At 58.9% G+C, this 56135-nt stretch carries 55 protein-coding genes and 1 other RNA gene (2 of these 56 running past the window's edge); 26 read left to right on the top strand and 30 right to left on the bottom strand.

Going from position 1 to position 56135, the window contains the following annotated elements; translation table 11 throughout:
* Window positions 1–119: the 3' end of a UTP--glucose-1-phosphate uridylyltransferase GalU gene (gene galU / locus O8B93_RS15265; protein ID WP_006313444.1), read on the top strand. The gene continues 769 nt to the left of window position 1, outside the view; 119 of the gene's 888 nt are visible here — the last part of the coding sequence; its start codon lies off the left edge, out of view; it ends in the stop codon at window positions 117–119.
* A gap of 60 nt (window positions 120–179) precedes the next feature.
* On the opposite strand, the gene uppP is transcribed toward galU, so the two are convergent.
* The gene (uppP, locus tag O8B93_RS15260; protein ID WP_269710779.1) at window positions 180–1679 is read right to left on the bottom strand and encodes a polysaccharide biosynthesis protein UppP; all 1500 of its coding nucleotides are present in this window, start codon (window positions 1677–1679) and stop codon (window positions 180–182) included.
* 417 nt (window positions 1680–2096) lie between these two features.
* On the opposite strand from uppP, the gene O8B93_RS15255 reads away from it, so the two are divergent.
* Window positions 2097–2462, top strand: a complete 366-nt coding sequence (locus O8B93_RS15255) for a PAS domain-containing protein (protein WP_269710778.1) — start codon at window positions 2097–2099, stop codon at window positions 2460–2462.
* 58 nt (window positions 2463–2520) lie between these two features.
* Window positions 2521–3516, top strand: a complete 996-nt coding sequence (locus O8B93_RS15250) for a KpsF/GutQ family sugar-phosphate isomerase (protein WP_269710777.1) — start codon at window positions 2521–2523, stop codon at window positions 3514–3516.
* Between the two features lie 75 nt (window positions 3517–3591).
* On the opposite strand, the gene O8B93_RS15245 is transcribed toward O8B93_RS15250, so the two are convergent.
* The 6 genes from O8B93_RS15245 to O8B93_RS15220 form a co-directional block, all read right to left on the bottom strand.
* The gene (locus tag O8B93_RS15245) at window positions 3592–4056 is read right to left on the bottom strand and encodes an NfeD family protein (RefSeq protein ID WP_269710776.1); all 465 of its coding nucleotides are present in this window, start codon (window positions 4054–4056) and stop codon (window positions 3592–3594) included.
* A gap of 2 nt (window positions 4057–4058) precedes the next feature.
* Window positions 4059–5108, bottom strand: coding sequence for an SPFH domain-containing protein (locus O8B93_RS15240; RefSeq protein ID WP_269710775.1), 1050 nt, complete (start codon window positions 5106–5108; stop codon window positions 4059–4061).
* 57 nt (window positions 5109–5165) lie between these two features.
* Window positions 5166–6200 (bottom strand): ferrochelatase, encoded by a 1035-nt coding sequence (gene hemH / locus O8B93_RS15235; RefSeq protein ID WP_269710774.1) that lies wholly within the window; start codon window positions 6198–6200, stop codon window positions 5166–5168.
* A gap of 349 nt (window positions 6201–6549) precedes the next feature.
* Window positions 6550–8463: a 5'-nucleotidase C-terminal domain-containing protein gene (locus O8B93_RS15230; RefSeq protein ID WP_269710773.1), complete on the bottom strand. Its 1914-nt coding sequence runs from the start codon at window positions 8461–8463 to the stop codon at window positions 6550–6552.
* A gap of 215 nt (window positions 8464–8678) precedes the next feature.
* A complete protein-coding gene (gene omp10, locus O8B93_RS15225; protein WP_174010275.1) occupies window positions 8679–9053 on the bottom strand; it encodes an outer membrane lipoprotein Omp10 in 375 nt (124 codons plus the stop codon).
* A gap of 149 nt (window positions 9054–9202) precedes the next feature.
* Complete coding sequence (locus O8B93_RS15220; RefSeq protein WP_269710772.1) at window positions 9203–10648, bottom strand: homospermidine synthase; 1446 nt, start codon at window positions 10646–10648, stop codon at window positions 9203–9205.
* A 258-nt stretch (window positions 10649–10906) separates the two neighbouring features.
* Here O8B93_RS15220 and O8B93_RS15215 point away from each other — a divergent pair, with 258 nt between their 5' ends.
* Window positions 10907–11815: a sensor domain-containing diguanylate cyclase gene (locus tag O8B93_RS15215; protein WP_269710771.1), complete on the top strand. Its 909-nt coding sequence runs from the start codon at window positions 10907–10909 to the stop codon at window positions 11813–11815.
* Here O8B93_RS15215 and O8B93_RS15210 read toward each other — a convergent pair.
* Entirely contained in the window at window positions 11812–12447 is a 636-nt protein-coding gene (locus O8B93_RS15210; RefSeq protein ID WP_269710770.1) for an aminotransferase class IV family protein, read from the bottom strand. The genes O8B93_RS15215 and O8B93_RS15210 overlap by 4 nt on opposite strands.
* A 55-nt stretch (window positions 12448–12502) precedes the next feature.
* Window positions 12503–14353, bottom strand: a complete 1851-nt coding sequence (locus O8B93_RS15205) for a M3 family oligoendopeptidase (RefSeq protein ID WP_269710769.1) — start codon at window positions 14351–14353, stop codon at window positions 12503–12505.
* 169 nt (window positions 14354–14522) lie between these two features.
* Between O8B93_RS15205 and O8B93_RS15200 the strand changes: the two genes are divergently transcribed.
* Window positions 14523–16070 carry a sigma-54-dependent transcriptional regulator gene (locus tag O8B93_RS15200; RefSeq protein WP_269710768.1) on the top strand — a complete coding sequence of 516 codons (1548 nt, stop codon included), beginning with the start codon at window positions 14523–14525 and terminating at the stop codon, window positions 16068–16070.
* A 176-nt stretch (window positions 16071–16246) separates the two neighbouring features.
* Window positions 16247–18157 (top strand): peptidoglycan L,D-endopeptidase MepK, encoded by a 1911-nt coding sequence (locus O8B93_RS15195; RefSeq protein ID WP_269710767.1) that lies wholly within the window; start codon window positions 16247–16249, stop codon window positions 18155–18157.
* Between the two features lie 80 nt (window positions 18158–18237).
* Here O8B93_RS15195 and pyk read toward each other — a convergent pair whose 3' ends face one another.
* The gene (pyk, locus tag O8B93_RS15190; protein WP_269710766.1) at window positions 18238–19677 is read right to left on the bottom strand and encodes a pyruvate kinase; all 1440 of its coding nucleotides are present in this window, start codon (window positions 19675–19677) and stop codon (window positions 18238–18240) included.
* Window positions 19677–20108, bottom strand: a complete 432-nt coding sequence (locus O8B93_RS15185; protein WP_405049065.1) for a DUF1036 domain-containing protein — start codon at window positions 20106–20108, stop codon at window positions 19677–19679. The genes pyk and O8B93_RS15185 overlap by 1 nt, the downstream gene beginning before the upstream one ends.
* Before the next feature lie 246 nt (window positions 20109–20354).
* On the opposite strand from O8B93_RS15185, the gene O8B93_RS15180 reads away from it, so the two are divergent.
* The 3 genes from O8B93_RS15180 to O8B93_RS15170 all read left to right on the top strand — a co-directional run bounded on the left by O8B93_RS15180 (window position 20355) and on the right by O8B93_RS15170 (window position 21869).
* Window positions 20355–21143, top strand: coding sequence for an N-formylglutamate amidohydrolase (locus O8B93_RS15180; RefSeq protein WP_269710765.1), 789 nt, complete (start codon window positions 20355–20357; stop codon window positions 21141–21143).
* 15 nt (window positions 21144–21158) lie between these two features.
* Window positions 21159–21464 (top strand): DUF1244 domain-containing protein, encoded by a 306-nt coding sequence (locus tag O8B93_RS15175; RefSeq protein WP_269710764.1) that lies wholly within the window; start codon window positions 21159–21161, stop codon window positions 21462–21464.
* Between the two features lie 147 nt (window positions 21465–21611).
* A complete protein-coding gene (locus O8B93_RS15170; RefSeq protein ID WP_269710821.1) occupies window positions 21612–21869 on the top strand; it encodes a DUF2312 domain-containing protein in 258 nt (85 codons plus the stop codon).
* 50 nt (window positions 21870–21919) lie between these two features.
* On the opposite strand, the gene O8B93_RS15165 is transcribed toward O8B93_RS15170, so the two are convergent.
* From O8B93_RS15165 to O8B93_RS15140, 6 genes are all read right to left on the bottom strand, one after another.
* Window positions 21920–22486 (bottom strand): hypothetical protein, encoded by a 567-nt coding sequence (locus tag O8B93_RS15165; RefSeq protein ID WP_269710763.1) that lies wholly within the window; start codon window positions 22484–22486, stop codon window positions 21920–21922.
* 38 nt (window positions 22487–22524) lie between these two features.
* Window positions 22525–23145, bottom strand: a complete 621-nt coding sequence (locus O8B93_RS15160) for a tetratricopeptide repeat protein (RefSeq protein ID WP_269710762.1) — start codon at window positions 23143–23145, stop codon at window positions 22525–22527.
* A 101-nt stretch (window positions 23146–23246) separates the two neighbouring features.
* A complete protein-coding gene (gene ykgO / locus O8B93_RS15155; protein ID WP_003497670.1) occupies window positions 23247–23372 on the bottom strand; it encodes a type B 50S ribosomal protein L36 in 126 nt (41 codons plus the stop codon).
* A gap of 146 nt (window positions 23373–23518) precedes the next feature.
* Window positions 23519–24595: a 5-(carboxyamino)imidazole ribonucleotide synthase gene (locus O8B93_RS15150; RefSeq protein ID WP_269710761.1), complete on the bottom strand. Its 1077-nt coding sequence runs from the start codon at window positions 24593–24595 to the stop codon at window positions 23519–23521.
* Window positions 24596–24606: 11 nt separating this feature from the next.
* Window positions 24607–25107 carry a 5-(carboxyamino)imidazole ribonucleotide mutase gene (gene purE / locus O8B93_RS15145; RefSeq protein WP_269710760.1) on the bottom strand — a complete coding sequence of 167 codons (501 nt, stop codon included), beginning with the start codon at window positions 25105–25107 and terminating at the stop codon, window positions 24607–24609.
* Window positions 25108–25121: 14 nt separating this feature from the next.
* A complete protein-coding gene (locus O8B93_RS15140) occupies window positions 25122–25325 on the bottom strand; it encodes a YdcH family protein (protein ID WP_006314698.1) in 204 nt (67 codons plus the stop codon).
* A 233-nt stretch (window positions 25326–25558) separates the two neighbouring features.
* On the opposite strand from O8B93_RS15140, the gene O8B93_RS15135 reads away from it, so the two are divergent.
* Window positions 25559–25735, top strand: coding sequence for a YdcH family protein (locus O8B93_RS15135; protein ID WP_003506164.1), 177 nt, complete (start codon window positions 25559–25561; stop codon window positions 25733–25735).
* Between the two features lie 101 nt (window positions 25736–25836).
* Here O8B93_RS15135 and O8B93_RS15130 read toward each other — a convergent pair whose 3' ends face one another.
* Window positions 25837–26601, bottom strand: a complete 765-nt coding sequence (locus tag O8B93_RS15130; RefSeq protein WP_269710759.1) for a sulfite exporter TauE/SafE family protein — start codon at window positions 26599–26601, stop codon at window positions 25837–25839.
* Window positions 26602–26705: 104 nt separating this feature from the next.
* Between O8B93_RS15130 and O8B93_RS15125 the strand changes: the two genes are divergently transcribed.
* The 6 genes from O8B93_RS15125 (at window position 26706) to O8B93_RS15100 (ending at window position 33424) form a co-directional block, all read left to right on the top strand.
* A complete protein-coding gene (locus tag O8B93_RS15125; protein ID WP_269710758.1) occupies window positions 26706–27359 on the top strand; it encodes a thiamine phosphate synthase in 654 nt (217 codons plus the stop codon).
* Window positions 27360–27367: 8 nt separating this feature from the next.
* The gene (locus O8B93_RS15120; RefSeq protein ID WP_269710757.1) at window positions 27368–28468 is read left to right on the top strand and encodes a tetratricopeptide repeat protein; all 1101 of its coding nucleotides are present in this window, start codon (window positions 27368–27370) and stop codon (window positions 28466–28468) included.
* Window positions 28469–28633: 165 nt separating this feature from the next.
* The gene (locus tag O8B93_RS15115; RefSeq protein WP_269710756.1) at window positions 28634–29434 is read left to right on the top strand and encodes an inositol monophosphatase family protein; all 801 of its coding nucleotides are present in this window, start codon (window positions 28634–28636) and stop codon (window positions 29432–29434) included.
* A 201-nt stretch (window positions 29435–29635) separates the two neighbouring features.
* Window positions 29636–30658 (top strand): flagellar motor protein MotA, encoded by a 1023-nt coding sequence (locus O8B93_RS15110; protein WP_269710755.1) that lies wholly within the window; start codon window positions 29636–29638, stop codon window positions 30656–30658.
* A gap of 2 nt (window positions 30659–30660) precedes the next feature.
* Complete coding sequence (locus O8B93_RS15105; RefSeq protein ID WP_269710754.1) at window positions 30661–31692, top strand: peptidoglycan -binding protein; 1032 nt, start codon at window positions 30661–30663, stop codon at window positions 31690–31692.
* Between the two features lie 88 nt (window positions 31693–31780).
* Entirely contained in the window at window positions 31781–33424 is a 1644-nt protein-coding gene (locus O8B93_RS15100; RefSeq protein ID WP_269710753.1) for an FAD-binding dehydrogenase, read from the top strand.
* A 103-nt stretch (window positions 33425–33527) separates the two neighbouring features.
* Here the strand turns inward: O8B93_RS15100 and O8B93_RS15095 are convergent, their stop codons facing one another.
* Entirely contained in the window at window positions 33528–35327 is a 1800-nt protein-coding gene (locus O8B93_RS15095; RefSeq protein WP_269710752.1) for an ABC transporter transmembrane domain-containing protein, read from the bottom strand.
* A 261-nt stretch (window positions 35328–35588) separates the two neighbouring features.
* Between O8B93_RS15095 and rpmE the strand changes: the two genes are divergently transcribed.
* A complete protein-coding gene (gene rpmE, locus O8B93_RS15090; protein ID WP_003506183.1) occupies window positions 35589–35810 on the top strand; it encodes a 50S ribosomal protein L31 in 222 nt (73 codons plus the stop codon).
* A gap of 153 nt (window positions 35811–35963) precedes the next feature.
* Here the strand turns inward: rpmE and rcdA are convergent, their stop codons facing one another.
* From rcdA to O8B93_RS15075, 3 genes are all read right to left on the bottom strand, one after another.
* Complete coding sequence (rcdA, locus tag O8B93_RS15085) at window positions 35964–36479, bottom strand: protease adaptor protein RcdA (RefSeq protein ID WP_006314720.1); 516 nt, start codon at window positions 36477–36479, stop codon at window positions 35964–35966.
* Window positions 36480–36881: 402 nt separating this feature from the next.
* The gene (locus O8B93_RS15080) at window positions 36882–37073 is read right to left on the bottom strand and encodes a DUF1192 domain-containing protein (protein ID WP_006314721.1); all 192 of its coding nucleotides are present in this window, start codon (window positions 37071–37073) and stop codon (window positions 36882–36884) included.
* Entirely contained in the window at window positions 37070–38359 is a 1290-nt protein-coding gene (locus O8B93_RS15075) for an MFS transporter (RefSeq protein ID WP_269710751.1), read from the bottom strand. Before O8B93_RS15075 ends, O8B93_RS15080 begins: the two co-directional genes overlap by 4 nt.
* A 136-nt stretch (window positions 38360–38495) precedes the next feature.
* Between O8B93_RS15075 and O8B93_RS15070 the strand changes: the two genes are divergently transcribed.
* Window positions 38496–38651, top strand: a complete 156-nt coding sequence (locus O8B93_RS15070) for a hypothetical protein (RefSeq protein ID WP_003497629.1) — start codon at window positions 38496–38498, stop codon at window positions 38649–38651.
* A gap of 57 nt (window positions 38652–38708) precedes the next feature.
* On the opposite strand, the gene O8B93_RS15065 is transcribed toward O8B93_RS15070, so the two are convergent.
* The 5 genes from O8B93_RS15065 to tkt all read right to left on the bottom strand — a co-directional run bounded on the left by O8B93_RS15065 (window position 38709) and on the right by tkt (window position 46432).
* Complete coding sequence (locus tag O8B93_RS15065) at window positions 38709–39734, bottom strand: class I fructose-bisphosphate aldolase (protein WP_269710750.1); 1026 nt, start codon at window positions 39732–39734, stop codon at window positions 38709–38711.
* Between the two features lie 191 nt (window positions 39735–39925).
* Entirely contained in the window at window positions 39926–41128 is a 1203-nt protein-coding gene (locus tag O8B93_RS15060; RefSeq protein ID WP_269710749.1) for a phosphoglycerate kinase, read from the bottom strand.
* Window positions 41129–41195: 67 nt separating this feature from the next.
* Window positions 41196–43061 (bottom strand): potassium/proton antiporter, encoded by a 1866-nt coding sequence (locus tag O8B93_RS15055; RefSeq protein ID WP_269710748.1) that lies wholly within the window; start codon window positions 43059–43061, stop codon window positions 41196–41198.
* A gap of 315 nt (window positions 43062–43376) precedes the next feature.
* Window positions 43377–44387 (bottom strand): type I glyceraldehyde-3-phosphate dehydrogenase, encoded by a 1011-nt coding sequence (gene gap, locus O8B93_RS15050; protein ID WP_269710747.1) that lies wholly within the window; start codon window positions 44385–44387, stop codon window positions 43377–43379.
* A gap of 62 nt (window positions 44388–44449) precedes the next feature.
* Window positions 44450–46432, bottom strand: coding sequence for a transketolase (gene tkt, locus O8B93_RS15045; RefSeq protein ID WP_269710746.1), 1983 nt, complete (start codon window positions 46430–46432; stop codon window positions 44450–44452).
* A gap of 323 nt (window positions 46433–46755) precedes the next feature.
* Here tkt and O8B93_RS15040 point away from each other — a divergent pair, with 323 nt between their 5' ends.
* The 7 genes from O8B93_RS15040 (at window position 46756) to O8B93_RS15010 (ending at window position 51620) form a co-directional block, all read left to right on the top strand.
* Window positions 46756–47028, top strand: coding sequence for a DUF4164 domain-containing protein (locus O8B93_RS15040; RefSeq protein ID WP_003506205.1), 273 nt, complete (start codon window positions 46756–46758; stop codon window positions 47026–47028).
* A 10-nt stretch (window positions 47029–47038) separates the two neighbouring features.
* Window positions 47039–47416, top strand: coding sequence for a cell division protein ZapA (locus O8B93_RS15035; RefSeq protein WP_269710745.1), 378 nt, complete (start codon window positions 47039–47041; stop codon window positions 47414–47416).
* A gap of 77 nt (window positions 47417–47493) precedes the next feature.
* Window positions 47494–47652: non-coding RNA, 6S RNA (ssrS, locus tag O8B93_RS15030), on the top strand.
* Between the two features lie 231 nt (window positions 47653–47883).
* Window positions 47884–49146, top strand: coding sequence for a hemolysin family protein (locus O8B93_RS15025; protein WP_173989277.1), 1263 nt, complete (start codon window positions 47884–47886; stop codon window positions 49144–49146).
* Window positions 49146–49763: a 5-formyltetrahydrofolate cyclo-ligase gene (locus tag O8B93_RS15020; RefSeq protein ID WP_269710744.1), complete on the top strand. Its 618-nt coding sequence runs from the start codon at window positions 49146–49148 to the stop codon at window positions 49761–49763. Before O8B93_RS15025 ends, O8B93_RS15020 begins: the two co-directional genes overlap by 1 nt.
* Before the next feature lie 70 nt (window positions 49764–49833).
* On the top strand, window positions 49834–50658 hold the full coding sequence (locus tag O8B93_RS15015) for a TIGR00282 family metallophosphoesterase (protein ID WP_269710743.1): 825 nt from the start codon (window positions 49834–49836) through the stop codon (window positions 50656–50658).
* A gap of 116 nt (window positions 50659–50774) precedes the next feature.
* Complete coding sequence (locus O8B93_RS15010) at window positions 50775–51620, top strand: MBL fold metallo-hydrolase (protein WP_269710742.1); 846 nt, start codon at window positions 50775–50777, stop codon at window positions 51618–51620.
* Window positions 51621–51656: 36 nt separating this feature from the next.
* On the opposite strand, the gene O8B93_RS15005 is transcribed toward O8B93_RS15010, so the two are convergent.
* A complete protein-coding gene (locus tag O8B93_RS15005; RefSeq protein WP_269710741.1) occupies window positions 51657–52160 on the bottom strand; it encodes a pyridoxamine 5'-phosphate oxidase family protein in 504 nt (167 codons plus the stop codon).
* Window positions 52161–52359: 199 nt separating this feature from the next.
* Here O8B93_RS15005 and O8B93_RS15000 point away from each other — a divergent pair, with 199 nt between their 5' ends.
* Window positions 52360–53106, top strand: a complete 747-nt coding sequence (locus O8B93_RS15000) for a YebC/PmpR family DNA-binding transcriptional regulator (RefSeq protein ID WP_003497595.1) — start codon at window positions 52360–52362, stop codon at window positions 53104–53106.
* A gap of 57 nt (window positions 53107–53163) precedes the next feature.
* Here O8B93_RS15000 and O8B93_RS14995 read toward each other — a convergent pair whose 3' ends face one another.
* Complete coding sequence (locus O8B93_RS14995) at window positions 53164–54165, bottom strand: LLM class flavin-dependent oxidoreductase (RefSeq protein WP_269710740.1); 1002 nt, start codon at window positions 54163–54165, stop codon at window positions 53164–53166.
* Between the two features lie 144 nt (window positions 54166–54309).
* Window positions 54310–56135: the 3' portion of a methyl-accepting chemotaxis protein gene (locus O8B93_RS14990; protein ID WP_269710739.1), read on the bottom strand. The gene runs 484 nt beyond the window's last position; the window shows 1826 of its 2310 coding nt (coding positions 485–2310); its start codon lies beyond the right edge, outside the window — the gene reads right to left on this strand; the stop codon is at window positions 54310–54312.

The raw sequence follows: 56135 nt of genomic DNA, 5'->3' as shown, positions 1-56135 counted from the left end.
TCGATTGCGGCGCCAAGGATGGTTTCATCCTGGCAAACGTCGCTTTCGCACTGGAACGCGGCGATATCCGTCCGGCCATCGAGGAGCCGATCAAGGCTCTGATCGAGGGTCTGAAATAATCGACCGGAACACACAAGGAAATCCCGGCCTTCGCGCCGGGATTTTTGTTTTTGGGCTCGTTACCGCTTCAGGACAAGCCCCGCGCCGATACGCAGTTCATTGCTGTCATAAACCGGGGTCCACTGATAGCTGACGTCTGCGGTCAGGTCGAGATAGCGGTTCAGCCCCCAGGTCAGGCCGGCGCCAGCCGTATATTCCACGGCGTCCTCTGTGCTGGAGGAGGGGAACGTGCGATGCACGATCTGCCCGGTCAGACGCGCGACCAGATTGTTGCGCAATTCATGGGTCAGGCCGGCATCCAGGCGATAGGAAATCCAGCCTCCCTGCGGCCCGCCGGCAAAGTCCTCTATCGTCGTGCGCAGTCCGAGATTGACATTCGTGCCGCGCTGGGGAGACCAGTTGAGTTTGCCATCCAGCGTCAATGCACCGATCGCGGCCAGGCGATCGTCGTCATATTCCTTGCGCAGATAGCCGATGGCGGCCTCGCCGCGGGTCTTTTCGCCGAGATCGACTTCTGCGCCAACCTTCGCCCCATAGGCATTGGAGGAACGGGCATAGCCCGAATTGTCGAGGCGATTGTCATATTTGGTCGTCCCCACATTCAGTTCAAGGAAGGGGATCAAAGCAGGCGATAGTTCATAGCCGATGCGTCCGCGCAGGTTCGCGCCCTTCTGGTCGCGATCGCTGAGGCTGATCGGCCGGCCATCGAGGCCCTTTGCATCCGTATAGACGGTGCGTGAGAGATCGAGCGCTGCGAGCCCGCGCAGCTTGCCGAAGTCCCGCTCTATCGATGCGCCGGCGGTGAAGCGGTGCTCCCCACCCTGCACGGCAGCGCCGGTCAGGGCATTGGGGTCCGTGGTGCCTTCACGGCTGAATTCATAACCCGCCTTGAGATTGGCGGTCGTTTCCGCACTGAGATCAAGGCGCAGATTGGCTTCGATATTTGCCCGGGGTTCTTCGCCATTCTTGTTGCCGCCGAAGTTTCTCTCCCAGGCGCCATCGCCCGTCACCGTCAGCGCGTGCCGGGACCAGTCGCTGGTGAGCGTGCCGCGTATACCCGTCGTCAAATAGTTGCGCCGGGAGGGGCCGCCCGTATTTGTCTGTTTTTCCGTATTCACTGTCTGGCTGATCGAAGGCCTGAGCAAGAATGTGCCGAGCCGGATACCGGGTGTTTGTCCGGGTTCGGTTGCTATACGCGGATTTTCCCCGCCGTCCATTGTCGGCTCATAGGGGTTCTCGGCCTCGGTAGAAGGTTGGCCCGCTTCGTCCGGCTGTTCGTAGATCGGGTCGCCGGGATTGTTGGACGGGCGCCAGAGTTGTGGCGCTGGCGCGGGTGTGGCCTGAACTGTGCCTGTGCTTATGTTTGCCGTGCCGTTCGTCGTCGGGCTGGTTGAATCGGATCCGTCGGCAGCGGAAGCAGTGCCCGGCACAAGTGGTGTAGCTGTCGCTGCGGTTTGTGCGAAGGCGCTTCCGTGCGGGTAAAAAATCGTGCAGGCAAGCAGCAGGGTCGCTGCTTTCCGCGACGTCGGCAGACGTGTGGCGGTGCCCTTCACGCTCATTCCTTTTCACCCGGCGAGTTTGGTCGATGCCGGATCGAAAGCCCACCAAGGCATTTCTTCAGGCCCGATGATTGGCAGGCCGATGAAATGACATGAAGAAACCAGGGACCAGACAGGCGACGCAAGTTTTAACATCGCTTTAACAATAGGTTTTTTATGGTTAACAGTTGATAAAGAACGGCGTGATTTCGGTGTTTGGGCACGGGTGAAATATCAGCGAGGTCTTCTGTGCCAAGCGGCAGCCTGATCGCGGCGATCCGGATTGCCAGGCGGAACTGCCGTCAAAGCAAAATATTTCTAATATGCGAAGATTAAAACGTTTCAATTTGGCACGGAATTGTCCTATGCTTACACAGAGCGATCGTAAATCGTTCAACAAATCGTATTGAATTTTATTATATGTGACAGCATCGTTTCATGAATCGCGTTTTGAACATCCGGCAAGTCGGTTTTTATTGTTGGGATATTACCAATGACCGCTTCTATCTCGATGAAATATGCGCGGAACTCTTCGGGATTTCGCTGAGACAGGCGATGCAGGGCATCAGCATTTTTCAGATGCTTGAAAAAGTGGATCTCGATCATCGAAACCGGGTGATCGAGACGGCGCTGTTGACGCTGAAGGCCGCGAGCTTTTACGACCAGGAATATGCCGTGCGCCGTAGCGATGGTTCCATCTTATGGGTGAGGACGCTTGGGCGATATCTGGTCGATGAGGAAAACATCCCCTTCAAGCGGCTTGGAACGATGGAAGAGATCTCACCGCCCGATCTGCGTCACTAAAAACAGGACTGAACGGGAGAGAGTGGACTTATTCCGGCTGAAAGAGTAACAGTCGGCCATGATTACGCGCGCCGTCAAACTGGTCGAAGACAATGCCATCGAATCCGCCGTGCGGACGATTTCGATGGAGCGGGCTGGCCTTGCCGCCCTTGAGGCTGCCCTGAGAAACGGCCTTTCCGAGCCCTTCTGCAAGGCAATCGAGACCATCGGCCAGTCGAATGGCCGTCTCATCATTACCGGCGTTGGAAAAAGCGGTCACATAGGCGCAAAGCTTGCCGCTACCTTCGCCTCCACGGGAACGCCTGCCTTTTTTGTGCATGCGGCAGAGGCAAATCACGGCGATCTGGGCATGATCGGCGGCGATGATGTGGTGCTGGCGATTTCCAAGGGTGGTGAAAGCGCGGAATTGCGCAGCATCATCAATTATTCCCGCCGTTTCTCCATTCCGCTCATCGCACTCACCTGTTCGGAAAATTCATCGCTGGCACAGGCTTCCGATATCGTGCTTCTGGTGCCCAACGAGCAGGAAGCCTGCCCGCTCGGCCTGGCACCAACCACCTCCACATTGATGCAGCTGGCGCTGGGCGATGCCCTTGCTGTCGCGCTCCTGGAGGCGCGTAATTTCACAGCGGGCGACTTCAAGGTGTTCCACCCCGGTGGCAAGCTGGGCGCGAGCCTGACGCTGGTCAGTGATATCATGCATACGGGCGATCGTGTGCCATTGGTCAACAAGGGAACGGCCATGCCCGAGGCGGTGGGCGTTCTCTCGCGCAAGCATTTCGGCTGCGTTGGCATTCTGGATGAGGATGGCCGTCTGTGCGGCATCGTCACCGAGGGCGACATGGCGCGCAACTTGTCGCGCAACCTCGCCGAGCTGGTGGTCGACGACATCATGACCCGCAGCCCGAAAACCGTCAAAAAGTCAGTGCTGGCGACTAGTGCGCTGGCGACGCTGGAGAAATTTCACATCGGCGCGCTGATCGTTGTCGATGACGACAACCGGCCGATCGGGCTGGTGCATTTCCACGATCTCCTGAGGATCGGCGTCGCTTAAGCCCTTCCGCGGAAAGTTGACATCGATCTTCTGTCTGGAAAAGCGGCCTCGACGCTGTCGGCCAGTTCCTGGAGCTTATCGGTCCATCGGCTCGATTGTCAGCGTGCGCCCGCGCGCCGACGCAATCCTGACACGGGTTCCGGCCGGCAGGTCTTCGCCATTCACCGGCCACCAGGTATCATCAAGCCTTATCCGGCCGCGTCCTTCGACGATCGGCTCCTGCAGGGTTGCGGTGCGGCCGACAAGGCTTGCTTCGCGCTGGTTCAGGAAGGGTTCGTCGCTTACCGCGCGGTTTCGTCCGAAATATCTCCGGCCGAGCAGGGCGAAGACCACCGAAAGCGCGGCAAACAGCACCAGCTGCAATTGCCAGGCCCAGAATGCCGTTTCCCAGAAAAACAGCGAAAACGCACCAATGACCAGCGCGGCAATCCCGATCCAGATCAGGAAAACGCCGGGCGCGATGAGTTCGGCGGCAAGCAGCACGAAGCCGACGATCCACCAGCTCCAGGGTCCCAGCTCAGTGGCAAGCCGTTGCAACATCGTTACTTCTCCGATGAAGAGCCGAAGGGATTACCCGGAATGGAAACATTGATGCTCTGGCCGGAAGACCGGGTCGGCGGCACGGAGCGGGATGAGGTGGAGGGGGCAGGCGCGCTGGGAGCATCGCCCTTGTCGCCGAACACTTCTCTCGCAATCGTGCCGATGCCGCCGAGAGAGCCGATCAGCGCTGAGGCTTCCATCGGCATCAGCACGATCTTGGAATTCTTGGCGGTACCGATCTCGGCAAGCGCTTCGGTGTATTTCTGGGCGACGAAATAATTGATGGCGTGGACGTTACCGGCGGCAATGGCTTCCGAGACCATGCGGGTGGCGTTGGCTTCGGCCTCGGCCAGACGTTCGCGTGCTTCAGCATCGCGGAATGCCGCCTCGCGCTGGCCTTCGGCTTCCAGAATGGCGGATTGTTTTGCACCTTCCGCGCGCAGAATCTGGGCGTTGCGGGCGCCCTCGGCCTCCAGCACCTGTGCGCGTTTTTCACGCTCCGCCTTCATCTGCCGCGCCATGGAATCGACGAGGTCTTTAGGCGGTGCGATATCCTTGATCTCGATGCGGGTGACTTTGATGCCCCATGGTCCCACGGCCTCATCGACCACGCGCAGAAGGCGATCATTGATGGCGTCGCGGTTTGACAGCAGCTCATCGAGGTCCATCGAACCCATCACCGAACGGATGTTGGTCATGGTGAGGTTTTCGATCGCCATTTGCAGATTGGATATCTGGTAGGCAGCCTGCGCGGCGTTCAATACCTGATAAAAGGTAACGGCATCGGCCGAGACGCTGGCGTTGTCGCGGGTAATGACTTCCTGCGTGGGGATATGGAGCACCTGCTCCATCACATTCATTTTCGAGCCGATGCTTTCGAAGAACGGCACGATGAGGTTCAGACCGGGTTCGAGCGTGCGGGTGTAACGCCCGAACCGTTCAACGGTGTAACGATGCCCCTGCGGCACGGTCTTGATGCCGGCAAACAGCACCAGAATAACCAGAACAACCGCCGCTATGACGACGATGTCGAAACCGCCCAATGCAATCATCACTTTCCTCCTAGGATCAGAACGTCCGGGATTTATCCCAACAACGTTATGGCAAGATTACACCCAGCCTTGCAACTCCCGTCTTACAACCTTTTCGAGAACGTTCATGCCTTCGATGCTGTCGTTCAGGCAGGGGATATGGGTGAATTTCTCTCCGCCATTATGCAGGAAAATCTCTCCGGCTTCACCGGCAATTTCTTCCAGTGTCTCAAGACAATCCGATACGAAGCCGGGATTCATGACGGCAATGCGCTTTATACCCTCCGAGGCCAGCTTCTCCACGGTCTTGTCGGTATAGGGCTGCAGCCATTCTTCCGGTCCGAAGCGGGACTGGAAGGTAATCATGAAGTTCTTCTCCGTCCGCCCCAGAGCCTCCCGCAGCAGACGGGCGGTTTTCTGGCAATGACAATAATAGGGATCACCCTTTTTGAAATAGGATTGCGGAATGCCGTGGAAGGAGGTGATCAGCATCTCCGGCTCCCAGTCCAGCGTCGCCAGATGGTTTCTGACGGAAGCTGCGAGCCCTTCGATATAGGCCGGATCGTCATGATAAGGCGGAACGGTGCGGATGGCGGGCTGCCAGCGCAGCTTCATCAGATGCTCGAAAGCCTTGTCGTTCACGGTTGCCGTGGTCGAGGCGGCATATTGCGGATAAAGCGGGAAGAGCAGGATTTTTTCGCAACCCTGTTCCTTCAGCGCATCGATCTTGGAGGCGATGGAGGGCTGTCCGTAACGCATCGCCCAGTCGACCACGACATTGGGCAAGTCCTTCAGCGCCGCAGCCATCAGCTCGCCCTGGCTGCGGGTGTAGGTGCGCAGATAGCTTTCATTGCGCTCGTGGTTCCAGATTTCCTCATAGGCCTTGCCGACCTTCTGCGGGCGCTTGTTGAGGACGATGCCGTAAAGGATCGGATACCAGTAGAGACGGGACCATTCGATCACGCGCTTGTCGCTCAGAAACTCCGCCAGATAACGGCGCATCGGCCAATAATCCGTGCCGTCAGGCGTGCCGAGATTGACGAGCAGGACGCCGACCTTGCCAAAGGTTACACGGGGATGGTTTGCGGGGAGTGCGGATAGTTCTGTCGCCATGAATGACACCCTGAAACTCGGACTGGTTATGTGAGGAGCGGTTTCGCCTCTGAAAGGCCTGAACACTCCATCTTCTGTTTAGCGCCCAAACACAAACCGTGACGTGGTTTGGCCGGAAACGCCCGAGCTATACGCTCGGGCCGTCATTTTGTTCACGTGTTCTAGACGAAATTTTTCAGGATTAAACCACCGGCGGAGGCTATTTCCGATGCCGGCGCGACCGCAGGCTGTCTTTTGCCAAAATTTGATCTGTAGGTATTTGTTTTCATAGGAAAAATAAGAAGCCGGCCCCGTTGTTCGGAGCCGGCGTCGTGTGTGCGGCAAATTGCCCTGTCCGTTCCCGTCCGGCTTATTGAGCCGGCAGTTCCAGCTCTTCGCCGATCTCGATGTGGTTCGGCTGCTTCAGCGTGTTTGCCTTGGCAATTTTGTGCCAGAGAGCGCCATCGCCATATTTCTCGGCGGCGATCTTCCAGAGCGAGTCACCCTTTTCGACGACATATTTGCTAACGGCGGCAGCGGCCGCAGCCGGTGCCGGGGATGCAGGTGCCGTTGCAGCCGGTGCGGTGGCGGCGGGCGCTGCAGGAGCCGGAGCAGGTGCGGTTGCAGCAGGCGCCGGTGCCGCAGGCTTTGCCGGGGCGACATAGCCTGCAGGCGTCACTTCGCTGATGCGGCCGTCGGTATAGGGCTTATAGGGGCTGTTGGCGGTGATATAGGCCGCAACTGCGTCTTCAAGATTGGGGCCGAAGTCATAGGCGTTGATGGCGTTGGTCGCAAAGATCTTGAAGCCATCACCACCGGTGCGCACGTAATTATTGGCTGCGACGGTATAGGTCTTGGCGGGATCGAGGGGCACGAAGGCGTCGCCTTCCTTGACGTCGACCGAAACAATGCGGCTGCCGGCCGGCTTGGAACGGTCAAAGGAATATTTCATGCCGGAAACCTGCATGAAGCGGCCGGCGCCATCGTCGATCTGGCTGACACCGTTTTCGAGGGCGGCGCGAATATCCTCACCCTTGAGCTGGAAGGTCGCAACGGTGTTCTGGAACGGTAGAACCGTCAGCACTTCACCCATCGAGACATCGCCGCCGTCGATGGAGGAGCGCAGGCCGCCGCTGTTTGCAAAAGCGATGGTGACGCCCTGATCCTTGACGCGCGCCAGCGTCGCATCGGCCACCAGATTGCCCATGGAGCATTCTTTCACGCGGCAAACCTTGCGGTCGCCTTCGATCGGACCTTCCGAGGTGCCGACGACCTTGGATTTCAACGCCTCGATCGGCGCCTTCAGCTCATCGATGCGCTTTAGCGTGGCTTCGTCGGGTTTGAAGGTGGAGTCGATCAGGATGGGGTCGCCCTTGCTTTCCTTGACCACGCCATTGTCGTCGAAGACCACTTTGAGGTCACCGAGATATTTGCTGTACTGACCGGCCTGAACCACCGGAACCTTGTAACCGCCGGGATTGTCGACGAGAGTCGGGTAGGGGCCTTCGGCCTTCTGGTCGGTGTTGGACAGCAGCGTATGGCTGTGGCCGCCGACCACGACATCGATATCAGGGATTTTGGCAATGAATTCGAGGTCACGCGGATAACCGACATGGGTGAGCGCGATGATCTTGTTGACGCCGTCCTGCTTCAGCTTCTGTACCTGTTCGCTGATCTTGGCGACATCTTCCGCGATGGTGATGTTGGGGCCGGGTGTTGCCAGTTCCGCCGTGTCGTTGGCGACAGCACCGACGATGCCGATTTTCTGGCCGCCGACTTCAAGCACGATGGAGGGCTTGACGCGGTCACCGATTTTCGAGGCGGCGGTGGCCACCACATTGGCGGTCACGACGGGGAACTGCACCTTGTCGAGGAAGCCGGCAAGGCCGTCTTCGCTATCGTCGAACTCGTGGTTGCCGACGGTCATGGCGTCGAACTTCATGGCGTTCAGCACTTCCGCTTCCACCGTACCCTTGTAGGTGGTGTAAAACAGCGAGCCCTGGAAATTGTCACCGGCATTGAGCAGGAGAACATTTTTCCCACCTGCCTTCAGTGCGTCACGCGTCTGGTTGATTGCGGTCAGCAGGCGCGCGGCGCCGCCGAAGCACTCGTTTTTGCCTTCCTCTTCCGCCGAGCAGGTCGAATCGAATTTGTTGATCGATTCAATACGGGAGTGAAAATCGTTGATGTGAAGAATGTTGAGCTCGTAATCGGCAAGAGCCGCTCCGGCCGAAAGCGTGATCGCCGAAACGCTCAGCATGCCCAGTCCCAATATTTTCTTCATGGTCCCTCTCTCCTGTTCAAAGCGGAAGCCCGGGCCGGTTGATCATTCGCCGGCCGTGCTCATTCTCTAATCCAAAATCATGTCAGTCTTTCAAAACGGGATGTTTCCATTTAGCGGCAGTCGCCGCAAGCGAAATATGACAGTTGCGCAATAAAGAAAAACGCACGCCGAAGGCGTGCGTTTTAGAAGGTCATCTCATTGAAAAGGCGAAGTTATCAGCCCTGACGCGTCAGCGAGAACTGGCTGTTCGTGTCCGTCGTGCAGTTCAATTGTGACGGGGAGACGAGCGCGCAGTTGACGCGCGACTGCGTGTTGCGCACCAGCGAGGTCATGTTGATTTCGTAAAGCGTCGGCGAAATCGTGACATAGGTGCCTGAGGCCAGAAGCGTGTTGGTGTCGGTCGAACGGGTGGAGAAGGCGCCGTTCTGGAAGGTCGATATGATGCCGTTGCGGTCGATCCAGCGGCCATCGACGGCCGGTCCGCGGGAAAGCGAAGGCGCCATCGAGGTCTGCTGCGAGGGTCCCGGTGCGACGCATGAAGACACCGCGATGGCGGCACTAAGCAATGCAGCGCTTGTCTTGAAGTTCATGAGCCTGTTCTCCTGCGATTCGATGAAACCTTCTATGCTTCGACCATGCCGTGAAGCGTTGCTTATTTCAAGGCAACGTTGTTCGCTCTCCCCGGTTCCTCATGTTGTTGAGGAAAGTCCCGGCGTGGCAAATATGAGACGCCGATCCCTCAGCGCACCAGGATGTTGCGGAACTGCCAGGGATCGGACATGTCGATATTGTCCGGGAACAGTCCCGGCCGGCCGTCAAGCGGCGTCCAGTCGGTATAATGACCCTCGACCGGGCCGAGATAGGGACGCTGCACCTCGAGGCAACGGCGATAATCCATCTCATCCGCCTCGACGATGCCGGCCTCGGGGTTTTCGATCGCCCAGGCCATGCCGGCCAGCACCGCCGAACTGACCTGCAATCCGGTAGCATTCTGACTGGGGGCAAGCGAACGCGCCTCCTTGAGGCTCAGCCGCGAACCGTACCAATAGGCGTTCTTGTCGTGGCCATAGAGCAGAACACCTAATTCGTCCGCACCGTCAACGAGTTCGTCTTCGCCAAGCACATGCTGGATCGGCTGCGGGTTGCCGCCATTGCCGAAAAGTTCGTGCAGGGAGAGGATGGCGTCGTTGCAGGGGTGGTAGGCATAGTGGCACGTCGGCCGATAGGTCACGTCGCCATCATCGTTGCGGACGGTGAAGTAATCCGAGATCGAGATTGCTTCATTGTGGGTGACGAGAAATCCATATTGGGCTCCGAGCCCCGGGCACCATGTGCGCACCCGCGTATTGGCGCCGGGCTGGTCGAGATAGATCGCCGCCTTGCTTCCCTTCTTCTGCTTTTTGGCGTTTTTCGGCATCCAGTTTTCATGCGTTCCCCAGCCGAGTTCGGCTGGCTGAAAACCTTCGGCGATAAAACCCTCCACGGACCAGGTGTTCCAGAAAGCGCCGAAGGGTTTCAGCTCTTTCGCCCGCTGGGTGTCGCGCTCGGCGACATGCACGCCCTTGACGCCAAGCTGCTGCATCAGCTTTGCCCAGCCTTCCCGATCGTGCGACTGCGGTTCCTCGATGTCGAGGCCGGTATCCTTTGCAAGATTGACGAGTGCCTGCTTCACGAACCAGGACACCATGCCGGGATTGGCGCCACAGGTGGAAACCGCGGTCGTGCCGCCGGGCTTGCGCGCCCTTTCCTTCAGCATGGTCTCGCGCAGCGAATAATTGGTTCTGGCGCGATTGTCGGCATCGGCGTCGAAATAGAAGCCGGGCCATGGTTCCACGACGGTGTCGATGTAGAGCATGCCATGCTTGCGGCAGATCCGCATCAGATCGACCGAGGCGGCATCGACCGAAAGATTGACGCAGAAGCCCTGACCCTGCACGCCTTTGAGAAGCGGCTTGAGAACTTCCTTATAGTTCTCCTTGGTCAGATGTGTCTGGACGTGACGGATATTTCTTTCCGCCAGAAACGCAGCGATGTCCTCGCGCGGATCGATGACGACGAGCCGGGTTCTGTCGAAATTGAAATGACGCTCGATCAACGGAAGAGTGCCGCGCCCGATGGAGCCGAAGCCGATCATGATGATGGGGCCGTCAATATCACCGTAAATCGGGTAGTTTGCGTCCGTCATTCGTCAATTTTCCTTTTTCAGCCAATAAGTAAGCTAGATCATAAAAGCGTGCCACAATAAAGGGCAGGTGGATGACGGACATATGACGGTGATGACGCCGCGATGGGTCTACACATTCTTTCCACCAATTTCTGCCTCTTCGCATTTTAGAGAGTGCGTTTATAATTAAGTCCTGATTTTCGTATATATGTCCAAAGACTTGGGGACTTTGGCCGTATCGCGACAGGGAATTTTTAGCCATAGCAGGGGAGCTGCCTGTTGAATGATCTTTTGGAGCGTGTTGCAGCTCTTCAGAGTGCCACCCCCGTTCTTATCGCCCTTTACGATTCCAGCGACCGGCTGCGCCATGCCAATCCGTCGTTTCGGGAAAGCTTTCAGCTTTCCGATGGTGATTTTCCGAGCTGGGCGGATATCATGCGGCTGAACCATCGGCTGCGCACCGGCGTCGTCATCCGCAACGATGATTTCGAAGGATGGCTGCTCTCGGCGCAATCCCGGCGCGGCAAGCTGCCCTATCGTGCCTTTGAGATGGACCTTTATGACGGTCGCTGGTTCTGGATGACGGAGACGGTGCAGCAGGATGGCTGGATGCTTTGCGTCGCAAGCGACGTTACCGAATTGCGTCAGGGTTACAGAACGCTGCGGCAGGACCGCGATCTGGCAGTGCGGGCCTCGCAGACGGATGAATTGACGGGCACGGCGAACCGTCGCTTCGTTTTCGCCAAGCTCGCCTTGCAGGTGGAACAGGTTTCCAAGGGGCTCGAAGCGTCCTTTTGCCTCTGCACGCTCGATATCGATTTTTTCAAGCAGATCAACGATCGCTTTGGCCACAAGTGCGGTGATGCGGTGCTGCGCGATTTTGTCGGCATCGCCCATTCCGTCATCCGGCGGGTGGATTGTTTCGGCAGGATCGGCGGAGAGGAGTTCATGCTCATCCTGCCGCGCAGTTCAATTGCCGAAGGCCGGGAGATTGTCGAACGGCTGCTGCAGAAGGTACGTCTTTCCAGACCGCTCTCGGAATTCCCGGATTTTTCCTATAGCTGCTCGGCCGGCATGACGGCCTTTCGGATGCTGGAAAGCGCAGACGATGTTTTCATGCGCGCCGATCAGGCGCTTTATGCGGCCAAGGAAAAAGGCCGCGACCGGCTTCTGGCGGTCACGGTCTAAATCAATTCCGCTGCAACTAATCCATTCAGCGAATTGCCGACGAAAAGTTTTCGACCGACAATATCCTCCGGCCTCAACGCCTGTCCGCGTGCCCGGCGTTCGCGGATAAGATCGGCGCGCAAAACACCCGGCAGAATGCCGCTGTCGAGCGGCGGCGTCAGCATCGGCCCTTCAGGCATTTCGACGAAAATACTGGTCGACGATCCCTCGCACAATTCGCCGCGTTCGTTGAGCAGCAATACCTCGTCTGCCTCCTCGGCCGAAAATTCGGCGCGGGCGGCGTCATAGGGTTCACGGCGCGACGACTTGTGGCGATAGAAGGTGTCGGCGGAATCGAGTATGGTCTGTCTGGCAATGCGGACACGCCAGACAGCGTTTTCGGGCAATGGACGGAATTCAGCCGTTTCGATATCCAGCTCGCCCTTGTAGTTCATGACCAGCCTGACACAGAGCGGCTTTTCACCGCCCACCTGTTTTTCCAGTGCCTTAACCGCATTGACGGGCGCGCGAAAACCCAGCGCATCGGCGGAGCGCAATAGCCGGCGCATATGCTGGTCGATGCGCTGAAAGCCCGTCTGCGGCTCCCATCGCAGGGTTTCCCTCAAGGTCAGATCGGCGGGTTTGCGTTTCATGGCTTATGCTCGTCGCCTGGATGGTTTGCAGGTATCTCTCTGCCGGTGGAAGAGATTAAGCCTGCTTCCTGTCCAATTCTTCCAACTCGTCGATCAGCCCTTCGATCATCGAAAGGCCCTTGTCCCAGAAGGAAGGATCGGTCGCATCGAGGCCAAAGGGTTTCAGAAGCTCGGAATGGTGTTTGGTGCCGCCGGCTTTGAGAAGTTCGAAATATTTCTCTTGAAAGCCCGCTTCGGCCTTCTGGTAAACCGCATAGAGCGAGTTCACCAGGCAATCGCCGAAGGCATAGGCGTAAACATAGAAGGGTGAGTGGATGAAATGGGGGATATATGTCCACCATGTCTCGTAACCTTCGGAAATCCGGATGGCCGGGCCGAGGCTTTCGGCCTGAACGGAAAGCCACAATTCGCCGATCTGTTCCGAGGTCAGCTCGCCCTCCTTGCGGGCGGTGTGCAGCTTGCGTTCGAATTCGTAAAAGGCGATCTGGCGCACGACCGTATTGATCATATCTTCGACCTTGCGGGCGAGCATGGCCTTGCGCTCCCGGATATCTTTCGTGTCGTCGAGCAACTTGCGGAAGGTCAGCATTTCGCCAAAGACGGACGCTGTTTCTGCAAGCGTCAGCGGCGTTGCGCACATCAGCGCGCCCTGCTGGCCGGCCAGCACCTGGTGCACGCCATGGCCAAGCTCATGGGCGAGCGTCATCACGTCGCGCGGTTTGCCGAGATAATTGACGAGCACGTAAGGATGGGCTGAGGGCACGGTTGGATGGGCGAATGCGCCCGGTGCCTTGCCGGGACGGGCGGGGGCGTCGATCCACTCTTCATCGAAGAAACGGCGGGCAATATCGGCCATCTCGGGGGCGAAATTGCCATAGGCGGAAAGCACGGTATCCTTCGCCTCATCCCAGGGGATGATCGTATTCGACGTATCGGGAAGCGGCGCGTTGCGGTCCCAATAATTCATCTGCTCCATGCCAAGCCACTTCGCCTTCATGGCGTAATAACGGTGCGAAAGGCGCGGATAAGCCTTTTTGACGGCGGCAGCCAAGGCATCGACCACCTCCCGCTCGACACGGTTGGCGAGGTGGCGGCTATCGGCAATATCCTCGAACTTGCGCCAGCGGTCGGAAATATCCTTGTCCTTGGCAAGCGTATTGGTGATGAGGGTGAAGACCCGCAGATTGTCCTTGAAGGTGGCGCTCAATGCTTCCGCCGCCTTCCTGCGGGTTTCCGGCTCCGGCTCCTGCAGCATGTTGAGCGTCACTTCCAGAGAAAGGCTGGCGCCATCAATGTCGAAACGCAGATCGGCCATCGTTTCGTCGAACAGGCGGTTGAAGGCTGCCGCGCTGGTCATCGATTTTTCAAGAAAAAGCTGCTCCAGCTGATCGTCGAGCTGGTGCGGCTTGTCTTTGCGCAGGTCTACCAACCAGGGACGGTAGTGGCCCGCTGCGGAATCATTCGCCATGCAGGCATCCATCACGGCATCGTCGATGCGGTTGAGCTCCAGCGTGAAGAACAGGAGATGTGCGGAAATATCTGTCAGTTTCGCCTGGGCATCGCCGTAAAGCTTGCCGTTTGCCGGGTTCGACGTATCGGAAAAATAGGTAAGGCCGGCAAAGGAGCCGATGCGGCCAATAAGGTCGTCCAGCGCTTCATAGTCCTTCAGCGCCGCGCCGATACCGCTCTCGCCTTTGGCCTTCGCGGCGGATTCGAGCTTGCCCTTCCATTTTGCCTCGAAAGCCGCTGCCATCGAAGCCGCCTTTTCGAGATCGCCCTTATATTCCGGTGAATCCCCCGACGGATAGAGATCCGAGAGCTTCCAGCCGGGCAGATCGCCGAGCACCGGGCCGGATGTTTCGGCAAGCGAGAATACGGGTTGCGGAGCGGGGCGGTCGACGGTCATCGGACGTATCCTTCTGGTTATGCTTTCAAAGCATATGGGGACCCTATTTCCCGCGGCAATGGATAAAATGCAAGCAATTCTCAAAACTGGATGTTCAAATCTCCCGTGCCAGAGTGCGGCATAAGGGACCGCATGAAGCAGGTCCATAAACCGGAAACCGGAGCTAAAAATGACCGCGCATGTTCTCGTGATAGACGATGATCCCGTCCAGCGCCGCCTGCTCAAAAATGCGGTGGAACGTTATGGGCATCTGGCCTTGCTTGCTGAAAACGGCAAGGCGGGGCTGGAATTGCTCAAGCAATATAGTGGTGAGATCAACGTCATCGTCCTCGATCTGATGATGCCTGAAATGGACGGGCTCGCCTTTCTGAAGGCAGTCGGCGAACTCGGCACGGATGTTCCGGTCATCGTCCAAACCGGTCAGGGCGGCATCGACACCGTTGTGCAGGCCATGCGCGCCGGCGCTTTTGATTTCGTCGTGAAGCCGGTTTCGCCGGAAAGGATCGGCGCCGCCATCTCCAATGCGCTCAAGCTCGACAGGAGAGAGGCAAAGGCCCGCACGGGCAGGCGCGGACGGAGCAACGCAGTGAATTTTACCGATATCGTTTCCGCAAGCCCCGCAATGCTGAGGGTTATCGAATTGGCGCAGCGCGCCGCCCAGTCCAGCATTCCCGTGGTGCTGGAAGGCGAATCCGGCGTCGGCAAGGAAATGGTCGCCCGCGCCATCCAGTCGAGCGGCGACCGAGCGAACAAGCCGTTCATAACAGTCAATTGCGGTGCCATCCCTCATAATCTCGTGGAAAGCATCCTCTTCGGCCACGAGAAGGGCGCGTTCACCGGTGCGACAGAAAAACACGTCGGCAAGTTCATGGAGGCGGATGGCGGCACGCTGTTCCTCGATGAAATCGGCGATCTGCCGCTGGACGTGCAGGTGAAGCTGCTCCGTGCCGTCCAGCAGGGCGAAATCGAAACGGTCGGCTCCGCGCGGGTGCAGAAGGTCAATGTGCGGCTGATTTCGGCCACCAACAAGAACCTCATCGAAGAGGTGAAGGAAGGCCGCTTCCGCGAGGACCTCTATTATCGCCTTAATGTCTTTCCGATCACCATTCCGGCGCTGCGCCGTCGCAAGGAAGATATTCCCCATCTGGCGCGGGTTTTCGCCGAACGCTTTTCGGCGGAACAGAAACTGCCCAATGCCGTCGGTCTAGATGCCAGTGCGCTGGCGCTGCTGACGGCCTATGACTGGCCGGGTAATATCCGCCAGCTGGAGAACGCCGTTTTCCGCGCCGTGGTTCTGTCGCAGGGTGAGGAACTGTCGGATTCCGATTTTCCGCAGATCGCGCTGCAGCTGCCTGAATTTGCGAATGGCGATGACGGGGACGATATCATCCACTCGCCATCCGGATCGTCGTTGAAGCTTGCGGCCTATTCGCCGCCGCCGTCGCCGGCTGCCGAAAACCATGCCGTCATCGAGGAGCCGTCGGATATCTCCACCACCATTTATCGGGGCGGAAACCTGATCTCCAGCATGGACGATTCGGGCAATATCCGGAAACTGGCCGAGATCGAAGAGGAACTCATCCGTTTCGCCCTGCGTTTTTATCGCGGTCAGATGAGCCAGGTTGCGAGAAAGCTCGGCATCGGCCGCTCGACGCTTTATCGCAAGCTGAAGGATTATGGCATCGATCCGGATGATCCACTTCGAGATGCCGCCTGAGGGTCCAAACCGCTTATTCCCGGGCAGATCGTGAAATTCGTTAACTTCTGAGCAAGGATATCCGCTTACCGTCTATAAACCTCTTGTTAGTGGCTGATTCACTATGTAGAGGAAGGTTGCATGTGTGTGGCAATTTTGCCATCGTGTCACCGTATTTGACGTTCATTTGAGGCAATGTGACAGAAATTGTCTTCCAGGCGGGGATCGAATTGCCATATCTGCATCGAAATATCGCGCAGTCGACTAAGGCTGCGCGCGGCTTGATCAAGGATATATGCACGAAGCTGTCGGCACGCGCTGTCACCTTTGCCTGCCTGATGCTCGCCGCAATGCCTTTCGTAGGTGTCTCGGCGACGGAAGCCGCGGCCGAGACGCGCAGCCTCAAACTGTATTATATCCATACACGCGAGAAGGCGGTCATCACCTTCAAGCGCAATGGAAAATACGACCAGAAGGGCCTGCAGGAACTCAACCGTTTCCTGCGTGACTGGCGCCGCAACCAGCCGACGCGGATGGATCCGCGCCTTTTCGATCTCGTCTGGGAAGTCTATCGCCGCAGTGGTGCGACCGATTACATCAATGTCGTTTCGGCCTTTCGCTCGCCGGAGACTAATGGCCTGCTGCGTACCCGCACCAAGGGTGTCGCGGAAAAAAGCCAGCACATGCTCGGCAAGGCCATGGATTTTTACATCCCCGGCGTAAAGCTCGCCACCCTGCGTGAAATCGGCATGCAGATGCAGATCGGCGGCGTCGGCTTTTATCCGACCTCCGGTTCTCCCTTCGTGCACATGGATGTCGGTGGCGTTCGCGCCTGGCCGCGCATGAGCCGTCAGGAACTCGTTCGCATCTTCCCAAGGGGCAATACGCTGCATCTTCCATCCGATGGCAAGCCGCTGCCCGGTTATGAGCAGGCGCTCGCCGATTACAAGAAGCGCGTCAGCTCCTCCTCCATTCAGGTCGCTTCCAGCGCGGGTTCCGGCCCTGCTTCCTCCGGTGGTGGCGGCAAACGCAAGACCCTGTTGCAGGCCCTCTTTGGCGGCGGTGACGAGGATGAAGATCCCGATAGCATCGCAGCAGCGCCGGAGCCCGCAGAACGCCCGGCTGTCGCTCGCCCGGTGGCTCCGCAACAGGCGGCTCCCGAACCTGAACCCACCATTGCTGTTGCTTCGGCACAGGCCCTTCCCGGCGTGACCGATGCGCCGCTGCCGACGGCCCGGCCCGCATTCGGCAACCAGCCGCCTGCCAATGCCGGCCTTGCGACCGCGCTTTATTCTCCGGCCCGCAATGCCGCGCAGGATGCCCTGCAGGCGGCGACTATGCCGACGCCGACGTCAGCTCCGGCCGAGCGCCAGCAATTTGCCGATCTGGCCGAAGTTTCCGTGCCTGTACCAACGCTTCTTGGCCCGCGTGGCATGAAGGGTGATGCGGAAGGGTCGATCCTGACGGCTTCCGCCGATGGTGCGACACCGGCTGCGACCGGTGAACTCGCTTCTATCCCGGTTCCGGCCAATCGTCCGGCCGTGGCGGAAGCCCTGCTGGCGGCAGCAAACGCTGATCAGGAAGGCGAAGACGATCTCGCCGCGGCGCAGCAGGATACGCTTTCGCCGACCGTGGTCGCGGCTCTTGAACAGAGCGGTCAGGCCGCGCGGTCGCAGGTCCAGTCGGCTGCGATGCCGACGGCGGCGCCGTTCCCGGCTGCCGTCAACCACAAGGTTACCGTCGCGCCCGCCGAAACGGCGAAGGCCGCTCCGCAGCCTGGTTTTGGGGATGCTTTCGATCTGAAGCCCGCCATCAATGGTGGCCTTAGCGCCGGCCTCCCAACCAAGGGTTCGCGCCCGAGCAAGCAGGATGCAGTCGTTTCCGAGCAGGCCATGGTGGGCGGTGGACGCCTGACGCAGGATCTTATTTCGGATTGGGCGCTCAACCAGAACAAGGGCACGACCGGACGCTCCGTGAAGGCGCCGCGCGTTGTCGCCAACCGCATGCTCAGCAATGAGATGTCGGCTTCGGCCACCTCGGCGAGCTTCAAGCCGGGTGCCGTGGCCATCGAATCCAGCCGCTTCAGCACGCCGGTTAAGATGCACTGAGCCTGTTTTATCAGACGGCCGAAAGGCCAATAAAAAACCCGCCGGTGACGGCGGGTTTTTTATTACTTGGTATTTATCTATCAGACGCCGCTCTGGCCGTCCGAGCCGATATAGGCGATGCGCACCATATTGGTTGCGCCGGGGGTGCCGAGCGGCACGCCGGCGGAAATGATGATGCGTTCACCGGGCTTGCCGAAACCTTCGGAAACAACGATGCGACAAGCGCGGTTCACCATGTCGTCGAGATCACTGGCGTCGCCGGTGACGACGCAGTGCAGGCCCCAGACGACCGACAGGCGGCGCGCGGTCTGGATGATCGGCGACAGCGCAATGATCGGCACCTGCGGCCGCTCGCGCGCGGCGCGCAGACCGGTCGTGCCCGAGGACGTATAAGTGACGATCGCCGCAAGCTTCAGTGTTTCGGCAATCTGGCGGGCGGCAAGCGAAATGGCGTCGGCACCGGTTGCTTCCGGCTGCGGACGCTGCGCGTAGATGATGTTGGAATAATAGGGGTCCTGTTCCACCGTGCTGGCGATGGACGCCATGGTCGATACGGCTTCGATCGGATAATCGCCGGAAGCGGACTCAGCCGAGAGCATGATGGCGTCGGCGCCTTCGAAGACGGCGGTTGCAACGTCCGACACTTCCGCGCGGGTCGGAACCGGAGCTGTTATCATCGATTCCAGCATCTGGGTGGCAACGACGACGGGTTTGCCGGCGCGCCGGCAGGCACGGGTCAGCTGCTTCTGGATGCCTGGGACGGCTTCCAACGGCATTTCCACACCAAGATCGCCGCGCGCAACCATCAATGCATCGGAAAGCTCGATGATTTCCTCGATGCGTTCGACAGCCTGCGGCTTTTCGATCTTGGACATCAGGCCAACGCGGCCGCGGGAAATCTTGCGCACTTCGGCCAGGTCTTCAGGGCGCTGAACGAAGGAAAGGGCGACCCAGTCCACTTCGTTGGTCTCGAGAACGGCATCGAGGTCGACGCGGTCCTTGTCGGTCAGAACGCCGACGCCGAGCAGGGTGTCGGGCAGGCTGATGCCCTTACGGTCGGAAATCCGGGTGCCGGAAATGACCGTGGTGACGATGCTCTTGCCGTCGCTCTTTTCAGCGCGCAGGTGCAGCTTGCCGTCATCGATCAGCAGGCGGTGGCCGGGCTTGACCGCTTCGAGAATTTCAGGATGCGGCAGGAAAACGCGGGTGTTGTCGCCGGGGGTGTCGTTGTTATCAAGCGTGAAGGTCTGGCCCGGAACCAGATCGACCTTGGTCTCGGCGAATTTTCCGACGCGCAGCTTGGGACCCTGCAGGTCGGCCAGAATGCCGATGGGACGACCGTTGCGGCTTTCGACGGAGCGGATACGCTGAATGAGCGTCCGCATCACGTCGTGGCTCGCATGGCTCATGTTGATCCGGAAAAGATCGGCGCCAGCAAGATGCAGCTTTTCGATCATGGCCTCTTCGGAAGAGGCCGGGCCGAGAGTTGCAAGAATTTTGACTTTGCGGTTACGCTTCATCAGTTTTGATTTCCCTGTGTGCCTGGCGTATCGGAAAGCTGGACCATCCAGCTGCCCTGTCTGCCCGTGTCATATTCCTTGAAACCCATTCTCTGGAAGCTGCGGGCAAAACAATCGTCCACGCCGTTGATCTTGAACTCGTTTTCCGCCACGCACATGTTGACGTCACCGGTCCAGCGGCCGCCATGGGCGGCATCTTCGGCATAAAGATAATAATAACGTGACTGCAGTTCACCCTCGATCAGCGTTGCGCAGGTCGAGGAGGGAACCTGCCACCAGCCTTCGCTGACCCAGCCATCCTGTGCGCGGTAGCCGATTGCGACCCCCACGAGATTCTGCGTGCTGTTGCACACGCGGAAATCCGCATGCGCGGACTCCACGAATATGAACGGGGTCAGAAACAATGCCGCTGCGGAGAAAAGACGGGCGATATGCCTGAAGTGGCGAGGAAGAGCGAGAGATGACTGAGTCACAGCTTCCATCCGGATTCCATGGTTATAATGAACACACTTCTTGGCGTGGCCGCCAAAGAAAGTCAACGCGAGTTTAATCGATTATATTGTTCGTGGGATCGTGAGTGCGATAAGGTAGATGGCTGTTCTTCCGCCTGAACTTGCGCCCGGCCTCAAGCCATGCCATCAAGTTTCTCTCCTTAATCCTGCCCCAGAAAATCATCGATGAACGACTTCATACCCTATGAAATCATAGAAGGCGATTATGACAAAGGCATGGTTCTTCTGGCGGACCATGCCATGAACCTCCTGCCGGCACACTACGGCAATCTTGGCCTTCCGCAAACCGCTTTTCACCGCCATATCGCATTTGATATCGGCATAGAAGGGCTGACGCGCTCGCTTGCAGCGCGGCTTGGCGTGCCGGCCGTGCTCGGGCGGTTCTCACGGCTGCTGATCGATCCGAATCGCGGCGAGGACGATCCGACCCTCATCATGAAGATTTCGGACGGTGCGATTGTCCCCGGCAACCATCCGATTTCGGAAGAGGAATGGCAAAAGCGGATCGAGGTTTTCCATCGGCCCTATCACAATGCTGTGGACCGTGTGCTGACCGGCGTTGCCGAAGCATCGGAAGAAGCGCCGCTCGTCCTGTCGCTGCATTCTTATACGCCGTTCTGGAAGGAAACGCCGCGGCCATGGCATGCGGCGGTTCTGTGGGACACCGATCACCGCGCAGTCGATCCGCTTCTGGCACATCTGCGCGCCACGGGCGACATTCTGGTTGGCGACAACGAACCCTATGACGGCGCCCTCAAGGGCGACACCATGTATCGGCATTGCATGATGAAGGGCATACCGCATGCGCTTCTGGAGGTTCGGCAGGATCTGATCGCGGATGAGAAGGGGATCGCCGAATGGTCGGACCGGCTCGCTCCCATTTTCGCCGCAATGAATGACGATCCCGTCCTGCATGAATATCAGCTGTTCGCCTCTCGCACCGGTCCCTATTGAGCCTGGAGTTTTGCCATGACGAATGACACCGACAACAGTCAGATCGAGTTCGAGGCGGCCGCCTTCCGTCGCCTCGTCCAGCATCTTCGAGAGCGCCACGATGTGCAGAACATCGACCTGATGAATCTCGCGGGCTTTTGCCGCAATTGTCTTTCTAACTGGTATCGGGAGGCAGCCGACGAAGCCGGGGTTCCGCTCAGCAAGGATCAATCGCGGGAAATCGTCTACGGCATGCCGTATGAGGATTGGAAAGAGAAATATCAGGCGGAGGCAAGTGATGCCCAGAAAACCGCCTTTGAGCAGAACCGACCCAAGGAATAGACGCCGATCGACGGAAACGACTTGACGGGACGCCTTTCAGTGGGCAGTTCACAGGCCGGAATTTTGCTGCCCGCTGGCAGCGACCGGCGAGGACTTCGCCCGGATATAATGAAAGGGCTCAGATGCGGGCCGCCAATAAAGGATGATATAATGGACGAAACCAGCACCACCGAAACCGTCGCGGCCGCGGAACTGCGCCAGATTATTGAACGGATTGAACGTCTGGAAGAAGAAAAGGCTGCCATTCAGGGCGATATCAAGGATGTCATGGGCGAGGCGAAGGGTCGTGGTTACGACACCAAGGCGATCCGCACCATCATCCGTCTGCGCAAGAAGGATGCCAATGAGCGCATCGAGGAAGAAACGATTCTTCAGACTTATATGGCCGCGCTTGGCATGGAATAGTCACTGGCTCTCAAATTGCTGCAGGGTGATGTTGTTTATGTGCCCTGCAGCTAACTTTTAGTGCCCAACATATTTTTGTTTGCGATAAGTATTTCCATTATTTTTTCACTCACATAGTTATATTCTTTTAATAGGTCCGCTCTTCGCTTTTCTCCGGCTCGCGCCACCTCAGCAAGCATAACCACTGTTATAAGAAATTCCTCAAATCCGCCCGGTTGTGTTACGTCCGAAATAGGACGTTCTTTCGTAAGGGTGCGAAAAAGATCGCGTTTTTCTTGATCGGAGACGATGAATACAAGTTTGTGTGCGAATTTATTACGAGAATTGTTTATAGCTGAGAGCACACTCCCAAATTCGTCATTGAAATAACCGAATGCTTTGCATAGCGCTAATTTCTCGGAAAAGCCCCTACTCTCAGGATACTTTCCGGGGTTCTCGAGTTTTTCCCTTAATATTTCAGTAACGATGTGATCTAGATAGATGTGCGCAACGACGATTTTAGCCCAGTCCTCGTTTATCGATATTCTGTCAATAAACTCAATAATATCGAAGCAAGGGTTGTCGCCAATAAATTTTAAAGTTTTTTCAGCAGCTTGAATTTTGCGATCATTTGTCAACAATAAATCCAATCAATAAAAATGCTAAAGTATTCACGTCAGCCGCGCGTACCCGCCAGCTTTTCCGAGAGGTCGACGGCTTCCTTGCGGGCGTCCTTGTCTGCGGGGTAGACCGCCAGATATTGTTCCCAGGCCTTCAGTGCCAGATCGTCGCGGTCTGAGGCTTCGAGGATGTTGGCAAGGCTTGCGAGCGCCGGAAAATAGCGCGGTTCCTTCTCCAGGGTCAGGTTGATGTCCGCCATCGCCTTGCGAGTATCGCCATCGGCGAAATGCACCATGGCGCGGCGATAGGGGGCCTGCACATAGCTCGGGTCGAGCAAAATCACCTGATCGAGAAAATCATAGGCGGCCGCGTTACGCTTTTCATCCGCCGCTTCACCTGCCCATTGCATCAGGAGATTGACGGTCGCACTGCCGGAATCATTCCATTCGGCGGCGATCTGGTTGGCGATGCTGCGCGCCTTGACCGCGTTGCGCTCTTTTTTCAGCGATGCGAAAAGAGTGTCGATGGTTTTGGCGGGGGAAGGCGCGGCTTCTGCCGCAGCAGGCTGCTGTTCGTCCGCCGCATGACCAAGGGCGGCCATTCCCGGAATCAGGAGGCCTGCAAACAGGAAGCCCTGAGCAAGAAGAATAGTCGTGCAAAAACGATTTGGGCGCATAGGTTAAAGCTTAACCCGACTGCGCCCAATATCAAATGCAAACTTCTGCACTGTCAACAAAGTGATCCGCAAGTTCAATCGCGAACCGCAGTCGCGATCAATCAGCCCTGACGAGCCTTGAAACGCGGATTCTGCTTGTTGATGATGTAGACGCGGCCCTTGCGGCGAACCAGGCGGTTATCGCGATGACGGGCCTTAAGCGCTTTAAGCGAATTCTTGATTTTCATTTTACTGGTCCGCAGTTTTGCATGGCTTTTGCCGTGCTATTCAAACAATCAAAAGCGCGCAACGGGGCGCGCTCTTTTCGGTTGGCAGGCAGATACCTGTTTGAGCCCTGCCTGTCAACACTTGGCCGCGCCTTTGCCTTAAAAGACTAGGCTTTTCCTGTGTGCAGAAGCTCGGTCACATGGCCCATCTTGCGGCCTGGCCGGGCTTCTGTCTTGCCATAGAGATGCACGAGGCAGTCTTTTTTCGACAGCCATGCCGGCACGTCGTTGATGTCGTCACCGATCAGGTTGGTCATGACACAATCGGAATGGCGATCCGTGCTGCCGGGGGCAAGGCCCGACACGGCCCTAATATGCTGCTCGAACTGCGAGATCACGCAGGCCGCTTCCGTCCAGTGGCCAGTATTGTGGACACGCGGCGCCATTTCATTGGCAACCAGCGAACCATCCGGCAGGACGAAGAATTCGATGCCGATGACCCCGACATAGTTGAGCGCAGCCAGCAGCTTTTCCGCCGATTGCACAGCAACAGCCCTCGCGGCATCCGAAAGTGCCGCAGGCACCGTCGATGTGTGCAGAATGCCGTTCAGATGGACGTTTTCGGCCGGATCGTAACAGGTAACGGTACCGTCGTGGAAACGGGCGGCAATAATCGAGATTTCCCGCTCGAAGGCGACGAAGCTTTCGAGGATCAGCGGCACGCCGCCGAGCGCTGCAAAAGCGCCCGTGAGGTCTTCGCCGCCGCGGAAGAGACGCTGGCCCTTGCCGTCATAACCCATGCGGCGGGTTTTCAGCACACCCTTGCCGCCGAAAGCGGTCAAGGCGGCTTCCAGCTCATCCTGGCTGTCCACGGCGCGAAAATCGGCGGTCGGAATGCCGCAACCATTGAGGAAGCGTTTTTCCGTCAACCGGTCTTGCGATGCGCTGAGCGCCTGTGCCGGCGGGTAGACCGGCACGGAGGCACTGAGTTTTTCGGCGGCCGCGACAGGCACGTTTTCGAATTCGTAGGTGACGACATCGCAGCGGCTTGCGAGTTCCGCAAGCGCCTTTTCGTCGTCATATTCCGCGACGATCTGGTCGTTGCAAACCTGTGCGGCCGGACAATCGGCATGCGGCTCCAGCACGATGGTGCGGTGGTTAAGCCGGGCTGCGGCCATGGCCAGCATGCGGCCGAGCTGCCCGCCGCCGATGATGCCGATGGTCAGATTATTCGTCTTTGCCATCACGTTGTTCGTCACTGGGCGCTGTCCATAGGATATTCCGCGACGGCTGCCGACTGGCGCGCACGCCAGGCATCCAGCCGGTCGGCCAGATCATCATCGCTGAGCGCCAGAACCGCCGCGGCCAGAAGGGCAGCATTGATGGCGCCAGCCTTGCCGATAGCGAGCGTGCCGACGGGAATGCCGGCGGGCATCTGCACGATGGAATAGAGGCTGTCCTGACCGGACATGGTCTTCGACTGCACCGGAACCCCGAAGACCGGAAGCGGCGTCATGGCGGCCGTCATGCCGGGCAGATGGGCGGCACCGCCCGCACCGGCGATGATGACCTTGAAACCCTCGTCCTTTGCGCCGTTGGCAAAGTCATAAAGCCGGTCCGGGGTGCGGTGGGCTGAAATGATGCGGGCCTCATATTCCACGTCGAGCGCGTCCAGCGTATCGGCGGCGTTCTTCATGGTTTCCCAGTCGGACTGGCTGCCCATGATGATGGCGACGGGGGGCGTTTCTGCTGTCACGTAATCTCTCCGGCTCAGGCGATGATATCGGGAATGACCTGATCCTCGATCTGGGTCATCTTGTCCTTGACGGCCAGCTTCTTCTTTTTCATGCGCTGTATTCTCAGCGCATCGCAGCTGGTCTGGATCATTGCGTTGATCGCCGCGTCATAATCCTCATGCTCCTGGCGCAATCGCGCCAGCGTGAGCCTGATGTCCGCCTGGTCCTGATCGGGCATCTCGTCATCCCCATTTTATGCCGCCGGATCGGCTCCGGCGCGTATGTGATCGTTCACGAGCCTCTATCATCAAATCGCGGTAACGGGAAGTTATCCCTTGCGACCAAATTGCCCACTTATTGCCTTCATTTCGCCTTCGACAAGCGACGCGATCCGTGTCACATTGCCGTCGTAAACCTGAAACTCCAGCGATGGAGAGCTGGAGGTAGGTTCAAAAAGGAAGGACGTGCCGCATGACCATTCAGGCTCATATTGCATCGCTCGAAAAGAAACACGGTGCTCTGGAGGAGGAGCTCGAAAGTATTCTTGCTTCCCCGTCGTCTGACGATAGAGAGATCGCGGACCTTAAACGTCGAAAACTGCGCCTGAAGGATGAACTGCAGAGGCTCAAGGCCTCGACAAGACATTAATTTATGCCAGATCGCCGGCCCTCGACAAATGAAGGACCGGCGATCTGAGCCTTTTAAGCTCCGGCGGCGAAACGCGCTGCCGGAGCTTTTTATTGCCGGGTTCAGAACGGCAGCCCGTCCCACAGGAGCTTCAGCGCCGCAATCAGGGCCATGGCATACATCAGCGGGTAAAACACGGCCGGTTTGAGATATTTCACAACCCTTGCGCCGGCGAGCGTTGCCAGCATGGCGACCGGCAGCAGGCTGGCCGATGTCTTGAGATTGGCGGCGTCAAGCGCGCCGAGCGCGAAGTAGGGAATGAGCTTGATCGCATTCATGATGGCGAAGAAACGCACGCTCATGCCGGTGTAGGTCTTTGGGTCGAGCTTCAGCGGCAGAACGTAGATCTGGAAAGGCGGACCGCCCGCATGGGCGACGAAGCTTGCATAACCCGAGAGGCTCGACCATAGCGTTGCGGCCGCGGGTCTTTGCGGTTTGGCCGGGATTTCCTGGCCCCTCCGGCTTTTGAAGCTCTCGTAAAAATAACGCAGCACGAACAGGATCGTGACCGAGGCGACGACAAGTCGCATGGCGTTTGCGGAAATGAGGCTTGATGTCGCCCAGCCGAGCGCGATGCCGGCAATTGCGCCGGGCAGCATGATGAGCAGCGTTTCCCGGTGATTATGCCCCCGCCAGGCATAAAGTGCCACGATATCCATGACGATCAGGATCGGCAGGAAGATCGCCGCCGCCTGCACGGGCGAAACGGCAAGCGCCATCAGCGGCACACCCATCAGCGCCAGCGCGCCGCCAAGCCCCCCCTTGGAAAGGCCGACAAGCACGACTGCGGGGATGGCGACGAGATAAAAATGAAAATCGGTCAGCATGGATGTATGGTTGATCCTTTCGCCGGTCCGGTTTATCGGATTTGTCATATGAAAACGAGTGCAGATCGCGCCATAAGCGTCCTCTGCCTGAAATGGACGAAACGATGAGCATTGTTGAAGACCGTTGCCGCCTTGTCCTGATCGTTCCGCAAAGGGACGATGCGCAAAAGCAGGTGACAGAGGTGGAAGACGCATTACGGGGCGGCGATGTCGCTTCGGTCATTATTCCGCAATACGGTCTGGATGACGCCGCTTTCCAGAAATGGGCCGAATTGATTGTGCCGATCGTCCAGGCGGCGGGCGCGGCCGCCCTCATCGCGGGCGACAGCCGCACGGCTAGCCGCGTGAAGGCCGATGGCCTGCATGTGGGGGGCAATGCCGAGGCGCTTGCCGAGGCCGTGGAAAACTTCACGCCGAAGCTGATCGTTGGCGGTGGCAATGCCGATGATCGCCACAAGGCGCTGGAAGTTGGCGAATCCAATCCGGACTATGTTTTCTTTGGAAAGCTGGAAGGCGACATCAAGCCGGAGGCGCATCCCAAAAATCTCGCGCTCGGCGAGTGGTGGGCGTCGATGATCGAAATCCCGGCCATCGTCATGGGCGGCACGGATCTGTCGTCGGTGGTTGCCGTTTCCGAAACCGGCGTGGAGTTTGTGGCAATGCGCAGCGGTGTTTTCGACAATGCGTCCGGTGCTGCCCAGGCCGTTTCCGAAATCAACGCTTTGCTTGACGAAAAAGCGCCACGGTTTGGCGGTTGATACAGGCGATGTTCATGCGCTCGGTTCCTCTCTGCTTTTCCGTTTCGCTGGTGGCGCTCGCTTTCGGCGCGCCTGCGGGTGTCGCCTTTGCCCAATCGGGACCGCAGAGCGAAAGCAATGCGCTGTCCCGCCAACTGGAAAATGAGGCCCAGCCTACCCGCCAGGGCAGGGTGCAATCGGAAGAACAGAAGGATCTCGAGCCGTCTTCCGGCGTCAACGTCTATCAGCGCATGGGGGCGGATCTGCCGGCCCTACCGCCGGAAAAGGAATTCAAGGGCCGGGTGGACGAAGCTTACGGCCATTTCCAGCGCGGTGAATATGTGCAGGCGCTCGACAAGGCGCTAAACCGCGCACAGAACGGCGATGCATCCGCGCAGACGCTGGTGGCGGAAATGATGTCGCGTGGCCTCGGTATCGCCCGCGACGAAAAGACTGCCGCTTTCTGGTATCAGCAGGCGGCTGAAGGTGGCGATCCCGTCGCCATGTTCAAATTCGCGCTGATCCTCATGGAAGGCAAGTTCGTCACCCGCGACAAGGCGAAGGCTGACGATTTCATGAGGCGTGCGGCAGAAGCCGGAAATGCCTCTGCCCAGTTCAACTGGGGCCAGATTCTGGTTTCGGAAAATCCCGGTGCCAAGGGACTTCTGATGGCCCTGCCGTTTTACGAAAAATCCGCCGAGCAGGGCATTGCCGACGCGCAATATGCGGTGTCGCAGATCTACTGGTCGGTCAAGGATGTGCCGACCGAGAAAAAGGCCAAGGCGCGGGACTGGCTGATGCGGGCGGCAAAGGCTGGTTATGATACGGCGCAGGTCGATCTCGGCGTCTGGTTGGTCAATGGTTTCGGCGGTGAGCGTAATCTGGATGAGGGTTTCCGCTGGCTTTACGGTGCGGCGCAACGGGGCAATGTCGTGGCGCAGAACAAGGTGGCGCATCTTTACGTTCAGGCGCTCGGCACTCGGCCGGATCCGGTGGAGGCGGCCAAATGGTATGTGCTTTCCCGCCGCGCAGGTCTGAAGGATCCGAGGCTGGAGGACTTCTATCTCGGCATCACCGACGAGCAGCAGAAAAAGGCGATCGAAGCGGCAAATCGTTTCCGCCCGACGTGATGCTGCCGCCTTTCCTTCGCCGCCGACATTCTCATTCGGGCTTTTTGCCTTGAATTTCCGCGCGTTTTGTGGTCTTGAACCGCAAACTTTCAATTCAAGAAAATAATGACGTTCCTGCCCGGCAAGCTTGCGGGCGGTTCGCGAGATTTCCAGGAAACAAATTCGATGGCCCGTTCAGCCCTTCTCAATGTCATGGTTCAGGCCGCCATCAAGGCGGGTAAGTCTTTGTCGCGTGACTTCGGTGAAGTGCAGAACCTTCAGGTTTCGGTCAAGGGACCGAGCGACTTCGTCTCCCAGGCAGACCTCAAGGCCGAAAAGATCGTGCGCGAGGAGCTGATGAAAGCCCGCCCGACCTATGACTTCCTGGGCGAGGAAGGCGGCGAGGAAAAAGGCACCGATGGCGCGCATCGCTGGATCGTCGATCCGCTTGATGGCACCACCAACTTCCTGCACGGCATTCCGCATTTCGCGGTCTCCATCGCGCTGGAGCGGAACGGCGAAGTTGTTGCCGGCGTGATCTTCAACCCGGCCACCGACGAACTCTACACCGCCGAGCGCGGCGGCGGCGCGTTTCTCAACGATCGCCGTATCCGCGTTGCCGCCCGCAAGGCACTGACCGATTGCGTCATCGGCTGCGGCGTGCCGCATCTTGGCCGTGGCAATCACGGCAAATTCCTCGTCGAGCTTCGCCACGTCATGGGTGAGGCCGCAGGCATTCGCCGTATGGGCGCGGCGGCTCTCGACCTCGCTTATGTTGCTGCCGGTCGTCTCGACGGTTTCTGGGAAGCCGACCTTTCGCCATGGGACATGGCGGCTGGTCTGGTGCTGATTCGTGAAGCCGGTGGCTTCGCGTCCGACGCCAAGGGCGGCGCGGATATCTTCGGCAGCGGCAGCGTTGCTGCCGGTAACGAATATATCCACAAGGCACTTGTCGAGGTCGCCAACCGCCCGGTGCCGGGTCGGTGATGCATTTTCGGTAGATAACCTGCCGTTTTCAGCAAGTTTCGGACGCCCGGCGAATACTCGCCGGGCGTTTTCGTTTTCCGTTGCCGGGTACTCATCCATTTTCCTAAAATGCCTGTGACGAAAGACCGGCTTTTCGCTTCAAATCGTCGCAATTTTCAAATAGCTTCCGCTTGATACGTGACCAGAGGGAATGCGAACGTTATGGCGGATTCGGAGCTGCTCGATCTTGGTGTCGAGAAACCGGTGACCACGCGGCAATACAGCCACAAGCTGTCCAGCCCCACACCCTTTCTCTGGACGATGGTTCTGTTTCTGATCCTCGTCGGCTTTCTGGCGGCCATTCTCTATCGGCAGGCGCACACCGCCTTTATGACCAATCCGGGGCTCAACGGCTTCATTCTCGGCGTGCTGGCCATCGGCATTATCCTTGTTTTCACGCAGACCATGAGCCTGCGTTCGGAAGTCCGCTGGTTCAACGCCTTCCGCGCCGCAGGCAGCGCCGAAAAGGTCGGCCGCGCGCCAAAACTGCTGGCGCCAATGAGCACGCTGATCGGCAAGCGCGGCGAAGTCCGGCTGTCCACCGTCACACAGCGCACAATCCTCGATTCCATCGCGACGCGCCTTGATGAATCGCGTGACACATCGCGTTATCTCGTTGGTCTGCTGGTGTTTCTCGGCCTGCTCGGCACCTTCTGGGGCCTGATTGGCACCATCGGTGCTATCAGCAATGTCATCCAGTCGCTCGATCCGAGCGCGGGCGACAGCAACGATATTCTGAGCTCGCTCAAGGCCGGTCTCACCGCGCCGCTGGCGGGCATGGGAACGGCGTTCTCCTCCTCGCTGCTTGGTCTTTCCGGTTCGCTGATTCTCGGTTTCCTCGATCTTCAGGCCGGCCGTGCGCAGAACCGTTTTTACACCCAGCTCGAAAATTGGCTGTCATCGGTAACGGATACCTCCGCGGAGGGTCCGAGAGAGTTCAAGGCCGCGGAGCCGGGAGCCATGGTCAGCACCGAACGTTCGCTGGCGGCCATGACCAGCCTTGCCGAGGGCATTCAGGGCCTCGTCAAGAACATGCGCAGCGAACAGCAGATGCTGCGTGACTGGATCGAGGCGCAGCAGGAAGAATCGAAGTCGCTCCGCCGCACGCTCGATCGGCTTTCGGCGCGGATCGACGGTGACACGAAATCCCCCGGACGTACCCGGCACGACAACGGGAGCGAGTAGCCATGGCGCTTGCGCGCAACCGCCGCCGCGACAGGGGTGTGGATTATTGGCCGGGTTTCGTCGATGCGCTGTCGACGCTGCTCATGGCCATCATGTTTCTGCTGACGGTTTTCGTGCTGGCGCAATTCGTGCTGTCGCGGGAAATTACCGGCAAGGACGAGGTGCTGACCCGTCTCAACAGCCAGATTGCCGAGCTGACCGAACTTCTGGCGATGGAAAAAGGCAACAAGCAGGATATCGAGGACGCGCTGGCGAGCCTGCAATCCACACTTGCGTCATCGGAAAACGAGCGTTCGCGCCTGCAGGCACTTCTCGATGCGGGTTCGGGCAACAATGCCAGCGCTAATGCCCGGATCGGCAGTCTGACCGGCGAATTGGATAACCAGAAACAGGCCAATTCCCGCGCTTCCGCACAGATCGAATTGCTGAACCAGCAGATCGCGGCGCTGAGGGCGCAGATCGCGTCCGTCGAAGCCGCCCTGCAAGCATCGGAGGCCAAGGATACCTCGTCCCAGGTCAAGATCGCCGATCTCGGCCGTCGCCTTAATGTCGCGCTGGCGCAGCGCGTACAGGAACTGAACCGTTATCGCTCGGACTTCTTCGGGCGGCTGCGGGAAATCCTCTCCGACCGGGAAAACATTCGCATCGTCGGTGACCGTTTCGTCTTCCAGTCGGAGGTGCTGTTTCCATCAGGCGGAAACGACCTCAACCCGGAAGGGCAGGCGGAAATGGCGAAGCTGGCGACCGCGTTGCTCGATCTCGCCAAGGAGATTCCGGCTGAGATCAACTGGGTACTGCGCGTGGATGGCCATACGGATAATGTCCAGCTAACCGGTTCCGGCCGCTACCGCGACAATTGGGAGCTTTCCTCCGCCCGTGCGACATCGGTGGTGAAATTCCTGATTTCCAAGGGCGTACCGGCAAACCGGCTGGTTGCCGCCGGTTTCGGCGAATATCAGCCGATTGCCGAAGGTGACTCACCGGAAGCGCGCCAGCAGAACCGCCGCATCGAACTCAAGCTGACCGAGCGCTGAATTGCGGCCTGCATCATGGCCGTTGCCTTCTGACGAAAGTAAATTTACGTTCGCGTAAAAGTAATTCCGTCATATCTGGGAGGGGCTGATGGAACGCTATGATGTGATTGTCGTCGGCGCGGGACTTGCGGGGCTGGTGGCGGCCACCGAAGCGGCTGAGCGGGGTCTCAGCGTCTGTGTTGTGGATCAGGAGGGAGAGCAAAATCTCGGCGGCCAGGCCTTCTGGTCGCTGGGCGGGCTATTTTTTGTCGATAGTCCCGAACAACGCCGGATGAGGGTGCGCGACAGTCTCGATCTTGCCCGGCAGGACTGGTTTGGGTCGGCCGGTTTCGATCGCCCCGAAGATCATTGGCCGCGCCGCTGGGCGGAGGCCTATCTCGATTTCGCCGCCGGCGAGAAACGCGAATGGCTGCACCGCATGGGCATGCGCTGGTTTCCCGTGGTTGGCTGGGCTGAGCGCGGCGGCTCTTTGGCGGATGGTCATGGCAATTCCGTTCCACGCTTTCATGTCACATGGGGCACCGGTCCCGGAGTGCTGGCGCCTTTCGTCAAGAAAGCGCAGGACATGGCGGCAAGCGGCCGACTCGTCTTCCGGTTTCGCTACCGGGTTGACCGTCTGGATATCACCGATGGCAGGGTAACCGGCATTTCCGGCGCTATTCTTGCTGCGGATCCCGTGTTGCGTGGGCAATCAAGCAGCCGGGAGGAGCAGGGTGATTTTGCCCTTTCGGCTTCCGCGATCGTCGTCAGTTCCGGCGGGATCGGCGGCAATCAGGAACTGGTGCGGCGCAACTGGCCTATGGAGCGGCTGGGCAGGCCGCCGGAAAATATGGTCTGTGGCGTGCCAGCGCATGTGGATGGCCGCATGATCGGCATTACCGAGGTGGCGGGTGGAGCCGTCATCAATCGGGACCGCATGTGGCACTATACCGAGGGCGTGAAGAATCACGATCCGATCTGGCCGAACCACGGTATCCGTATTCTTCCCGGCCCGTCCTCCTTCTGGTGCGATGCCGATGGCAACCGGCTGGATGCTCCCGCCATGCCGGGTTTCGATACGCTCGGCACGCTGAAGATGCTGGGCGAGCGCGGCAGCGGCCACAGCTGGTTTATTCTGACCAAAGCGATCATCAAGAAGGAATTCGCGCTTTCAGGCTCGGAGCAAAATCCTGATCTGACGGGCAAGGATCTGCGGTTGTTGCTGAAGCGGCTGGGCAAGGAGCCACCGGGGCCGGTGCGGGCTTTCATGGAGCGGGGCGAAGACTTTGTCGTTCGCGACACGCTGGAGGAGCTGGTGGCGGGAATGAATGCCATCGGCGGTGATCGGCTCAACATCGATCACATCCGCCGGCAGATAGAAGCGCGTGACCGCGAAATTAAAAACGGCTTCAGCAAGGATGCGCAGATAACGGCAATCCATGGCGCGCGCCGTTATCTCGGGGACCGGCTGATGCGGACGGCAAAACCGCACCGACTGCTTGATCCGGCGATGGGGCCGTTGATTGCCGTGCGCCTGCATGTGTTGACGCGCAAGACGCTCGGAGGCCTGCATACCGACCTTGAGGCGCGGGTGCTGGATGCCGCGGGTCAACCGGTGCCGGGGCTTCATGCCGCCGGTGAGGTGGCCGGTTTCGGCGGCGGCGGCATGCATGGTTACAACGCGCTGGAAGGCACATTCCTTGGCGGCTGTCTGTTTTCGGGCCGCGTTGCGGGACGCAGGGTGCTGGTCTAGAGCAATTCCGGTGAAAACCGGTTCACCTCCATTGCTCTAACCCTTTGTTTTCGCGCATTTCCGGACGCAAAACCGAGCATAGTTTCGCTGGAAATGCTCCAGATCAGGCCTGGGCGCGCAATTCGTCCGGTCCGGTCTGGAATTGCAGTCGGGCGAGGCGGGCATAGAGGCCGTTCTGGCGAATGAGGCTCTGGTGCGTGCCTTCCTCGATGATACGGCCTTCATCCATCACCAGAATGCGGTCGGCCTTCAGCACGGTCGCGAGGCGATGGGCGATGACGATGGTGGTGCGGGTCTTCATCAGCTCATCAAGCGCCTTCTGCACCAGCGTTTCGCTTTCCGCATCGAGCGCCGAGGTTGCTTCGTCGAGCAGCAGGATCGGTGCGTTACGCAGAATGGCGCGGGCGATGGCGATGCGTTGGCGCTGGCCGCCGGACAGCGTCACACCGCGCTCGCCTACCTGCGTATCGTAACCATCGCCGAGACGTTCGATGAAGCTGTCCGCCTGTGCGGCGATGGCGGCGGCGCGCACCTCCTCGCGTGTCGCTTCGGGCCGGCCAAAGGCGATATTGTCGTGGATGGAGGAGGCGAAGATCGCGACGTCCTGCGGCACAATGGAGAGCCGCGCACGCAGATCAGTGAGGCTGACGTTGCGGATATCCACGCCATCGATGGTGATACGGCCCTGCTGCGGATCGTAAAACCGCATCAGCAGCGAAAAGACCGTGCTTTTGCCCGCACCGGAAGGGCCGACGATGGCGACGGTTTCGCCGGCGGCAACCTTCAAGGAGAGGCCGGAGACAATCGGCCGCCCTGTCGCGAGCGGATAGACGAAATCGACATTGTCGAATTCCGCCTCGCCCCGCGGCGGTTGCGGCATGGCGACGGGGGCTGCGGGCTCTGCAACGGGTGAGCGTTCATTCAGCAGCTCGGAAAGCCTCTCTGCCGCGCCGCCTGCCTGGGCGAGTTCGCCCCAGACTTCCGAGAGCTGGCCGAGGCCGCTGGCTGCGATCACGGAATAAAGCACGAACTGGCCAAGCGTACCCGCGGTCATGCTGCCCGACAAAACGTTTTGTGCACCATACCAGAGAATGCCGACAACGCTGCCGAAGACGAGAGCGATGGCGACAGCGGTCAGGATGGAACGGGCGCCGATCGCCGCGCGCGCGCCTTGGTAGGCGGCTTCCACGGAGGCGCCGTAACGGGCATTCGCCAGTGCCTCAGCATTGAAGGACTGTACGGTGCGGCTCGCCCCGATCGTTTCGGATGCATAGGCGGCGGAATTGGCCAATGTATCCTGCGTGGTGCGGGAGCGGGCGCGAACGGATCGCCCGAAGGCGATCAGCGGAAAAACGATGAAGGGAATGGCAAGCAGCGCAAGGCCGGAAAGCCCGGGGCTGGTATAGATCATCATCGCAACAGCGCCACAGCACATGATGATGTTGCGCAGCGCGACCGACGCAGAGGAGCCGAAGGCGGAACGAATCTGCACCGTATCGGCGGTCAGCCGCGAAGTGAGCTCGCCGGAGCGATTGCTATCGAAAAACTGCTGTGACAGCGTGGTGAGGTGGGCGAAGACATCGCGGCGCAGATCGGCAACGACCCTCTCGCCGATGGTCATCACGTAATAATAGCGCATGGCGCTAGCGAGCGCGAGGATAACGGCAATCGCCAGAAGCATGGCGAAATAGCTGTTGATCATGCCGCCATCCGGCGTCTGGAAACCGTGATCAATGATGCGGCGGACGGCAAGCGGCAGGGCGAGCGTGGTGGCGGAGGAAAGCACAAGCGCAAAAAGGGCTGCCGCCATCAGGCCGCGATAGCGCCTTAGATAGGGAAACAGGCCAAGAAGCGGCTTCAGGCTTCTCTGTTTCGCCGCTTTCTGCTCGTCAATGTCTGCCACGTCCTCTATGCTCCTCGTTCAGTGCCTTTTTTGGGCCTTTTGCAGGTGAATTTCCGGCATCCGGTAAAATTCCAGCCTCTGCGGCCATCTCCTTTCACAAGGGGATAGCAGGCTCTTGTTATCTGGGCGACCTTCATGTATAGGCTCCGCATCGAATTGGGAAGCCATAGCCCATCTGGTCTATGGCTTCATTTATTGAAATGGCTCAGTTGACGCAATTGCGGCAAATGGACCGCACGTCACTTAACCAGGAAGATTGTCATGAAGGCTGATATCCATCCCGCTTATCACACGATCAAGGTCGTCATGACCGATGGCACCGAATACGAAACCCGCTCTACCTGGGGTTCGGAAGGCGCAGTCATGAACCTTGAAATCGACCCCAAGTCCCATCCGGCATGGACGGGCGGCAACCAGCAGCTTATGGACCGTGGTGGTCGCGTTTCCAAGTTCAACAAGCGTTTCGGCGGCCTCGGCCTCTGATCTCTTGCGGACGGATCGTTTAAAAAAAGCCCGGTTTTCCCGGGCTTTTTTGTTGCCCGCTTTTCGCGGCGGTATTTGTGACTGTAACGGCCAAAACAAAAAAGCAGGCCGGTGAGCCTGCTTTTCAAATTGTCCGGATAGAGTCGTCTTTTCTCAGTTGATCGAGAAAGCCGTACGCAGCAGGTTGAGCTGCGCCTGCACGCTGTTTTCGTTGTCTGGTACCTTGGTCGCTTCGGCCGGGCGATAGATTTCGCGGTCGAGCAGGGCGACACGGTTCTGGAGGCGCAGCGACCGCTCGATAAGGTCGCGGAAGGATTCCGGCAGGTCGTTCCAGCCGGGCGCGTTGCGGTCGACATTGAAGCTGTCGAGCCGCACCTTGTTCTTTTCGCTCAGAACCTGGTCGCGCGTCATTTCGCCATTGTTGACGGCGCGCTGCAAAAGCAGCCAGGAGGCCATCTGCATCAGACGGGTGGTGAGGCGCATCGATTCCGCTGCGTAAAGGACAGACGCCATGCGCGGAAGAACCTTGGAAGCCGTGCGGCCGGCGCCATCGAGATAGCTTGCCGTTTCCTCGACCAAAGTCATGCCTTCGGTATAGAGGGTCTTGAACTGGTTGGAAGCAGCCGCGCGACCCGCAAAGCTTATGGTATTTAAAACCTGTTCTGACATTTCTTTAAATCCCTGCTCACGCACCACACTGTCAGGCAACGACGACCGGGATATTTTGTTCCGGCCTTTAGTGTTTTCAGGATCGTATCTTTACCTGAAATGCGCAAGGCAATTATTAAAGAAGGGTTAATACCCACAGTTTTACGAATTGCGGCGACCGGCAAAAAAAGAGCCGCGAAAGCGGCTCTCAAGGTAAAACAGGGAGAAAAATCAGACCAATTCGCCGTATGGAGAAGATGCCTGAGGTCCAGAAGAACTGGACATGTATAGTAATCTCTCAGAAAGCTTAATTTTTGGTTAATGGTAAACGAAAGACTGCGCCAGAATCTTTAATCTGGTTAGCCTTTTTTCCCCGAAGTCTGTCGCTTGTGGGGCTTGCTGCAGGTTTTTTAAGGTCACCCTTCAGGAGCGAAACAGGTTCTCCGCTGCCTGCCTGCCCGCGGACTTCCTTTTTTTCTCGTCCTCAAGCCTGGCAATTTCCGCCTGCAAAAGTTCGATTCGATCGCTCAACTCGTCCACCGAAAGAAGGCTAAGATCGCTGCCGATTTCATGTCCGCGGGGTTTCTGCGGACGATCATCATCAAAGAGGCTCATATGCCTGCTCCTTTTTCCACATAGTCGCCGTCGTCGCCTGGATATTGCGGCGCGCGGGGATCAAGCGCAATACTCTCCGGCGTGACCAGCGGCGAGGGCGTCGTTGGCATCATCGTCGAGAAATTGTCCTTTTCCGCGGTCGAAAGGGCGGCACGTTGGCGGCTTCTGACGATGGCATAGGCCGTTATCAGCACATGGGCGACGGCCGTCACGAAGAAGAGCGCATAGGGACCGGAATAGGTCATCACCGCGCCGCCAAGCGTCGGGCCGATGATGGTGCCGATGCCGTAAAGCAGCAGCAACCCGCCGGATACCTTGACGAAGTCTTCCGATGCGGCAAAGTCGTTGGCATGGGCCACGGCGATGGGATAAAGCGCGTTGGCGGCGGCGCCGTAAATGGCGATCATGGGGATGAGCACATAGACATTGTGCGGCTGCACAACTGCAACGGCGAGGCCCGCGACCGCGCCTAACCCCGCCAGTCCGGCCAGCACATAACGGCGGTCTATCCGGTCCGAAAGGCGACCGGCCGGAAATTGCGCAAGCGCGCCAACGAAGATCGTGACGGAAACCATAATGGCGATCATGGTCGGGTCGAGCCCCGCCCTTGCGCCAAAGACGGCGCCGAGCGTGCCGTAAGCGCCGTTGGCGATGCCGATCATCAGGATGCCGAAGAAGGAGACCGGCGAGTTCCGATACAGAGCGGGTAGATCCAGCTTGACCTTCTGCAAGGGTTGCGGACTGGCAGCCTTGGAAAGCGTGGCCGGCAGAATGGCGATGCAATAGATGATGCCGCAGATCATGAACAGTGAGGTATTGCTGACATCGCCCATAGGCACGATCATCTGCCCCGCCACGACGCCAAGCAGCGTGATGGCGATGTAGAGGGAAAAGATCATGCCGCGGCTCTCATTGGTCGCGCGTTCGTTCAGCCAGCTTTCAATGATCATGGATGTGCCGGCCGTGCAGAAGCCGGTGAGTGCGCGCAGCGTGATCCACCAGACGTCATCGACAACGAGGCCGGTCATCAGCACCGTCAGGCAGACCAGCGCGACGAAGGAGCCAAATGCCCGCACATGCCCCGCTCGGCGCACGATGGCGGGGGCGACGAAGCAGCCGATGACAAAGCCTGCCGCCCAGGAGGTACCCAGGAAGCCCAGAATCTCGTTGGAGTAACCTTCCGCCGAGCCGCGCATCGGCAGGATGAGGCCCTGAAGGCCGTTGCCGAGAAAAAGAAACAGAGTGCTGGATAAAAGAGCGAATACGGGTAGAAGATTTCTGCTCATGAAGACACTCTCATGCGTTCGGACGGACGGTCGGACAGGCCAATGAACGGGGTTACCCGAATGAGTTGCACTCTTCTGGTGAACGGTAAAAATGTCCAGCCTGTGACGATGCAGAAATAAAGAAAAGGCTCAATAAATGACAAAGGCGATCGGCCTTTTTTTACTGCTGGCCATGGTGGTCCAGATCATCCGACCTTTGGGCCTGCCGGGCCTCAAGAAAAGAGGCGATTGCTGGAAGATTGCGGTTGCCGCCTTTGTCATCTGGTCGGCGACGCTGCTTCTGCGGCCGTAAAGAAAAAGCCGCCCATCGGGGCGGCTTCAGTTGCGCAATTTGCCTGCGAGCGATGGCTCAGGCTGCCTTTTCGAGTTCCTGCTTCCAGTTGCCCTTGGCGGCAAGGCTGTTCATGGCGGCGCGGTGCGTGAAGGCGCGCTGGCCGGCGGCGACATTTTCCGATTTGCCGCCCCAGGTCTTGAGAGCCGTATCCTGAAGGGCGCGGCCGTAGGAATAAGTCAGCGACCAGGGCAAGTCGTAACCGGCATTCATGGCGGAGAGATGCGCCGTCGCCTCTTCGGAGGACTGGCCGCCGGAAAGGAAGGCAATGCCCGGAACGGCAGTCGGTACGGTCGCTTTCAGAACCTTGACGGTCTTTTCCGCCACTTCTTCAACGGACGCCTTGCGAGCGTTCTTGCCGTCGATGATCATGTTCGGCTTGAGGATCATGCCTTCGAGGTTCACGCGGGCATCGAACAGATCCGCAAACACGGTCTGGAGAACCCATTGCGTGACTTCGGCACAGCGGTCGATGTCATGCGTGCCCGGCTCGCCGTCCATCAGCACTTCAGGCTCAACGATCGGCACGATATCCGCCTGCTGGCAGAGAGCTGCGTAACGGGCAAGCGACTGGGAGTTTGCCTTGATCGAACCCCAGCTCGGACGCTGTTCACCGATGGTGATGACACCGCGCCACTTGGCAAAGCGGGCGCCGGCCTCGTGGTACTTGCGAAGGCGCTCGTAAAGGCCGTCTAGGCCTTCGGTGATGAATTCACTCGGGTGGAAGGCCATCGGCTTGGCGCCGATATCCACCTTGATGCCCGGCAGGCTGCCGGCCGCGTTGATGATGTCAACGAAAGGCGTGCCATCGGCCGCCTTCTGGAACAGGGTCTCTTCGTAAAGGATGACGCCGGAGATGTACTTCTTCATGGCGTCGTCGGAGCGGAACAGCATTTCGCGATAGTCGCGACGAGCGGTCTCGGTGGACTCGAGATTGATGCTGTCGAAACGCTTCTTGATCGTTCCTGTGGATTCGTCGGCTGCGAGCAGGCCCTTGCCGTCGGCAACCATTTTGATGGCGATGTCTTCGAGACGTTCGGTCATTTGCTATTCTCCCAAGGCACAATAAATTTCCGATAACAGAAGTTCCAGGGCAGGGAAATGGCACGCTAACTCATTGAAACGATTGAAATGATTTCAATCGTTTGAAACTTTTCCTCCCGGTGCCACTTACCAAAAAACAAGGCCGGACAAGCAGGGCTTGTCCGGCCTTGTGTCAGGCAAGTGAAATGAGTTTACTTGGCAGCGGTCAGGATGGCAACGCCCGGCAATTCCTTGCCTTCCATCCATTCGAGGAAGGCACCGCCCGCCGTTGAGATGTAGGTGAAATCGTCCGAAACACCGGCGTGGTTGAGTGCCGCCACCGTGTCGCCGCCACCGGCGACGGAAACGAGCTTGCCGGCCTTGGTGCATTCGGCGGCGTGTTTTGCCGCAGCCACGGTTGCCGCATCGAAGGGTTCGATTTCGAACGCGCCGAGCGGGCCGTTCCAGACCAGCGTTTCCGCCCGTGAAATCCACGCCTTGATGCTTTCGACCGATTTCGGACCGACATCGAGAACCATGGCATCGGCGGGAATGGCGTTGATATCGACAATTTCATTGGCCGCGCCTGCCTTGAATTCGCGGGCGACGACGCCGTCTTCCGGCAGGACGATGGCACAACCGGATGTCGCCGCCTCGATCATGATCTGCTTTGCGGTCTCTGCCAGATCGTGCTCGCAGAGCGACTTGCCGACATTCGTGCCGCGGGCGGCGAGGAAGGTGTTGGCCATGCCGCCGCCGATGACGAGGGCATCGACCTTCTTGACGAGGTTCATCAAGAGATCGATCTTGCTCGAAACCTTGGCGCCGCCGACGATGGCAACCACCGGGCGAACGGGCTGGCCGAGACCCTTTTCCAGCGCCTCTAACTCGGCCTGCATGGTGCGGCCGGCATAAGCGGGCAGATGCCGCGCCAGACCCTCAGTGGAGGCGTGGGCACGGTGTGCGGCGGAGAAGGCGTCGTTTACATAGATATCGCCATTGGCTGCCAGGGCTTCGACGAAGGCAGGATCGTTCTTTTCCTCACCCTTGTGGAAGCGGGTGTTTTCCAGCAGCAGGATATCGCCATCATTCATCTTCGCAACCGCATCAGTCGCTGGCGCACCGATGCAGTCGGTTGCGAAGGAAATGGCGTGATCCAGCACGTCCTCGACGGCGGGGACGATCTGAGAAAGCGACATCTCAGCAACGGGTTCACCCTTCGGGCGGCCGAAATGGGCAAGCAGAATGACTTTTGCGCCTTTTGCGGAGAGTTCCAGAATGGTCGGCGCAACGCGTTCGATACGGGTTGCGTCCGTCACCTTGCCATCCGCGACCGGCACGTTGAGATCAACGCGGACGAGAACGCGCTTTCCGGCAATGTCGTTAAGGTCGTCGATGGTCTTGAAAGCGGGCATGGGTCGATCCTGATTTGTTGCGAGTTCGGGAGGGACCATACTATGCCTGATTGACGACGCAAGCGGGTCAGGCCTCATTTTCTGTCACCGTCTTCGCAGGTGCGGAAACGCTCTCATCGGCATCGGCGGAACGCAACTGACGCCGTTGTGCCAGATGCGTGCGCGCCCGGCGGAGGATTTCCGAAAAGCTGATGAAGATCGGCAGGCTGATGGTCGGTTCGACAGGCTCGAGCGAGATGCCGACGCCTGTGATTGTCTCATGTTCGTCCAGCGCCCGAACGATGAGAACGATGGAGCCGAGACGCACCCGATCGGCATAATCCGCCTTGCCTGAAAGACGCGTTTCAATGAGTTCCGCGATGCTCATGGCGTTTTCAGCCGGCGAAATGATGCCGGGACCGTAGGCAGCGTCGAGTTCCGCTGCAGGACGGGTGGGCGAGATTGCGAAGGTGCCGAAGAAATCGGCGTCGTCATCCGCGACCGGTAGCGCGCTTGCAAATAATCGGTCGATCAACCTGATATAGCTGGGTGCGATAAACAGATAGACGAGATCGTTTTCACGCAGGCGCCCGGCATATTGATAACGGATCGACTTGCCGTCGCGCACTACCAGCGACGGCATGGCCCAACGGGGAATGCGCTCGCCCTGCATGATGGCGCTGCCTTTTGCGACCCGGTAGGAAATCAGCTCGTGATTGGCGGTGCCGGGAAGATCAACTTCCAGCTTGTCCACCTCGCCCATGCGCGGCGGAACGATCAGCCCGAGCCTCGTCGCCACCGGCTTGATGGTCCAGCCCTGCACGAGAAGCGATACAAGAACGATGATGAAGGCGGCGTTGAAATAGATCTGCGCATCGTCCAGCCCGCCGAGAATGGGCATGATGGCGAGCAGGATGGAAACGGCACCGCGCAGGCCGACCCAGGCTACAAAGGAGGTTTCCTGCTGGGTATAGTTGAACGGCATCAGGCTCAGCCACACCGCGAGCGGGCGGGCAACGAAGATCAGGAAAAGTGCGAGCAGCACGGCGGGAATCGCAATTGCCGGAAATTGCGACGGCGTTGCGAGCAGGCCGAGCATCAAGAACATGATGATCTGGGCAAGCCATGTCAGCCCCTCATGGAAACGGTGGATGGTTTCCTTGGCGAAGATCCTGCGGTTGCCGGCAACGATGCCGGCCACATAGACCGCGAGAAATCCGCTGCCGCCGATCGCACCGGTGAAGGAGAAAACGAGCAGCGCCAGCGCCAGCACGAAGATCGGTGCAAGCCCACGGTCGGCGGCGAAGCGATTGACGACGGTGGCGATCATGAGACCACCGAGCAGGCCGAAAATCAGGCCGAGGCCCATTTCCTCGATGAAGAGCAGCAGGAAGCCACTGTCGATGCCGGCGAGGCCCTGACCCTTGGCGATGATCTCGACCAGCGCAACGGTGAGAAATATGGCCATCGGATCGTTGGTGCCGGATTCCACCTCCAGCGTCGAGCGCACCTGATCACGGATATGGATGCCGCCGATGCGCAGCAGGAAGAACACCGCCGCCGCATCCGTGGAGGCGACGATGACGCCGAGTAGCAGCCCCTCCAGCCAGGAAAGCCCGAGCAGCAGGGCGGCTGCGCCTGCGAAGAACACGGATGTGAGGATGACGCCGACGGTGGCGAGCGCGACGGCGGGTGCCGCAGAAAGCCGGAAGGATTGCAGGGACGTGCCGAAGCCGGAATCGAAAAGGATGACGGCGAGTATGAGCGAGCCGAGCATATAGGCGAGCGGATTATTGGTGAATTCGATGCCGAGGCCATCCACACCCGCCGCAAGGCCGATAACAAGGAAGAGCAACAGCAGCGGCGCGCCGAAGCGGAAGGCGATGAGGCTGGAAAAGGCCGCGACGAGAACCAGAACAGTTGCGACCAGCAACAGAAGATAAAATGATTCCACGTCCACCGCCTCTTCACACCGCGCTGGCCGCCGCAATGAATGCTCTGCACGTCCGCAGTCAATTCGCCACGGGTTGCGGTCTGTCAGCGCTGTCCGGGTGGCGTTGAAAGGCGGCGCAAGGCGGGGTGTATCGAAAGATACGGCAGGGCCGAAGTGCATTGCGCACGACCGTTATCCCTGTTCTTCTTGTCCGTTTCAAAATGGACCAGACAAAGGCAGGAAATTAAAAACTTGGCGGCAGAGGTGAGGAAAATCGAGAATAAAAAATCCGGCGGGATTGCTCCCGCCGGACCTGCATCAATCGATGTGTTTTCGTTAGATGGTCTTCGCGAATGCGACGGCCGTGTCCGACATGCGGTTGGAGAAGCCCCATTCGTTGTCGTACCAGGACAGAACGCGCACGAAATTGCCTTCCATGACCTTGGTCTGGTCGTTGGCAAAGATCGACGAATGGCTGTCGTGGTTGAAGTCGCGGGAAACCAGCGGCTCGTCGGTGTAGCCGAGGATGCCCTTCAGCTTGCCGTCGGCAGCCGACTTGATCGCTTCGTTGATTTCCGCAACCGTGGTCGCGCGCTTGGCGATGAACTTGAAGTCGACAACCGAAACGTTCGGGGTCGGAACGCGGATCGACGTGCCGTCCAGCTTACCCTTGAGGTGCGGCAGAACGAGGCCAACGGCCTTGGCAGCGCCCGTCGATGTCGGGATCATGGAGAGGGCCGCGGCGCGGGCGCGGTACAGATCCTTGTGCATGGTGTCCAGCGTCGGCTGGTCGCCCGTATAGGAGTGGATCGTGGTCATGAAGCCATGATCGATGCCAACGACGTCATCGAGAACCTTCACGACCGGCACGAGGCAGTTGGTGGTGCAGGAAGCGTTGGAAATGACCAGATGGTCCTTCGTCAGCTGGTCGTCGTTGACGCCGAAGACGACGGTCAGGTCTGCGCCATCAGCGGGAGCGGACACGATGACGCGCTTGGCGCCAGCCGTCAGGTGGGCCGCCGCCTTGTCGCGGGCGGTGAAGATGCCGGTGCACTCAAGAGCGATATCGACGCCCAGTTCCTTGTGCGGCAGGGTTGCCGGATCGCGAACGGCCGTGACCTTGATCGGCTTGCCGCCGCCAACGATGATCGTGTCGCCTTCGACCTTTACCTCGGCAGGGAACTTGCCATGGATCGAATCGTAGCGCAGCAGGTGGGCGTTGGTTTCAACCGGGCCGAGGTCGTTGATGGCAACGACTTCGATATCGGTGCGGCCGGATTCGACGATGGCGCGCAGAACATTGCGGCCGATGCGGCCGAAGCCGTTAATGGCAACTTTTACAGTCATTTACAGTCTCCCGAACAAGAATGGGCGTGGTCTTTGCTGAATGGTGAGGGCCTGGAAAGCCCTCACGCAAGTTTTGCCTCGGCTGCTGCGACGACGGCTTCCGCCGTGATACCGAAGTGCTTGAAGAGATCCTTCGCCGGCGCAGAGGCTCCAAAGGAGTGCATGCCGACGAAAGCGCCGTCATTACCGATGAAGTAATCCCAGCCCTGGCGAATGGCGGCTTCCACCGCGATCTTGACCGGAGCCTTGCCGATAATGGCGTTGCGGTAGGTTTCCGGCTGTTCCTTGAAGAGCTCGAAGCAGGGAACGGAGACGACGCGGGCGGAAACGCCCTTGTCCTTCAGCGTTGCGGCGGCCTTCAGCGCCACTTCCACTTCCGAACCGGAAGCGAAGATCGAAACCTTGGCGTCGCTGGCGGAGACGAGTTCGTAAGCGCCGTAAGCGGAGAGATTCTTCTCTTCATATTCCTTGCGCGAAGGCGTCAGGTTCTGGCGGGTCAGCGCCAGCGCCGAGGGGCGGTGCTTTTGCTCAAGAGCCAGCTGCCAGCATTCCGCCGTCTCGGTTTCATCCGCCGGGCGGAAGACGAGCAGGTTCGGAATGGCGCGAAGGGCGGCGATCTGCTCGACCGGCTGGTGAGTCGGACCATCTTCGCCGACACCGATGGAATCATGCGTCAGAACGTGGACGACACGGATGCCCATCAATGCGGCAAGGCGGATCGACGGACGGCAATAGTCCGAGAAGATCAGGAAGCCGCCGGCATAGGGGATGAGGCCGCCATGCAGCGCGATACCGTTCATGGCCGCAGCCATGCCGTGCTCGCGGATGCCGTAATGCAGGTAACGGCCGGAGAAGTCGCTCGGCGTAATGGACTTCATCTGGCTGGTCTTGGTGTTGTTGGACGGCGTCAGGTCGGCAGAGCCACCGATCATTTCCGGCAGGATGCCGTTGATGACTTCAAGCGAATCTTCCGAGGCCTTGCGGGTCGCAACGGTTGGGTTGTTCTCGATGATCTTCTTCTTGAAGGCATCAATGGAGCTGTCGAAGTTGCCTGTCAGGTCACCGGCGAAACGGCGCTTGAACTCGGCCTTCTTGGTCGTCTCGGTGGCTTCGAGACGGGCTTCCCAGTCCTGACGCGTCTTGGTGGAGCGCAGGCCGGCGAGACGCCATGCATCGAGCACATCTTCCGGAATGACGAAGGCTTCGGCTTCCCAGTTCAGGCTCTTGCGGGCAGCGGCGATTTCTTCGGCGCCGAGCGGGTTGCCGTGCACCTTGTGGGTGCCCTGCTTGTTGGGCGCGCCGAAACCGATGACGGTCTTGCACGCGATGAAGGTCGGACGGTCAGATTTCTGCGCGGCCTCGATGGCGGCGGCAATCGCGTCCGGATCATGGCCATCAACACGGATGGTGTTCCAGTGCACGGCCTGGAAGCGAGCGATCTGGTCGGTGCTGTCGGACAGGCCAACTTCACCGTCGATGGTGATGTTGTTGTCGTCCCAGAACAGAACGAGCTTGTTGAGCTTCAGATGGCCGGCAAGCGCGATGGCTTCGTGGCTGATGCCTTCCATGAGGCAGCCGTCGCCGCACAGCACATAGGTGAAGTGGCTCTGCAGGTCGGAGCCGAACTCCTCTTCCAGCTTGCGTTCGGCAATTGCCATGCCAACGGCGTTGGCAATGCCCTGGCCGAGCGGACCGGTGGTGGTTTCGATGCCGGTGGCGTGACCGTATTCGGGATGGCCGGCGGTCTTGGAGCCGAACTGACGGAAGCGCTTGATCTCGTCGATCGTCATGTCCTCGTAGCCCGTCAAATAGAGCAGCGAGTAAAGAAGCATCGAACCATGGCCCGCCGACAGCACGAAGCGGTCACGATCCGCCCAAAGCGGCGCCTTGGGATCGAATTTCAGGTAACGGGTGAAGAGAACGGTGGCGACATCGGCGGCGCCCATCGGCAGTCCGGGATGGCCTGAATTGGCCTTCTCCACTGCATCCATGGCAAGAAAGCGGATCGCATTGGCCATCCGGTTGTGTTTGTCGCGAGAAATCATGGCTTTTCCGTCTGTTCCGGGTGAAAGGAGATAGTTTTACGCAACTATCCAAAAAGCGGGTTGATCCATAGCAGGTGAGGCAGGCAAGTCAATAAATCCACGGGCAATTGCGGTTCGCCCAAGGATAAAAATCGTTTAGAAAATCGGCTGTCTCGACAAAAATCGTGCGATGGGGCCCGGCGCTTCTTCGTTCATCCACAGAGCAAAACGCCTCAATGCACTGGTTTGATTGACGGGATGGTAAATCGGGTAATAACCTCTTGGATGTTGGGAAGGCCTGAAACCGGACGATTCGGCCGGTAGCGTGCGAGTTGGAAAAAACGATGTCGGCTGAGAAGACCGTACAATCTGCGCTGACGGAGCTGAATGCTGCCATCACAAATCTCGAAAATGCCATCGATATGCGTATCGAGCGGCAAAGGGAGACGGGCGAGATCGATAATGAGGTCAAGCGGGTCCATGTCGACCGCGCCAGGCTCGCACATGAGCTTGATCAGGCCGAGTTTCGCGCCAACCGTCTTGAAGAAGTCAATCGCGAGGTGTCCCGCCGGCTGGTAACGGCCATGGAGACGATCCGCGCGGTGCTGGATCGATAGGAGCGGTTTCATGGCGCAAGTCACTGTTATGATCGATGGCAAGGCCTATCGCATGGCATGCGAGGCGGGGCAGGAAGACCACCTGACCGATCTTGCAACCCGTTTCGACCGTTATGTCGGGCATCTCAAGAGCCAGTTCGGCGAAATCGGCGATCTGAGGCTGACCGTCATGGCCGGCATCATGGTTATGGACGAGCTTTCCGAACTCAACCGCAAGATCGAGAGGCTGGAAGGGGAGGTCGCATCCCTTTCCCGCAACCGCGACGGCATGGCCGAGCACAAGGCGAAATCGGATGAAATAGTGGCGGTTGCCATTGGCGATCTGGCCGACCGGCTGAACGGCATTACCGAAAAACTGCTCGCACGGCCAAAACCCGCGACCCATTGATCGGGCGAACTTTCCGCGTCGGTAAAATTCGCTATCCGCCCTCTGGCGGTTTCCTCCAATTCGTCCTATATCTGGGATGCGTTCTGCGCTTCCCGACAGGAACCACAATCCCTGGGGCCATACTCGATCCAAAGGGAGCTGTCCCTGGCCAGTCCCGTGGGGCTGGACACACGGTGCCCACCTACTTTTGTAGGCACCCAGGATCGTAAATCTCCATCGGTCGCCGTGGATCGCGCTTGAAGTTTCGGGTCAACCCCGGTTCTTCACCTGATTATTTTATCGTCGACAGTTATTTTTCACTACTGCCGGGCACGGCTTTTTTATAGTGCCGTCATTGCAATGGCGGAACAATTGCCTATTATTCGGATTGGTATGTCTGTCATGCCCTTTTATATTAGAGGGTTCTGCGGTCAAAACCGCGACGTGCCGTTCAACAGCCCAAAGAGCTAAACTTGTTTACTGAAATTATGATCGTGGTCCTGCTCACCGTATTGAACGGTGTGCTTGCCATGTCCGAGCTTGCCGTTGTCTCCTCCAGACCGGCGAGGCTCAAGGTGCTTGCCGCGCAAGGCAGCAGGGGCGCCACCATGGCGCTCGGCCTTTCCGAAAATCCAGGACGGTTCCTTTCCACGGTTCAGATCGGCATCACGCTGGTTGGCGTACTGTCCGGTGCGTTTTCCGGTGCCACGCTTGGTGCCCGGTTCACCGGATGGCTTCTGGAGCAGGGTGTTCCCGATCGTGCTGCGGATGCAATCGGTGTCGGCTCGGTTGTCGTCGCCATCACCTATCTGTCGTTGATCGTCGGCGAGCTGGTGCCGAAGCAGATTGCCCTGCGCGACCCTGAAAAGATCGCCGCCCGTGTCGCACCTACCATGGTGATGCTGTCGCGGGTCGGCGCGCCGCTGGTGTGGCTGCTGGATAAATCCGGCAAGGTCGTTCTGGCAATTCTCGGCCATAGCGGTGAGTCCAACGCTTCGGTGACGGACGACGAAATCCGCACGGTTCTGGCCGAAGCTCACAGCGCCGGCGTGATCGAGACCGAGGAATCGGCGATGATCACCAGCGTCATGCGCCTCGCCGACCGCAATGCGCGTGGTCTGATGACGCCGCGCCGCGATGTCGAGGTGGTCGATATCGAAGACAGTGCCCAGGAAATCCGCGAGCAGCTTCGCCAGACGCAGCGTTCGCGCCTGCCGGTGCGCAACGGCGCTTCCGATGAAATTCTGGGCGTGCTTTTCGCCAAGGATGCCTTCGATGCACTGGCTTCAGGCAAGGAGCTGGATGTGCGTGAGCTTCTGCGCGAAGTTCCTGTCGTCTCGGATCTGACGAGTGCGGTGGATGTCATCCAGTCGCTGCGCCGTTCCACCGTGCACATGGTGCTGGTCTATGACGAATACGGCCATTTCGAAGGTATCGTCAGTTCAGGCGACGTTCTGGAGGCGATTACCGGTGCCTTCCAGGAAGATAATGACGAAGAACCGGCCATGGTCGAGCGCGAGGATGGTTCGTTCCTCGTCGCCGGCTGGATGCCGGCCGATGAATTCGCCTATCGCATGGGCTTCCAGATCGATGAGGATGCCGAGTTCGAGACCGTTGCCGGTTTGGTGCTCGATGAATTCCGCCGCCTGCCGGAGCTGGGTGAACATGTCACCCGCAACGGCTGGCGTTTCGAAGTTATCGATCTCGATGGTCACCGTATCGACAAGGTTCTTGTGAGCCGGGCCGCCTGATGCAGGGCGATGCTGCGGAAAAGGCAAGGTTGCGCGTCGAAAGGCTCGCCGCGCGCGATGCGTTGACACCAGCCGAGCGGCAGCAGAAGAGCCTGTCGATGACGGTTCATGGTGCCGCCGGCATTCCCTTTCCGCCCGAAACCGTCATTTCCGGTTTCATGCCCATCCGTTCCGAGGCTGATACCCGGCCGTTGATGGATGCGTTGCGCGCACGAGGCGGGCGTCTCGTCCTTCCCGTGGTGCTTGACCGGGAAACAATCGTCTTTCGCGCCTTCGAAGCGGATACGCCGCTGGTGAAGACAGGTTTTGGCACGACCGGACCGGGCGGGGATGCGAAGGTTCTCGATCCGGACATTCTGCTTGTGCCCCTTTCCGTATTCGATGGGCAGGGTCAGCGTGTCGGTTATGGCGCGGGGCACTATGATCGTGCCATTGCAAGATTGCACGCCAAGGGCCGTCAGCCTGTTCTCATCGGCATCGCCTTTGATTGTCAGGAAGTGCCGTCCGTCCCGGCGGAGCCGCATGATGTGCCGCTTCACGCCATTCTGACGGAAAGCGGGCTGCGCTGGTTTTCCACCCCGCTATCCACGGTCGATGCGGGGCAAAAGGCGCTTTAGCACTTTTTAAAACATGGATTACCCGCTAGAGGGACGCAATCCAAAGAACATACGCAAAACGAGGCGGTGAATGAGACTTCTTTTTCTCGGAGATATGGTTGGCAAGACCGGACGCACGGCTGTCTGGGAGCGATTGCCGGGGCTGATTTCCGATCTGAAGCTGGATTTCGTCATCGTCAACGGTGAAAATGCCGCCGGCGGTTTCGGCATTACCGAGGATATCTATCTTGAAACCATCAATGCCGGTGCCGACGTCGTAACCACCGGCAACCATGTCTGGGACCAGAAGGAAGCAGTTTCTTTCTGCGAGCGCCACGACCAGTTCCTGCGGCCGGCCAATTATCCTGACGGCACACCGGGCAAGGGTTCAGGGTTGTTTTATGCGCGCAATGGCGCGCGTATCCTCGTCGCCAACATCATGGGCCGGGTGTTCATGCATCCGGAACTGGACGATCCCTTCAAGTCGGCGGAGAGCATTCTGGCTGCCTGCCCGTTGAAGGAACAGGCAGACGCCATCATCTTCGATTTCCATGCTGAGGCAACTAGCGAAAAGCAGTGTTTCGGCCATTTCGTCGATGGCCGTGCGAGCTTCGTCGTCGGCACCCACACCCATGTTCCAACGGCTGACGCGCAGATATTGAATGGTGGCACAGCCTATATGTCTGATGCCGGCATGTGCGGTGATTATGACAGCTCGCTTGGCATGGAGAAGGAAGAGCCGATCAACCGCTTCATTTCCAAAATGCCGAAGGGCCGTTTCGAGGCCGCAAGCGGGCCGGCGACGATCTGCGGCGTTGGCGTTGAAATCTCCGATCGCACCGGACTTGCCGAAAAGATCGCGCCGCTGCGCATCGGCCCGCGGCTTTCCGAAACATTACCCTCCTTCTGGGCCTGAACGTCTACTGGGAGCGTTCACAATGACGAGAGTCTGAGCTTTCCGACCTTCTTGTAACTGGACGCCTCGCAAAACCTGCCTCATCCTCTCAACCTTCGCAAGTTCAGGGGAGTGGCATGATGCTGCGCGTGCTAATGCTTGCAATGACAGGTCTGATCGCCTGCGCCGGAACCGCCTTTTCCCAGACGGCAAGCCGGCCTCCCGTCAGCCAATGCCAGGCGATTGCCCGAAATATTCCTGGGGTCATGTTCGCGAGCTTGAATACGCCAGGCGTCCAGCTGGCGCAGGCGGCGGCGAAGAAGGAAGAGGTGAAGATCAGCTTCATCGGCCATTCCACCTACCTCATCGAAAGTCCTGATGGCGTGACGATCGCCACCGACTATAACGGCGTCTACCGTCCGCCCGTCACGCCGACCGTGGTAACGATGAACCGGGCGCATTCCACCCATTTCACCCTCAGCCCGGACCCGGCCATTCAATATGTGCTGCATGGCTGGAGTGATACGCCCGGCGAAAAGGCCGAGCACAAGGTGTTGGTGGATGACGTCTACATCCGCAATGTCGCGACCGACATCCGCAACCGCTGGGGTGACTATGAGTCGTTTCAGGAAAACGGCAATTCCATCTTCATCTTCGAGGTTGCCGGGCTGTGCATCGGTCACCTCGGCCATCTGCATCATGAACTGACGGACACGCATTATGCCGAAATCGGCCGGTTGGACGTGCTGATGGTACCGGTGGATGGCGGCCTGACCATGGGGGCTGACAGCATGAGCCGGGTGGTGAAGCGCCTTCGATCCGCGCTGATCTTGCCGATGCACCGTACCGGTCCACCGCTGGAACAGTTTCTGACGATGTTCGGCGAAAGTTTCCAGATCGCTTATGCCACGGATCCGGTGATCCGGGTCTCGATGAGAAACCTTCCCCGCCAGCCGCAGATACTGGTGCCGAAAGGCATGTAGCTGGCGGCAGGTGAGGAAGGGCGGGGGAGCTGGCGATCAGGCGAAGGTGAGGTGCTGGCGGACGCCGACATCAGGCGTCTTGTCTTCGGACATGTTGGCCTTGGCGATTTCCCAGCCGAATTTCAGCGTGCTGTCCGTTGAGGCCCAGATATCGGCATCATCGACATGAAGCGCCAGCATCGTCAGCTGTGGGTCGCTCTTGCCATGCTCGTACCAGGCGGCGGTGACTGAATTCCAGTATTCGTCGATCTTCGCCCTGTCATCACGCGCTTCCAGAATGCCGGAGAGGCAGGCGTGATAATCATGGTCCTTGCCAACGAGGCAGAAATGCGCACGCGAGCCTGACTTCAGGGATTTTACGAGATCGGTGTCTTTTTTGGAGAAAAACCAGATGGTGTTGGTTTTCGGGTCAGCATGAGGCGCCATGGGCTGCATGTGGTTGTGCAGGCCTTCCAAACCGAGCATGCCGGCATGGACGGAATTGATCTCGTCCCAGAGCTGGCGGGCCGGGGCTTCTCTTGCTTCAGTCAGGCTGACCATATGTTTTCTCCTTCCGGTCTGTTTTGCTGCGACGGAGAGAAATCCATACCCTCATGTGCCGCGTTCATGAGCAAAACGAGAAGCGGATAAATCAGTTCCTTCTATTGTTCACGGAAGAGAAAGCGCTTGCGGGGTTGAACGGCGGGCGTATCGCACTTATAAGGCCCGCAATCTCCAAATTAAGACAATCAGGTTTTCCATGGCTGGTCATTCACAGTTCAAGAACATCATGCACCGCAAGGGCAAGCAGGACTCCGTACGGTCCAAAATGTTTTCCAAGCTTGCGCGTGAAATCACCGTTGCGGCAAAAGCGGGCATGCCCGACCCGAACATGAACGCGCGCCTGCGTCTTGCAATCCAGAACGCCAAGGCTCAGTCCATGCCGAAGGACAATATCGAGCGCGCGATCAAGAAAGCTTCCGGTGCTGACAGTGAAAACTACGATGAAGTCCGTTACGAGGGTTACGGCCCGGGTGGCGTCGCCGTCGTCGTCGAGGCCCTGACCGACAACCGCAACCGCACCGCCTCCAACGTACGCTCCATCTTCACCAAGGCTGGTGGCGCACTCGGTGAAACCGGCTCGGTCTCCTTCTCCTTCGACCGCGTTGGCGAAATCACCTACAAGGCGGAAGTGGGCGATGCCGACAAGGTCATGGAAGCGGCCATCGAAGCGGGTGCTGACGATGTCGAATCCTCCGAAGACGGCCACACCATCATCTGCGGTTTCGAAGCGATGAACGAGGTTTCCAAGGCGCTGGAAGGCGTGCTTGGCGAAGCCGAAAGCGTCAAGGCCATCTGGAAGCCACAGAACACGGTGCCGGTGGATGAAGAAAAGGCGCAGTCGCTGATGAAGCTCATCGACAATCTCGAAGACGATGACGACGTGCAGAGCGTCTATTCCAACTTCGAGGTTTCCGAAGAAATTCTCGCCAAGCTTTCCGCCTGACGTTTTATGTTCTCAAAGAAAAGCCCCGGCAGCGACGTCGCTCCGGGGCTTTTTTATTCAGGCGGCCTTCCTGATGGAACTCCGCACATCGGCGAAAATTTCCACGGAACGCAGCCGTTTTTCGATGTCGTGGATCGGCATCGATACGATCAGTTCGTCTGCCTGCGTTTCGGCAAGGAAACCACCGAGATGGCGCTCGATCGTCTCGGGGGAGCCGACTGCTGCGAAACGCAAAGTGTGTTCCACCGAGAAGCGCTCCATTTCGTTCCAGTAATCGTCCATACTGTGCACCGGCTTCGGGAACGGGGTGCGGACATTGCGGCGCAGATTGACGAATTGCTGCTGTGACGAGGTGAAGAGATGCTGCGCTTCCTCATCCGTATCGGCGCCGACACCCATCACACCCACCATCACATAGGGCTTGTCCAGCACCTCTGAGGGCTGGAAGCGCTCGCGATAGATATGGATGGCCTCCATCAGCATATCGGGGGCAAAATGCGAGGCGAAGGAATAGGGCAGGCCGAGCGCTGCGGCGAGATGCGCGCTATAGGTGCTGGAGCCGAGCAGCAAGAGCGGCACGTTGGAATTCATGCCGGGCACGGCAAGGATCGCCTGATCCTGCTGCGGCGGGCCAAGGTAACGCTGGAGTTCGACGATATCGTGCGGGAAATTTTCCGCGCCGGCATCCAGGTTGCGGCGCAGGGCTCGCGCCGTGCGCATATCTGTTCCCGGCGCACGGCCGAGACCGAGATCGACACGACCAGGCAGAAGTGCAGCAAGTGTTCCGAACTGTTCGGCAATGACGAGCGGAGAGTGGTTGGGCAGCATGATGCCGCCGGAACCGACACGGATATGTTTGGTGGCGGCACCCACATGGGCGATGACGAGGGAGGTCGCAGCACTTGCGATGCCGGGCATGCCGTGATGTTCCGCCAGCCAGATGCGGTTATAACCGTGTTCTTCGGCCTTGATGGCCATGCGGCGGGAATTTTCGAGCGCCGCGCTGACGCTCTCGCCTTCGCCGATCGGCGAAAGGTCGAGAATGGAAAAGGGGATCATCGGACGCTCCTGCAGAAATTCAAATCTTTGCTGCCGATGTAAGGCGCGTGTCCCGATTTACCAGAGAAGTCGCATAGAATTGATGGATGGTTCAAAAAAATTGGGGCCTCCGGAGAGGCCCCTACCTTTCGTCAGCCGGCAACCTCAGCCCGCCCGCCGCAATTGCCTGTTCTCGCGATGCTGCATTGCTTCGTTCTCCGAAGCCAGCACGAACTCTCCGAGCCTGCCATCCATTTCACCTGCTTCCGACGCGAGATTGTGAATGGCCGCCGTCGTTTCTTCCACCATGGCAGCATTCTGTTGGGTCATGGTATCGAGGCTGGTGACGGTGCTGTTGATTTCCGAGAGCGTATGCGCTTCCTCGCGGGTGGATTCCATGATCTCCTCGATACGCGCGCTGATGGTCTGCACATGTTTGCCGATGCCGGTCAGGGAAGCGCCGGCCTTTTCCACCAGGACCACGCCGGTGGAAACCTCGTCGGTGGAGCGTTTCAAAAGGCTGGTAATTTCCTTTGCGGCTGCGGCCGAACGTTGAGCCAGTTCGCGCACTTCCTGTGCCACGACGGCAAAACCCCTGCCGGCATCGCCAGCGCGTGCGGCTTCGACACCCGCATTCAAGGCGAGAAGGTTGGTTTGGAAGGCGATTTCATCGATGACACCGATGATCTGGTTGATCTGGCGCGAGGAGGTCTGGATCGCCTCCATGGCGGCGATGGTCTGCTCCATGACGCGGCTGGATTCAGTTGCTTGCGTGCTGGCGTCGCGCGCGATCCGGGTTGCCTGTTCGGCGCGCTCGATCTGGTCACGGACGGCCTCGGTAATCGCCTTGATGGCGCTCGCCGTTTCGGTGATGGAAGCCGCCTGCCGCTCGGTGCGTTCCGCCAGCTGGTCGGCCCCCACCCGCATTTCCTCGGAGCCGCCACGAACGGCGGCGGAGTTGCCGCCAATCGCTTCCATGGTCTCGCTGAGCCGGGCAAGTGCGGTGTTGAAGTTCTGGCGGAGGCTTTCGAGATCATCGGGGAAAACGGTCTTTATGCGATAGGCGAGATTGCCGCTCGCCAGTCGGTCGAGCCCCGTATCCAGAGACTGCACGACCATCTGCAGCGTGCCGGCCTCGGCTTCGCGCTCGGCAAGATGCGCGCGCCGCGCCGTTTCGGCTTCCTCGCGTGTACGCGATGCTGTTTCTTCCATTTCCCGCTGCAGGATGAGTTTTTCACGGAAACTGCCGAGCGCACGCGCCATCCGCCCGATCTCGTCTTTCCGGTCCTGATTGCCGATTTCGGCATCAAGACGGCCCGCGGCCACTTCGCCGGTCAGTCCGGCAAGTTTTTCCAGCGGGGCGAACAGGCGCCGTGCAAAAAATGCTGTCGCTGCACACATGGCGGCAAGAACACAAAGGCCGATTACGGCAAGCGTGCCGGCGATCGAGACGGAGCCTGCGTTCAACTCGCTGCGCAGCATGCTTTCCACCGCGAGATATTTCTCACCGGCGAAGGAAAAGGGGCGGGCATAGGCATTGGCTTCGCCATCCGCGCGGTTGATCCTGGCAATGGTCATGCCCGTCGCGTTCAGGGCTTCGCCATGGAAACCGTAAATGGCCGGGTCGAGGCTGACGAGCTTTTCGCCGTCCACGCCGAGAACCTTGCCGTCAGCCGCGATAATGGCTGATTGCTCCGAACTGCCGGATGCAATGCCTTTCGTAAGTATCTGGCCGAAAACGTCTTCCTTGACGCGGAAGAGAACGATGCCCTTGAACGCGCCAAACTTGACCACCGGAACGCCGAAATAAATCCCGGCCTCCTTTGTCGCAGCATCGATCCGCAGCCCGGAGAAGCTGGTCTGCGCCACATCATTGACCGCTTTTTCAGCATTCGCAGCGCCACGCGCGAAGGCTGCGCCAAGGCCGCTTTCCGTCCAGGCGCCAGAGGTTATGGTTTCTCCGAAAGCCGGTCCTTTCAGATAGGAATAAT

This window comes from Martinezella rhizogenes (assembly GCF_027460065.1).
GTDB lineage: Bacteria > Pseudomonadota > Alphaproteobacteria > Rhizobiales > Rhizobiaceae > Agrobacterium > Agrobacterium rhizogenes_C.
The sequence above is the reverse complement of the archived record's forward strand: the minus strand, read 5'-3'. Positions and strand labels throughout refer to the sequence as shown.

Bases quoted from the DNA above. Each gene is read 5' to 3' on its own strand.
- O8B93_RS15060 (WP_269710749.1), bottom strand. From the start codon at position 41,128: ATGCCCGCTTTCAAGACCATCGACGACCTTAACGACATTGCCGGAAAG.
- rcdA (WP_006314720.1), bottom strand. From the start codon at position 36,479: ATGTCAGAACAGGTTTTAAATACCATAAGCTTTGCGGGTCGCGCGGCT.
- hemH (WP_269710774.1), bottom strand. From the start codon at position 6,200: ATGGCGACAGAACTATCCGCACTCCCCGCAAACCATCCCCGTGTAACC.
- O8B93_RS15005 (WP_269710741.1), bottom strand. From the start codon at position 52,160: ATGGTCAGCCTGACTGAAGCAAGAGAAGCCCCGGCCCGCCAGCTCTGG.
- O8B93_RS15140 (WP_006314698.1), bottom strand. From the start codon at position 25,325: ATGCCCGATCAGGACCAGGCGGACATCAGGCTCACGCTGGCGCGATTG.
- pyk (WP_269710766.1), bottom strand. From the start codon at position 19,677: ATGAAGCGTAACCGCAAAGTCAAAATTCTTGCAACTCTCGGCCCGGCC.
- O8B93_RS15250 (WP_269710777.1), top strand. From the start codon at position 2,521: ATGATTACGCGCGCCGTCAAACTGGTCGAAGACAATGCCATCGAATCC.
- O8B93_RS15025 (WP_173989277.1), top strand. From the start codon at position 47,884: ATGATCGTGGTCCTGCTCACCGTATTGAACGGTGTGCTTGCCATGTCC.
- O8B93_RS15130 (WP_269710759.1), bottom strand. From the start codon at position 26,601: ATGCTGACCGATTTTCATTTTTATCTCGTCGCCATCCCCGCAGTCGTG.
- O8B93_RS15205 (WP_269710769.1), bottom strand. From the start codon at position 14,353: ATGACCGTCGACCGCCCCGCTCCGCAACCCGTATTCTCGCTTGCCGAA.
- rpmE (WP_003506183.1), top strand. From the start codon at position 35,589: ATGAAGGCTGATATCCATCCCGCTTATCACACGATCAAGGTCGTCATG.
- omp10 (WP_174010275.1), bottom strand. From the start codon at position 9,053: ATGAACTTCAAGACAAGCGCTGCATTGCTTAGTGCCGCCATCGCGGTG.
- O8B93_RS15000 (WP_003497595.1), top strand. From the start codon at position 52,360: ATGGCTGGTCATTCACAGTTCAAGAACATCATGCACCGCAAGGGCAAG.
- O8B93_RS15180 (WP_269710765.1), top strand. From the start codon at position 20,355: ATGAACGACTTCATACCCTATGAAATCATAGAAGGCGATTATGACAAA.
- O8B93_RS14995 (WP_269710740.1), bottom strand. From the start codon at position 54,165: ATGATCCCCTTTTCCATTCTCGACCTTTCGCCGATCGGCGAAGGCGAG.
- O8B93_RS15220 (WP_269710772.1), bottom strand. From the start codon at position 10,648: ATGACGGACGCAAACTACCCGATTTACGGTGATATTGACGGCCCCATC.
- O8B93_RS15035 (WP_269710745.1), top strand. From the start codon at position 47,039: ATGGCGCAAGTCACTGTTATGATCGATGGCAAGGCCTATCGCATGGCA.
- O8B93_RS15255 (WP_269710778.1), top strand. From the start codon at position 2,097: ATGAATCGCGTTTTGAACATCCGGCAAGTCGGTTTTTATTGTTGGGAT.
- O8B93_RS15135 (WP_003506164.1), top strand. From the start codon at position 25,559: ATGACCATTCAGGCTCATATTGCATCGCTCGAAAAGAAACACGGTGCT.
- tkt (WP_269710746.1), bottom strand. From the start codon at position 46,432: ATGATTTCTCGCGACAAACACAACCGGATGGCCAATGCGATCCGCTTT.
- O8B93_RS15120 (WP_269710757.1), top strand. From the start codon at position 27,368: ATGTTCATGCGCTCGGTTCCTCTCTGCTTTTCCGTTTCGCTGGTGGCG.
- O8B93_RS15245 (WP_269710776.1), bottom strand. From the start codon at position 4,056: ATGTTGCAACGGCTTGCCACTGAGCTGGGACCCTGGAGCTGGTGGATC.
- O8B93_RS15100 (WP_269710753.1), top strand. From the start codon at position 31,781: ATGGAACGCTATGATGTGATTGTCGTCGGCGCGGGACTTGCGGGGCTG.
- O8B93_RS15125 (WP_269710758.1), top strand. From the start codon at position 26,706: ATGAGCATTGTTGAAGACCGTTGCCGCCTTGTCCTGATCGTTCCGCAA.
- O8B93_RS15230 (WP_269710773.1), bottom strand. From the start codon at position 8,463: ATGAAGAAAATATTGGGACTGGGCATGCTGAGCGTTTCGGCGATCACG.
- O8B93_RS15200 (WP_269710768.1), top strand. From the start codon at position 14,523: ATGACCGCGCATGTTCTCGTGATAGACGATGATCCCGTCCAGCGCCGC.
- O8B93_RS15115 (WP_269710756.1), top strand. From the start codon at position 28,634: ATGGCCCGTTCAGCCCTTCTCAATGTCATGGTTCAGGCCGCCATCAAG.
- O8B93_RS15070 (WP_003497629.1), top strand. From the start codon at position 38,496: ATGACAAAGGCGATCGGCCTTTTTTTACTGCTGGCCATGGTGGTCCAG.
- uppP (WP_269710779.1), bottom strand. From the start codon at position 1,679: ATGAGCGTGAAGGGCACCGCCACACGTCTGCCGACGTCGCGGAAAGCA.
- O8B93_RS15080 (WP_006314721.1), bottom strand. From the start codon at position 37,073: ATGAGCCTCTTTGATGATGATCGTCCGCAGAAACCCCGCGGACATGAA.
- O8B93_RS15075 (WP_269710751.1), bottom strand. From the start codon at position 38,359: ATGAGCAGAAATCTTCTACCCGTATTCGCTCTTTTATCCAGCACTCTG.
- O8B93_RS15240 (WP_269710775.1), bottom strand. From the start codon at position 5,108: ATGATTGCATTGGGCGGTTTCGACATCGTCGTCATAGCGGCGGTTGTT.
- O8B93_RS15175 (WP_269710764.1), top strand. From the start codon at position 21,159: ATGACGAATGACACCGACAACAGTCAGATCGAGTTCGAGGCGGCCGCC.
- gap (WP_269710747.1), bottom strand. From the start codon at position 44,387: ATGACTGTAAAAGTTGCCATTAACGGCTTCGGCCGCATCGGCCGCAAT.
- O8B93_RS15020 (WP_269710744.1), top strand. From the start codon at position 49,146: ATGCAGGGCGATGCTGCGGAAAAGGCAAGGTTGCGCGTCGAAAGGCTC.
- O8B93_RS15065 (WP_269710750.1), bottom strand. From the start codon at position 39,734: ATGACCGAACGTCTCGAAGACATCGCCATCAAAATGGTTGCCGACGGC.
- O8B93_RS15040 (WP_003506205.1), top strand. From the start codon at position 46,756: ATGTCGGCTGAGAAGACCGTACAATCTGCGCTGACGGAGCTGAATGCT.
- O8B93_RS15015 (WP_269710743.1), top strand. From the start codon at position 49,834: ATGAGACTTCTTTTTCTCGGAGATATGGTTGGCAAGACCGGACGCACG.
- O8B93_RS15010 (WP_269710742.1), top strand. From the start codon at position 50,775: ATGATGCTGCGCGTGCTAATGCTTGCAATGACAGGTCTGATCGCCTGC.
- O8B93_RS15110 (WP_269710755.1), top strand. From the start codon at position 29,636: ATGGCGGATTCGGAGCTGCTCGATCTTGGTGTCGAGAAACCGGTGACC.
- O8B93_RS15160 (WP_269710762.1), bottom strand. From the start codon at position 23,145: ATGCGCCCAAATCGTTTTTGCACGACTATTCTTCTTGCTCAGGGCTTC.
- ykgO (WP_003497670.1), bottom strand. From the start codon at position 23,372: ATGAAAATCAAGAATTCGCTTAAAGCGCTTAAGGCCCGTCATCGCGAT.
- O8B93_RS15105 (WP_269710754.1), top strand. From the start codon at position 30,661: ATGGCGCTTGCGCGCAACCGCCGCCGCGACAGGGGTGTGGATTATTGG.
- O8B93_RS15210 (WP_269710770.1), bottom strand. From the start codon at position 12,447: ATGAAACGCAAACCCGCCGATCTGACCTTGAGGGAAACCCTGCGATGG.
- O8B93_RS15150 (WP_269710761.1), bottom strand. From the start codon at position 24,595: ATGGCAAAGACGAATAATCTGACCATCGGCATCATCGGCGGCGGGCAG.